At 62.1% G+C, this 48,991-nt stretch carries 43 protein-coding genes and 1 tRNA gene; 27 read left to right on the top strand and 17 right to left on the bottom strand.

Annotation, left to right across the window (positions count from 1 at the left end; all coding sequences use genetic code 11):
• The 5 genes from CTR53_RS17745 to CTR53_RS17725 form a co-directional block, all read left to right on the top strand.
• The coding region (locus CTR53_RS17745; RefSeq protein ID WP_367158995.1) for a beta strand repeat-containing protein at positions 1–2,080 on the top strand (2,080 nt) is incomplete at its 5' end.
• A 142-nt stretch (positions 2,081–2,222) separates the two neighbouring features.
• Positions 2,223–4,277, top strand: coding sequence for an O-linked N-acetylglucosamine transferase (locus CTR53_RS17740; protein ID WP_290816578.1), 2,055 nt, complete (start codon positions 2,223–2,225; stop codon positions 4,275–4,277).
• Between the two features lie 47 nt (positions 4,278–4,324).
• A complete protein-coding gene (locus CTR53_RS17735; protein WP_367158994.1) occupies positions 4,325–7,924 on the top strand; it encodes a beta strand repeat-containing protein in 3,600 nt (1,199 codons plus the stop codon).
• Positions 7,878–13,199: a beta strand repeat-containing protein gene (locus CTR53_RS17730; RefSeq protein WP_367158996.1), complete on the top strand. Its 5,322-nt coding sequence runs from the start codon at positions 7,878–7,880 to the stop codon at positions 13,197–13,199. Before CTR53_RS17735 ends, CTR53_RS17730 begins: the two co-directional genes overlap by 47 nt.
• Positions 13,200–13,302: 103 nt before the next feature.
• Complete coding sequence (locus CTR53_RS17725; protein ID WP_290816572.1) at positions 13,303–13,506, top strand: hypothetical protein; 204 nt, start codon at positions 13,303–13,305, stop codon at positions 13,504–13,506.
• A 27-nt stretch (positions 13,507–13,533) separates the two neighbouring features.
• On the opposite strand, the gene CTR53_RS17720 is transcribed toward CTR53_RS17725, so the two are convergent.
• From CTR53_RS17720 to CTR53_RS17695, 6 genes are all read right to left on the bottom strand, one after another.
• Positions 13,534–13,623, bottom strand: a tRNA-Ser gene (locus CTR53_RS17720).
• A gap of 64 nt (positions 13,624–13,687) precedes the next feature.
• Positions 13,688–14,167, bottom strand: coding sequence for a globin domain-containing protein (locus CTR53_RS17715; RefSeq protein WP_290816569.1), 480 nt, complete (start codon positions 14,165–14,167; stop codon positions 13,688–13,690).
• 5 nt (positions 14,168–14,172) lie between these two features.
• Positions 14,173–15,318, bottom strand: coding sequence for a helix-turn-helix transcriptional regulator (locus tag CTR53_RS17710; RefSeq protein ID WP_290816566.1), 1,146 nt, complete (start codon positions 15,316–15,318; stop codon positions 14,173–14,175).
• A 242-nt stretch (positions 15,319–15,560) separates the two neighbouring features.
• Entirely contained in the window at positions 15,561–15,857 is a 297-nt protein-coding gene (locus tag CTR53_RS17705; protein ID WP_290816559.1) for a hypothetical protein, read from the bottom strand.
• A 110-nt stretch (positions 15,858–15,967) separates the two neighbouring features.
• Entirely contained in the window at positions 15,968–16,783 is an 816-nt protein-coding gene (locus tag CTR53_RS17700; protein WP_290816556.1) for an MBL fold metallo-hydrolase, read from the bottom strand.
• A gap of 154 nt (positions 16,784–16,937) precedes the next feature.
• Positions 16,938–18,638 (bottom strand): MmgE/PrpD family protein, encoded by a 1,701-nt coding sequence (locus CTR53_RS17695; RefSeq protein WP_290816552.1) that lies wholly within the window; start codon positions 18,636–18,638, stop codon positions 16,938–16,940.
• 110 nt (positions 18,639–18,748) lie between these two features.
• On the opposite strand from CTR53_RS17695, the gene CTR53_RS17690 reads away from it, so the two are divergent.
• The 10 genes from CTR53_RS17690 to CTR53_RS17645 all read left to right on the top strand — a co-directional run bounded on the left by CTR53_RS17690 (position 18,749) and on the right by CTR53_RS17645 (position 28,886).
• Positions 18,749–19,549, top strand: a complete 801-nt coding sequence (locus CTR53_RS17690; protein WP_290816550.1) for a YdcF family protein — start codon at positions 18,749–18,751, stop codon at positions 19,547–19,549.
• A gap of 88 nt (positions 19,550–19,637) precedes the next feature.
• The gene (locus CTR53_RS17685; RefSeq protein ID WP_290816547.1) at positions 19,638–20,810 is read left to right on the top strand and encodes a lytic transglycosylase domain-containing protein; all 1,173 of its coding nucleotides are present in this window, start codon (positions 19,638–19,640) and stop codon (positions 20,808–20,810) included.
• Positions 20,811–20,922: 112 nt separating this feature from the next.
• A complete protein-coding gene (locus tag CTR53_RS17680) occupies positions 20,923–21,909 on the top strand; it encodes a septal ring lytic transglycosylase RlpA family protein (RefSeq protein ID WP_290816544.1) in 987 nt (328 codons plus the stop codon).
• A complete protein-coding gene (locus CTR53_RS17675) occupies positions 21,887–23,068 on the top strand; it encodes a D-alanyl-D-alanine carboxypeptidase family protein (protein WP_290816540.1) in 1,182 nt (393 codons plus the stop codon). The genes CTR53_RS17680 and CTR53_RS17675 overlap by 23 nt, the downstream gene beginning before the upstream one ends.
• Complete coding sequence (tmk, locus tag CTR53_RS17670) at positions 23,068–23,748, top strand: dTMP kinase (protein ID WP_290816537.1); 681 nt, start codon at positions 23,068–23,070, stop codon at positions 23,746–23,748. Before CTR53_RS17675 ends, tmk begins: the two co-directional genes overlap by 1 nt.
• Positions 23,745–24,881 (top strand): DNA polymerase III subunit delta', encoded by a 1,137-nt coding sequence (locus tag CTR53_RS17665; RefSeq protein WP_290816534.1) that lies wholly within the window; start codon positions 23,745–23,747, stop codon positions 24,879–24,881. The genes tmk and CTR53_RS17665 overlap by 4 nt, the downstream gene beginning before the upstream one ends.
• Before the next feature lie 51 nt (positions 24,882–24,932).
• Entirely contained in the window at positions 24,933–25,667 is a 735-nt protein-coding gene (locus CTR53_RS17660; protein ID WP_290816531.1) for a Crp/Fnr family transcriptional regulator, read from the top strand.
• 187 nt (positions 25,668–25,854) lie between these two features.
• Positions 25,855–26,829, top strand: coding sequence for a tripartite tricarboxylate transporter substrate binding protein (locus CTR53_RS17655; RefSeq protein WP_290816528.1), 975 nt, complete (start codon positions 25,855–25,857; stop codon positions 26,827–26,829).
• A 71-nt stretch (positions 26,830–26,900) separates the two neighbouring features.
• The gene (locus CTR53_RS17650) at positions 26,901–27,371 is read left to right on the top strand and encodes a tripartite tricarboxylate transporter TctB family protein (RefSeq protein ID WP_290816526.1); all 471 of its coding nucleotides are present in this window, start codon (positions 26,901–26,903) and stop codon (positions 27,369–27,371) included.
• A 9-nt stretch (positions 27,372–27,380) separates the two neighbouring features.
• Positions 27,381–28,886 (top strand): tripartite tricarboxylate transporter permease, encoded by a 1,506-nt coding sequence (locus CTR53_RS17645; protein ID WP_290816524.1) that lies wholly within the window; start codon positions 27,381–27,383, stop codon positions 28,884–28,886.
• Here CTR53_RS17645 and CTR53_RS17640 read toward each other — a convergent pair.
• The 7 genes from CTR53_RS17640 to CTR53_RS17610 form a co-directional block, all read right to left on the bottom strand.
• Positions 28,870–29,490, bottom strand: coding sequence for a ferric reductase-like transmembrane domain-containing protein (locus CTR53_RS17640; protein WP_290816522.1), 621 nt, complete (start codon positions 29,488–29,490; stop codon positions 28,870–28,872). The two genes, CTR53_RS17645 and CTR53_RS17640, sit on opposite strands and share 17 nt — an antisense overlap.
• Positions 29,491–29,586: 96 nt before the next feature.
• Positions 29,587–30,402 (bottom strand): alpha/beta hydrolase, encoded by an 816-nt coding sequence (locus tag CTR53_RS17635; RefSeq protein ID WP_290816520.1) that lies wholly within the window; start codon positions 30,400–30,402, stop codon positions 29,587–29,589.
• Complete coding sequence (locus CTR53_RS17630; RefSeq protein ID WP_290816518.1) at positions 30,402–30,791, bottom strand: hypothetical protein; 390 nt, start codon at positions 30,789–30,791, stop codon at positions 30,402–30,404. The genes CTR53_RS17635 and CTR53_RS17630 overlap by 1 nt, the downstream gene beginning before the upstream one ends.
• Entirely contained in the window at positions 30,788–31,153 is a 366-nt protein-coding gene (locus CTR53_RS17625; protein ID WP_290816515.1) for a MaoC/PaaZ C-terminal domain-containing protein, read from the bottom strand. The genes CTR53_RS17630 and CTR53_RS17625 overlap by 4 nt, the downstream gene beginning before the upstream one ends.
• On the bottom strand, positions 31,150–32,643 hold the full coding sequence (locus CTR53_RS17620; RefSeq protein WP_290816513.1) for an AMP-binding protein: 1,494 nt from the start codon (positions 32,641–32,643) through the stop codon (positions 31,150–31,152). The genes CTR53_RS17625 and CTR53_RS17620 overlap by 4 nt, the downstream gene beginning before the upstream one ends.
• A gap of 5 nt (positions 32,644–32,648) precedes the next feature.
• Positions 32,649–33,404 (bottom strand): enoyl-CoA hydratase/isomerase family protein, encoded by a 756-nt coding sequence (locus CTR53_RS17615; RefSeq protein ID WP_290816511.1) that lies wholly within the window; start codon positions 33,402–33,404, stop codon positions 32,649–32,651.
• A complete protein-coding gene (locus CTR53_RS17610; protein ID WP_290816509.1) occupies positions 33,404–34,039 on the bottom strand; it encodes a TetR/AcrR family transcriptional regulator in 636 nt (211 codons plus the stop codon). The genes CTR53_RS17615 and CTR53_RS17610 overlap by 1 nt, the downstream gene beginning before the upstream one ends.
• Positions 34,040–34,309: 270 nt before the next feature.
• Between CTR53_RS17610 and CTR53_RS17605 the strand changes: the two genes are divergently transcribed.
• The 8 genes from CTR53_RS17605 (at position 34,310) to CTR53_RS17570 (ending at position 41,100) form a co-directional block, all read left to right on the top strand.
• Complete coding sequence (locus tag CTR53_RS17605) at positions 34,310–35,509, top strand: substrate-binding domain-containing protein (RefSeq protein WP_290816507.1); 1,200 nt, start codon at positions 34,310–34,312, stop codon at positions 35,507–35,509.
• A gap of 56 nt (positions 35,510–35,565) precedes the next feature.
• A complete protein-coding gene (locus CTR53_RS17600; RefSeq protein ID WP_290816504.1) occupies positions 35,566–36,342 on the top strand; it encodes an ABC transporter ATP-binding protein in 777 nt (258 codons plus the stop codon).
• Complete coding sequence (locus CTR53_RS17595) at positions 36,339–37,064, top strand: ABC transporter ATP-binding protein (protein ID WP_290816499.1); 726 nt, start codon at positions 36,339–36,341, stop codon at positions 37,062–37,064. Before CTR53_RS17600 ends, CTR53_RS17595 begins: the two co-directional genes overlap by 4 nt.
• Positions 37,061–38,080: a branched-chain amino acid ABC transporter permease gene (locus tag CTR53_RS17590; protein WP_290816496.1), complete on the top strand. Its 1,020-nt coding sequence runs from the start codon at positions 37,061–37,063 to the stop codon at positions 38,078–38,080. Before CTR53_RS17595 ends, CTR53_RS17590 begins: the two co-directional genes overlap by 4 nt.
• An 11-nt stretch (positions 38,081–38,091) precedes the next feature.
• Entirely contained in the window at positions 38,092–39,159 is a 1,068-nt protein-coding gene (locus tag CTR53_RS17585) for a branched-chain amino acid ABC transporter permease (RefSeq protein ID WP_290816492.1), read from the top strand.
• Complete coding sequence (locus tag CTR53_RS17580) at positions 39,156–39,998, top strand: alpha/beta hydrolase (RefSeq protein ID WP_290816489.1); 843 nt, start codon at positions 39,156–39,158, stop codon at positions 39,996–39,998. The genes CTR53_RS17585 and CTR53_RS17580 overlap by 4 nt, the downstream gene beginning before the upstream one ends.
• 42 nt (positions 39,999–40,040) lie before the next feature.
• Positions 40,041–40,529 carry a Fur family transcriptional regulator gene (locus CTR53_RS17575; RefSeq protein WP_290816486.1) on the top strand — a complete coding sequence of 163 codons (489 nt, stop codon included), beginning with the start codon at positions 40,041–40,043 and terminating at the stop codon, positions 40,527–40,529.
• A 100-nt stretch (positions 40,530–40,629) separates the two neighbouring features.
• A complete protein-coding gene (locus tag CTR53_RS17570) occupies positions 40,630–41,100 on the top strand; it encodes an aminoacyl-tRNA deacylase (protein WP_290816483.1) in 471 nt (156 codons plus the stop codon).
• A 57-nt stretch (positions 41,101–41,157) separates the two neighbouring features.
• On the opposite strand, the gene CTR53_RS17565 is transcribed toward CTR53_RS17570, so the two are convergent.
• From CTR53_RS17565 to metC, 4 genes are all read right to left on the bottom strand, one after another.
• Complete coding sequence (locus tag CTR53_RS17565; RefSeq protein WP_290816480.1) at positions 41,158–41,433, bottom strand: hypothetical protein; 276 nt, start codon at positions 41,431–41,433, stop codon at positions 41,158–41,160.
• Positions 41,434–41,837: 404 nt separating this feature from the next.
• Positions 41,838–42,593: an enoyl-CoA hydratase gene (locus CTR53_RS17560; protein ID WP_290816477.1), complete on the bottom strand. Its 756-nt coding sequence runs from the start codon at positions 42,591–42,593 to the stop codon at positions 41,838–41,840.
• A 13-nt stretch (positions 42,594–42,606) separates the two neighbouring features.
• Positions 42,607–43,458, bottom strand: a complete 852-nt coding sequence (locus CTR53_RS17555) for a GNAT family N-acetyltransferase (RefSeq protein ID WP_290816474.1) — start codon at positions 43,456–43,458, stop codon at positions 42,607–42,609.
• Positions 43,458–44,642: a cystathionine beta-lyase gene (metC, locus tag CTR53_RS17550; RefSeq protein WP_290816471.1), complete on the bottom strand. Its 1,185-nt coding sequence runs from the start codon at positions 44,640–44,642 to the stop codon at positions 43,458–43,460. Before metC ends, CTR53_RS17555 begins: the two co-directional genes overlap by 1 nt.
• 111 nt (positions 44,643–44,753) lie before the next feature.
• Between metC and CTR53_RS17545 the strand changes: the two genes are divergently transcribed.
• The 4 genes from CTR53_RS17545 to CTR53_RS17530 form a co-directional block, all read left to right on the top strand.
• Entirely contained in the window at positions 44,754–46,154 is a 1,401-nt protein-coding gene (locus CTR53_RS17545) for a M20 family metallopeptidase (RefSeq protein WP_290816468.1), read from the top strand.
• Positions 46,155–46,180: 26 nt separating this feature from the next.
• On the top strand, positions 46,181–46,651 hold the full coding sequence (locus CTR53_RS17540; protein ID WP_290816464.1) for a YqaA family protein: 471 nt from the start codon (positions 46,181–46,183) through the stop codon (positions 46,649–46,651).
• A gap of 58 nt (positions 46,652–46,709) precedes the next feature.
• On the top strand, positions 46,710–47,729 hold the full coding sequence (locus tag CTR53_RS17535; RefSeq protein ID WP_290816461.1) for an amino acid ABC transporter substrate-binding protein: 1,020 nt from the start codon (positions 46,710–46,712) through the stop codon (positions 47,727–47,729).
• Between the two features lie 87 nt (positions 47,730–47,816).
• Positions 47,817–48,991 (top strand): amino acid ABC transporter permease (locus CTR53_RS17530; protein WP_290816458.1); only part of this gene is annotated, 1,175 nt, incomplete at its 3' end.

Genomic DNA, 48,991 nt, shown 5'->3' with positions numbered 1-48,991 from the left:
CACCACCCAGGCGCAGGCGCTGACGTCGAACCAGATCGGTGCGCTGACGCAGACCCAGATCGAAGGTCTTGAGACGACCGACATCGCGGATCTGACCACGACGCAGATCAAGGGCCTGAACACCACGCAGATCGGTCAGCTTGAGACGACCGACCTGAATGCCCTGACCTCGACGCAGTCGCAGGTTCTGTCGGCGGCCCAGATCAAGGGTCTGACGACGACGCAGATCGGCGCGCTGGAAAGCACCGACATCGGTGATTTGACCGCCACGCAGCTGGGTGCACTGAATGCCACGCAGGTGCAGTCGATCAGCACCACGGCGCTTGCGGAACTCGACTCCACTCAGGTGAGTGCACTGACCTCGAGCGTCTTGGGTGCGCTGAGCACCGAGCAGCTCGATGCCCTGAGCACGACGGCGCTGGGTGCGATCACCACGACCCAGGTCAAGGGCCTGACCACGACCCAGGTTGACTCGCTGGATGAGACGCAGATCGGCGCGCTGAGCAGCACGGCGATCAGCGGTCTGAACACGACGCAGCTCCGCTCGGTCAGCACGACGGCGCTGAATGCTCTGGACACCACCCAGACGCAGGCGCTGACGACCTCGCAGATCGCTGGTCTGACGACGACGCAGATCGGTGCGCTGGAAAGCACCGACATCGGCGAGCTGAGCTCGACGCAGGTCAAGGCACTGAACACCACGCAGGTGCAGGCGCTGTCGACCACCAACCTGAATGCCCTGGACACCACCCAGGCGCAGGCGCTGACGTCGAACCAGATCGGTGCGCTGACGCAGACCCAGATCGAAGGTCTTGAGACGACCGACATCGCGGATCTGACCACGACGCAGATCAAGGGCCTGAACACCACACAGATCGGCCAGCTTGAGACGACCGACCTGAATGCCCTGACCTCGACGCAGTCGCAGGCTCTGTCGGCCAACCAGCTGAAGGGTCTGACGACGACGCAGATCGGCGCGCTGGGAAGCACCGACATCGGTGACCTGACCACGACGCAGGTCGGACAGCTGAGCACGACACAGATCCAGGCCATCAGCACCACGACGCTGAGTGAGCTGGACGGTGCGCAGCTGACGGGTCTGACCTCCGCTCAGGTGGGTGCGCTGAGTACCGCGCAGCTCGATGCCCTGAGCACCACGGTGCTGGGCGGGCTCACCACGACCCAGGCCAAGGGCCTGACCACGACCCAGGTAGGGTCGCTGGATGAGACCCAGGCTGGCGCATTGAGCAGCACGGCGATCGGTGCCCTGGCTTCGACCCAGCTGCAGGCTCTGACGACCACGGCGCTGAACGGCCTGGATACAACCCAGACGCAGGCGCTGACCACGCAGCAGATCGCGGCTCTGACCACGACTCAGATCTCCTCCCTGGAGACCACTGATCTCGCGGAACTGACCACGACCCAGATCAAGGGCCTGACCACTGCTCAGTTGCAGCAGTTCAGCAGCACCAATCTGGCTGCTCTGGACACCACCCAGACGCAGGCGCTGACCACGCAGCAGATCGCGGGTCTGACGACGACCCAGATCTCCGACCTGGAGACCACCGATATCGGCGAACTACTCTCGTCGCAGGTTGGTGCTCTCTCGGCACTGCAGGTGAGGGCTCTGGCGACCGAGAACCTGGACGCGCTGACGACTACTCAGTCGGCTGGTCTCACGGCTCTGCAGGTCAAGGCGCTGACGACCACGCAGATCGGGGCTGTGGGTTCGACCTTCATCTCCGGTCTGACCACGACGCAGGTTGGTCAGCTGCTGTCGACGCAGGTCGGCGCACTGAGCACGACCAACTTTAACGCTCTCGACGCCAGCCAGGTCGGGGTGTTGTCGACGAGCCAGATTGCTGGTCTGACTTCGACGCAGATTGGGGCGATCGACACGACCGATGTGGCGGAATTCGCTGCGACGCAGATCGCCGCGATCTCCACCACGGCGATCCAGTCGTTCAGCACCGCAAATATCAGCGAGCTGACCTCGACCCAGGCGAATGCCTTTACCCAGGCCCAGGTCAATGTGCTGAGCGCCGAACAGGTCGAAGCCTGGCTTGAAGCCCTCGGCTAAGGCTCATCCGGGAGGCGGGAATCCGACATTGTCGTTCCTGCCTCCCGAGCAGCTTCCCGCGTAGCGATTTATTAAGGGAGTAGCCGCTTTACTCCTGGTAGAGGGAAGCCGTTGGCGTCAGCGGCAGCTGCATGGGGTAAAGATGAGCGGTTTGAATTTTGATAGTTTGGTCGCGGCACTGGCCGAGCGGCCTGTGTCCATCACCGAGTTGATCGATCAGGCTTCGCGTCTGCAGGCCGCCGGCGAGATCGACAAGGCGATCCTGCTCTACAAACTATGGGATAAGTGCAATCCCAACGATCCGTTCCGGTATGTCGCAGGTTTCAATCTTGGCACCATGCTGAGTGCGCGCGGCGATCTCGCCGGTGCCAAGACGGTTTATGAGCAGACCATCGCGAATAGCCCGGATTTCTATCCAGCCTATATCAATCTCGGCAATGTTCTGGAACGCCTGGGCGACGCCAATGCGGCCGTCAGCCAGTGGAATATCATCGTCCAGCGACTTGCCACGCTGACCGGGCCGGCAATCGAACATAAAAAGACCGCCTACAAACAGATCGGCCGTGTGCTGGAAACCAATCACCAGCATATCGCATGCGAGGGTGTGCTGAAGCAGGGGTTGACCCTTGACTCCAAGCAGAACGATGTCGCGCAGCATTATCTCTCGCAGCGCATGATCCTGAACAAGTGGCCTGTGGTGGAACCCTGGGAAGGGGTTTCACGCATGGACCTGATGAAGGGCTTCAGCCCGCTTTCATCCGGCGCCTATTCGGATGACCCGCTGTTCCAGCTGGGCGGCGCCTGGGCCTACAATCGCGGCATCGGCGATCCTTCGGCGAACGGTGAGTATCTGTGGCAGAAGGTGGCGCGCAAGCCATCGAAGCGGCTGCGTATCGGCTATCTCTCATCGGATCTGCGCGAACATGCGATCGGCTTCCTGATGTCAGAGCTGTTCGAGTTGCATGATCGCGACAAGGTCGAAGTCTTTGCTTACTATTGTGGTATCAAGACCGACGATCCGACCAAGCGCCGCATCAATGCGGCTGTCGAGCATTGGGTCGATATCAACGATCTCGGCGATCAGGCCGCGGCCGAGCGTATTGCCGCCGACAACATCGACATCCTGATCGACGTCAATGGTTATACGCGGGATGCACGTACCAAGGTGCTGTCGTACCGTCCCGCGCCGGTGATCGTGAACTGGCTCGGCTATCCGGGCAGCATGGCGAGCCCGTATCACCAGTATATCATCGCGGATGAATGGATCATCCCGAAAGACTATGAGCTGTACTATACGGAAAAGGTGGCGCGCCTGCCGTGCTACCAGCCCACAGATCGCAAGCGCGTGATTGCTGCTGACCGACCCAGCCGCAAGGATGTCGGCTTACCGGAAGATGCGGTGGTGTTCTGCTGCTTCAATGGCGGGCATAAGCTGCGCAAGCTCACCTTCGATCGCTGGATGCGCATCCTCGCCAACGTTCCCGACAGCGTGCTGTGGCTGCTCGGTTCGTCCGAAGTGGTGCATGAAACGCTGAAGGCCGCCGCCACCGCAAGCGGCATCTCGCCCGACCGCATCATTTTCGCTGCCAAGCAGCCCAACCCGAAGCATCTGGCACGCTACCCGCTGGCTGACCTGTTCCTCGACACGTTCCCGTACGGCGCCCATACAACGGCGTCAGACGCCCTCTGGATGGGCGTCCCGGTGATGACCTTCTCCGGTCGCGGTTTCGCGTCCCGCGTCTGCGCCAGCCTGGTGCGGGCGGTGGGTATGCCGGAAATGGTTTGCGAGTCGCCGGAAGACTATGTCGACAAGGTTATCGCGCTCGGCAAGGATCGCGCGGCGCTCAAGCGCTGCCGCGAGAAGCTGGCGCGGATCCGCGACAGCAGCGTGCTGTTCGATATGAACGGCCTGGTGCGGTCGCTTGAGGGTATCTATCGACAGATGTGGCAGGATTTCGAGAAGGGGGCGATTCCGGTGCCCGATCTCGCCAATCTGGACCTTTATCACGAACTGTCCTGCGAAGAGAATCACGAAGCGCAGGAGATGCTGGCGAAGGACGATTTCAACGGCTTCTATCAGGCGAAAATTGCCACCCGTCACAAATTCCGCCCGGTTCCAGAGGATCGGCGTTTGTGGACGGCGAAAGCGATCAAGGCCACAGAACAGGCCTATATGGGCAAGAAGCGCGCGAGTTAAGTTAACAAGTCACGAGCCGAGAAGCGGTTCGGACACGGAGAGTTGACATGGATGTAACAACTCTGACTGCAGCCGCCATTAAGGCGCTGAAGACAACTGAACTCAGGGCGTTGACGTCCAGTGAGATTCAGCAGCTTGAAGCGACTCAGATTCAGGCGTTGACCTCGTCGCAGATCAGTCAGCTCGCGACGACCCAGATCAGCTATTTCTCCGAAGATCAGATGGTCTTTAATGCGGCCCAGCTTGCCGTGTTCAGCTCTGTGCAGATTCAGGCGCTGTCAACCAAGATGCTGGCGTTCGACAGCACGCAAATGCGGGCTTTCAGCGGCACGCAGATACGCAGCCTGAATACCACTCAGGTCGGTGCATTGACGGTTGCTGAATTCGACGAGTTCAGCGCGGCGCAGCTTGCTCAGATCGGTACAGGCCAGTTCCGGCTGCTGAGCACTGCAACCCTGCAGGATCTGACCTCGACGCATTTCAAGAGCTTCGTCTCGACGCAGGTTGCGGCGCTGACAACCAGCCAGATGCCGCTGCTTGATCCGGCCGTCCTCAGTGTTCTGACCACGACTCAGATCAAGAAACTGACTGCCTCTCAGATCGGCTCGTTCAACGAGACGCAGGTCGAGGCTTTCAGTAACTCGGTGCTGGGCGGCCTGGCTGCGACTCAAATCGTCGGCCTCAGCACGACCAATCTGAATTCTCTGGACGAGACGCAGGCGCAGGCCCTGACGGCCACTCAGCTTCGCGCCCTGACAACGACACAGATCCAGGGGCTGGGGTCTTCCGATCTCAATGAATTGACCCGAACCCAGTTCGGGCTGCTGACGGCCGCTCAGATTGGCGCGTTGACTACAGCGCAGTTGCAGTCTCTTGGCACGACAGCTGTGAGCGGTCTGACCGGAACCCAGGTTCTCGGGCTGACGGTCACGCAGATCGGTTCACTCGACACAACGAATGTCGAGGCACTGACGACGACCGCGCTCACCGCTTTGAGCGCTGTCCAGTTGCGGGCCCTGAACGAAACAAATCTAAAGACGCTCTCCACCACGCAGAGCCAGGCGCTGACAGCGACTCAGATCGCCAACCTGACCACGACACAGATCGGCGCACTTGATACGACCGACATTGCGGATCTGACGACGACGCAGTTCAAGGCGTTGACGGCGCCGCAGATCAAGGTACTGAGCACCGAAGCAATCGAGAACCTGACAACCACGCAGGTTGCCGGTCTTACTTCGGTGCAGCTCGGTGCGCTGACCGAAACGCAGCTCGGTGCGCTGACCGAAACGTCGCTCGGCGAACTGACTTCTACCCAGGTCAAGGGGTTTACGACGACCCAGCTTGCGTCTCTGGCAAGCGATCAGGTTAAAACCTTAACGAATACGGCGCTGTCCAGTCTGTCATCTTCCCAGATTGGAGCGCTGGGCACGATTGCGCTGGGCGAGTTGGACAGTACCCAGTTCCAGTCCTTTACGTCGACGCAGATCAAGGGGCTGACGACGACGCAGATTGCCGGTCTTGTCGAAGCCGATATCTCAGAGTTCGCCGCAACGCAGCTGTCCGCCTTGAGTTCAGCTCAATTGCGCGTGCTGTCTACCGACGATCTGAACGCGTTGGATGAGACACAGATCGGGGCATTCTCGTCTGGTCAGATTGGCGATCTCACCACCACGCAGATTGCGGGGTTCGATCAGATCGAGATATTGACAGCAACGCAGTTCGCCGGCCTGAGTACGACGCAGATCAAGGCAATCAGCAGCCCGCTGTCTGATACCCAGATTCTGAATCTCACGTCGGCCCAGATCAACGTTCTGAGTGCAGATCAGATCGAGAATCTGGATGCTGGCGTAGTCGGCAATCTCACCTCCAGCCAGGTCAAGGGGCTGACGACAACGCAGATCGCGACGCTGAATGCAGATCAGGTTGAGGCCCTGAGCAGTTCTGCTCTGGTGGCACTGACGTCGACGCAGATAGGGGCTCTGGGCACGACCGCCCTGAATGCTCTGGATGAAACCCAGATCAAGGCCCTGACGGCAACGCAGATTGGAGGTCTGACCACCACGCAGATTGCCTCGCTGGAGGCCGCCGACGTAGAGAATCTGACCACGACACAGATCAGGGCGTTCTCTACCACGCAGATCAAGGCGCTGACGGGTGAGAATCTGTCCCAGCTCGACGAGACGCAGTTCCAGGCTCTGGCAACCACGCAGATCGCCGCCCTGACCACGGCGCAGGTCGCAGAGCTGAGTGAGAGTGATGTCAACGAACTGAGCTCGACGCAATTTGCCGCTCTGTCGGCGACCCAACTGGCTGCAATCGATACTGCTGCGCTTGTCGATCTGACGATTACGCGGCTGCAGAGCCTGACCTCGACACAGATTGCGGCGCTCGCGACTACATTGCTTGACTCTCTGGATGCGACCGAGATCGAAGTCCTGACCGCGACGCAGGCCAAAGCCCTGACGACGGCCCAGATCGCGTCTCTGGATTCGGATCAGGTTGCTGCGCTCACCAGCACAGCCCTGGCAGCGCTCTCATCTTCGCAAATTTCCGCGCTGGCTACCGATGCGCTGAATGCGCTTGATGCAACTCAGGTTCAGGCCTTGAGCGTTGCGCAGCTGAAGGGGCTGACCACCACACAGATTGCGGCCTTTGCGGGGACGGATGCGGCCGATCTGACCACAACGCAGTTGAAGGGCTTGTCCTCCACGCAGTTGCGGGCTTTGACCACAGATGCGCTGAACGAGCTGGATACGACCCAGATACAGGCTCTGGTCTCGTCCCAGATTCAGGGACTGACAACAACGCAGCTGAGTGCGCTGGTAAGTGAGGATAGCGCTAATCTCACGACGACGCAGATCAAGGCACTGACCTCGACGCAGCTTCAGGCGTTGGCGGACGATAGTTTGACGGGCCTGGAGACGACCCAGGTGCAGGTTCTGGTCACATCCCAGCTTCAGGGGTTGACGACTACACAGCTGAACGCCCTCGTGAGCGAGGATGCTGCCAACTTCACGACAACGCAGATCAAGTCGCTGACCACAACGCAGATTCAGGCACTGACGGACGAAAACCTGAAGAGCCTGAATACCGACCAGATGCGGGCGCTGACCACGCAGCAGTTGCAGGTTCTCACGACAACACAATTCAATAGCCTCGGCGCGGACAATATTGGCGAACTGAATGCCACGCAGCTCGCACGCCTCAGTACGACGCAGATTTCGAACCTCAGCCAGGAAGGTTTTGAGGCGCTGAGTGCAACTTCGCGACAGGCTCTGACGTCATCGCAGATCGCCAGCCTCACCACCACGCAACTCGACGGGCTGGATGAAGGGATATTTGCCGAACTGACGTCCACTCAGGTGAAGGGGCTGACTTCCACGCAGATCAGCGTCTTGACGGAAACACAGTTCGGCGGGATCAGTTCCACGGGCATCGCCGGCCTGACTTCCGCGCAGATCTCCGGCCTCACGTCCACCCTGATCAACCAGCTTGGCGAAGAGGAATTCGGAATTCTATCCGCGACACAGGTTCGCGGATTCACCACCACCCAAATCGGTGCACTGACCACTGCGCAGGCCGGTCTTCTGAGNNCAGATCGCCGCACTCAGCACCACGCAGATCGACGCGCTTGGCGCGGATGATATTGCCGAACTTACGACGACGCAGATCAAGGCGTTGACGACAACGCAGATCAAGGCGCTGGACACTGCTGATCTGGAGGCATTGAGCGCGGATCAGGTTCAGATTCTGACAACCTCGCAACTCCAGGCGCTGACCACGGCGCAGATCGCTTCGCTTGACATCGCGGACCTGACCTCGACTCAGGTGAAGAGCCTGACATCGACGCAGATCGGTTCGCTCACCGATACACAGTTCGGCGAGCTGACTGCGAATGCGATCGTCGGTCTGACATCCGCGCAGATCGGCGGCCTGACCTCGACGCAGCTCAATTTAATTGAAACCACGACCTTCGGTGCTCTGACGTCGGCCCAGATCAAGGGGCTCAGTACGGCCCAGATTGCGGCGTTGGAAGAGACACAGATCACCGCGCTGAGCAGCACGGCGATCAAGGGCTTTACCTCCTCGCAGATCGGAGCGATCGCTTCCGAAGCGCTGAAGGCGCTGGATGCCACCCAGATTGCGGCGCTGGCGTCTTCGCAGATCTCTGGCCTGACCGCGACGCAGATCGAAGGGCTGGAGACGACCGATATCGGTGAACTGACCTCCACGCAGGTCAAGGCACTGACCTCGACACAGATCAGGGGGTTGTCGACTACGAACCTGAACGCGCTGGACACTACCCAGGCGCAGGCGCTGACCACACAGCAGATTGCGGCTCTGACGACGACTCAGATCGAGGGGCTGGAAGTGACAGACATTGCCGAGCTTAGCTCGGCACAGGTCAAAGCGTTCAGCAGTACACAGATTGGTGCGCTTGAGACGGCCGACCTGAATGCTCTTAGCACGACGCAGACACAGGCGTTGACCACGTCGCAGCTGAAGGGTTTGACCACAACCCAGATCAGTGAGCTCGATACTGCCATTCTGCTTGGACTTTCGTCGTCTCAGCTTGCCGCATTGAGCACGACCCAGTTCAAATCCATCAGCGACGGCGCTCTCGGCGAACTGACGGCGACGCAGGCTGCAGGATTGACATCGTCGCAGCTGGGTGCGCTGAGCACCGAGCAGCTCGATATCCTGACCACAACGGCGATCGGCGGGTTGAGCAGCGCACAGCTTAAGGGCCTGACCACGACGCAGATTGGATCGCTGGATACCGGCCAGATCGGCGCTTTGACTACTACGGCGATCAAGGGGCTGACTTCGTCGCAGATAGGAGCGATCGGTACCGACGCGCTGAATGCACTGGAATCTACCCAGATCCAGGCCTTGGCCTCTTCGCAGATTGCCGGTCTGACTACGACGCAGATCAAGGGTCTGGAGACAACGGACATCGCCGAACTGACCTCGACCCAGGTAAAGGCGCTGACCAGCACCCAGATCGGTGCGCTTGAATCGACCGATCTGAATGCTCTCAACACGACGCAGACGCAGGCGTTGACCACGTCGCAGCTGAAGGGGCTGACAACAGATCAGATCGACGCACTCTCGACTGCGATTCTGCTTGAACTTTCGTCGTCTCAACTTGGCTCCCTGAATACCACCCAATTCAAAGCTCTCAGCGCAACCGCGCTGGCTGAACTGACGGCGACGCAGGCTGCAGGGCTGACATCTTCGCAACTCGGTGCACTGGACACAGCGCAGCTCAATGAACTGACCACGACGGCGGTCGGCGGTCTGGGCAGCACGGCGGTAAAGGGTCTGACCACGGCCCAGGTTGGGGCGCTGGATAGCGACCAGATCGGTGCGCTGAGCAGCACGGCGATCAAGGGCCTGTCATCAACTCAGGTGGGGGCAATCGACTCCGAGGCGCTGAGCGGACTGAACGCCACGCAGGTGCAGGCGCTGGCCTCGTCGCAGATTTCCGCCCTGACCACCGAGCAACTCGATAGCGACGATCTCGGAACCCTGCTCGGCGCATTGACTACGACCCAGGTGAAGGGGCTGACCACCACCCAGATTGCATCTCTGACCGATGATCAGGTCAAGGCGCTCAGCGCCACGGCCATTTCCGGATTGAGCGGCTCTCAGCTCGGCGCATTGAGCAGCGATGCGATCAACAATTTCGACACAACGCAGATGCAGGCGTTGACGTCGTCGCAGATCGCGGGTCTGACCTCAACGCAGATCGATGCTCTTGCCGATGTCGGCGAGTTGAGTACGACGCAGATCACATGGTTGACTGCCACCCAGATCAAGTCGCTGAGCGGTGGGAATCTTTCTGCGCTGACAACGGATCAGACTCAGGCCCTGACTTCTGCGCAGTTGCAGGCGCTGACCACGACACAGATCAGCGAATTGACCGATGACGACCTTTCCGAACTGACGCCCACTCAGCTCGGCCGTTTCAGCACGACGCAGATCAAGGCCTTTACTGCCACCAGCCTCTCGAATCTGGATACAAGCCAGTTCCAGGCACTGGCAGCCACTCAGATCGCCGCGTTGACGACCGAACAACTCGCTGAAATCGACGAAGTGACCTTCGGAACCCTCACATCCACTCAGGCCAAAGGTCTGACGACCACGCAGATCGCTTCGCTCGATGCGGATAAATTCGACGAACTGAGTACGACGGCGCTTGCCAGTCTGACCACCGCGCAGCTTGGCAGTCTGACCACGACTCAGGTCACCGGCCTTGACACTGCGGTGTTTGCGGCATTGACATCCACGCAGATCAAGGGGTTGACCGCCACGCAGATTGCCTCGCTGTCGTCCGAACAGGTCGGAGGGCTGTCTGCCACAGCATTGGCGGGCCTGACGGTGTCGCAGATCAAAGCGCTCACCACTGAGGCTCTGAATGCCCTGGATTCGACGCAGGCACGAGCACTTGCCAGTACGCAGATCGCGGCGCTGACCACGACGCAGATTGCGGCGCTGGAGGCGACCGACGTGGCCGATCTGACCACGACGCAGGTCAAGGCGCTGACCTCCGCGCAGCTTCAGGCATTGAGTGCAGATAATCTGTCGCAGCTCGACACGACGCAGATGCAGATTCTGACCAGCGCGCAGATTGGCGGGCTGACCACGACGCAGATTGCCGGGCTGGAAGAAACGGATATCGGTGAACTGGGCACCACCCAGATCAAGGGACTGACGACCTCGCAGATTGGTGCTCTGGAAACCAGTGATTTCATTGCGCTCAATACAACGCAGGTGCAGGCGCTCAGCGTCACACAGATCAAGGCGCTGACCACGACCCAGATTGATGAGCTTGGCACTGAAGCCCTGCTCGATCTGACCACGGCCCAGCTGGGGGCCTTGACCACGACGCAGATCAAGGCGCTCAGCGACGATGCTATTGCCGAACTGACCTCGACGCAGATCGGCGGTCTGACTTCGCAGCAGCTCGGGGCTTTGACGGCGACACAACTTGGCCAATTGACCACAACGGCTTTCGGCGAACTGACCGCGGCGCAGATCAAAGGGCTGACTGCCACGCAATTCGGTTCGCTTGCAACCGATCTGATTGCCGCATTGACGACCACGACATTGTCCGGTTTGGCCTCGACGCAGATTGCAGCGTTGAGTACGACGGCTCTCAATGGGCTCGATGCTACTCGTACTCAGGCATTGACCGCCGCGCAGATCTCGGGTCTGACCACCACTCAGATCGCGGGGCTTGAGACCACGGACGTTGCCGATCTGACCACCACGCAGCTTAAGGCGCTGTCAGTGACGCAGATCAAGTCGCTGTCCAGCGACAGTCTGTCGGAACTGGATCAGACCCGGGTGCAGGCCTTGAGCACGGCGCAGATCAAGGCGTTGACTGCGACGCAGCTGAACAACCTGGATGCCACCGATCTGAACGAACTGGCAGCGACGCAAATCGCCAGCCTGGCGACGACGCAGATCGGCGGTCTGAGCGACGACAGTCTGGCAGGCCTCGACGAAACCAGAGTGGCCGCTCTGACTTCAAGTCAGATCGGAGCCCTGACCACGACGCAGATCGACCAGCTGGATTCGACATGGTTCGAGAATCTGACCTCGACGCAGATCAAGGGTCTGAGCTCGACGCAGGTCGGTTCGCTCAGCGACGATCAGTTCTCTGCTATCTCCCCGACAGCCATCGGGCTCCTGGCTGCAAGCCAGATCGGCGGGCTGACCAGCACGCAGATTAACGGTCTGGACAGCACGGTATTCTCCGCTCTCACCTCGGCGCAGGTGAAGGGGCTGACCGCGACGCAGCTGGCAGCACTGTCCGACACCCAGTTCAATGCGCTCACCACGACAGCGCTGGGCGGGCTGACCACGCAGCAGGTGGCCTCTCTGTCCACCGACGTCGTCAATGGGCTGGATGCCACGCAGAGCCAGGCGTTGCTGAGTACGCAGATCGGGGCCCTGACGGCGACGCAGATTGCAGCCCTGACAACCGACGACGTGGCGGATCTGACCACCACGCAGATCAAGGGATTGAAGACTTCCCAGCTGCAGGCTCTGAGCACCGAAAACCTCCGGGTGCTTGATACGGATCAGGTGGCTGCCCTGAGCGGCATCCAGCTGCGCGGCCTCACCGCGACGCAGATCGGTGGGCTGGAATCCGGCGATTTGAACGAACTGACGGCGACTCAGATCGGATCGCTGAGCAGTACGCAGTTCGCGGCACTGAGTAGCGCAAATCTGGGGGAACTGGATGCCACTCGCATTGGCGGCCTGACCTCGCAGCAGCTTGGCGCCCTGACCACGACGCAGCTTGATGCGCTGACGACAGATCAGTTCGCCGCACTGAGTTCGACGCAGGCAAGGGGGCTGACCGCAACGCAGATCGGCTCGCTGTCGACCGAACAGGTCGGAGCGCTGACCAGCACTGCCATTTCCGGCATGCAGAGCTCGCAGATCGCAGCGCTGACGACCGAAAGTCTGAACGCCCTGGATGAGACGCAGACCCAGGCACTGACCACGGCGCAGGTTAAGGCCCTGACCACGACGCAGATCAGCAATCTTGGGAGCGATGATCTCAACGATCTGACTACGACACAGTTGCGGGTTCTGACCGCGACCCAGATCGGCGTGCTGAGTGACGATACTTTCAAGGGACTGGACGCAACGAAGCTCGGCGTCCTCACCACCGCGCAGATGGGTGGGCTGACATCGACGCAGGTCGGTTTCCTGGAAGCAGCCGACATTGACGAGCTGTTGGAAACTCAGTTGGCCGCCATTTCGCTCACCGCCATCGTCGGGTTGACCACGGACGCCATTCGCTCGATGGAGGCGACACAGGCGAATGCACTGAAGCAGGAACAGGTCGAGCTCTTCAGCGACGATCAGATCTCTGCCTGGCTTGAGGCAATCGGTTAAGTCAGATGAATAAGGCCTTGTTCCCTGCGGCGGTTCTCGCTAGTGATTCGGCGCCGGCAGGCTTGAGCCAGCCTGGTCGGCATGGCCAGCCCGGAGGAGGGCGATGAACGACTTTCGTACCGACCGAGGACTGGAACCCGGCAAAACGGCAGGTCTGTTGTTCCGGTTTCATGGCCGCCGGGCGCTGCGGATTGCGGCAAGCCGGGCCAGCATGCTGGCCGAAGGCGGCGACCGCGACGGGGCACTCGAGTGGCTGCGCATTTCGGAAGCGGTGCGCGATATCCTGCAACGGGAAACCAAGCAGTAAGGATTGCTTCGTCGATCCTCGGCAGAATGGCGGACAGGGTGAGATTCGAACTCACGGTACCCGTAAAGGTACGGCGGTTTTCAAGACCGCTGCCTTAAACCACTCGGCCACCTGTCCCGCGGGCGGGTTTTAGCGCACCGGTCCGGCAGCGTCGAGAGGTCTGGCAGGGGACGGGCGTAGTTTACCGCTCGGCCGGGACACCGCCGCTCACCAGTGCTTCCACCAGATCGAATGCGGCGTTCCAGGCGAGCTGGATGGCGCTGTTCCGCTCGGTTTCCAGGATACGGTCGACCGCCCAGGCGAGCGCTGCGCGTGCCGTGCGGAAGCGAGGGTCGCTGGCGCCATAGGTGCCATGCCGGCGGGCGAAGGTGGCGGCGGTTTGTGCCAGGCTGGGCAGGTCGTCCAACTGCTGTACCACGTCGGTGAGGACGAGCATGAACTGCAGCCGCTGGGCCACCATATTCGAGACCAGCTGCGGTCGCTGGATATGCGGATCCAGGGCGACGGCGCGGGCGTAGAACATCTCGGTCAGGCGATCGCGGTCGGCAGCGAGAATCTGGAAAGTGGCTCGAACCAGGCCGAGATGCGCCGGGCTGAGCGGGGAGACGTCATTCGATGGCACCGCCGGTTCGATGAGCTGGGCGGCGAGAGCAGGGCGCATGATGTTTATACCTCGCGCCGCGCAAGGCGCATCAGGTCGAAATGACGGGTTGCGCCGATCTTGCGATACAGAGAGCGGCGCTGAACTTTCAGGGTGTTGACGCTGACATCGAAGCGCAGCGCGATATCCTTGAGCTGACTGCCTTCGACAAGTGCGGAGGCCAGTCGCATTTCCGCCTTGGTGAGTCTGTAGCCGGCCAGCACGTTTTCCGGCGTCGGGACCGCGCTGCGCAGCGGATCCGATATCTCGACGGCCGTCGCGATCTCGTTGTCCTCGAAATGCAGGCCGCGCCCGACAACCGGGAAAATCCACAATGCGTAGGGCGGCTGATTGCCGGTCCGGCGCACGACGGCCGCCCCTCCGGTTGCAGCATCCACGATATCCGGGCCGACCGAGATATCGGCCTGACTGCTGCGCGACAGCAACTGGTGCAGTCGCTGGTTGTCGCCCAGGTCGGCAGCCTGCAGATGATCCTGGACCAGTGCAAGGCCGTCATTGAGGCGGAGAATGCGTTCGGCTTCCTTGTTCATCGACACGACGCGGCCATGGCGATCCAGGCAAAGCAGTCCCTTGCCCTTGGAGTCGAGATACTGCTGGCTGACCTCCTCGTAGCGGCTCAGCCCCATGCAGTGCGAGCGGATACGAAAGGCGAGATTCAGATGCGGCAGGAAAGATTGCAGCGAATCGATATCGGCCTGATCGAACGGTGCGGTACGCGGCGACCGGTGCAGGGCGATATATGCGGCGCGGCCCTGTTCGAGTTTGAATACCGAGCCCAGCACATGGCGAATGCCGTAGCGTTTGAAAAAGTCGCAGTAGAATTCTGTTTTCTCGAATTCATGCGGCGGCATGACCTGATCGGCCGTCATGACGCGGCCGATATTCTCGCGCTTGAACAGGATGGGTCGTAGCGGGCTCACCTTGGCGTAACGATTGTGGTAGTCCTCGTACCAGCTCTGCTCGAAGGCCTGGCTGGTATACTGCACAATCGGCTTGCCGGTGCGCATATCGATCGTCGCGAGCGAGCAATTCACGGCATCGTAAGACGATGTCAGAATACGGAGCACATCTGCCCACCGGCCATATTCGATCGTGCCCGAGTATAAGTGCGCCAGCAGGCGGGACTGCTGGTCGATCGTGATCTGACTCATATTCGTGTCATCTCCACTGTACTGTCGCATCCACCGGGAAAATGGGCCGCAACGGACAGCGGCGGATGTGTAGTTCGTAAGACTGTTGAAGATCAGTAATATTCCATCGGGTTTGGCGTATTTCAGGTCTCATTATTGAACCCAGATACCCTTCTCCAGGAAAAACGCGCAGACAGGGGCGCTCGCGAAAGTATTCGCGTCAAATTCGCTTTCTTTTTCGAATACTTCAGAAGTGCTGCAAGCTACTTCTTCGCGGCGGCAGCTGCGGGCTTGCCCGACTGCTCGATCAGCTTTTCGAGTCGATCGACGGTCATTCGCAGCGTCGAAATCTTCATCATCAGTTCGCCGATGGCCTTTCGGTCCGTCGCCGTGGTGCGCTCCATTTCCGTAATGCGTGCGCCACGCCGCTGGATTTCCGACGCACTCCAGCGATAGGCCAGGGCCTGTCGCCGATGCGCGGCAATCAGTTGCAGAATAATAAAGGTCGTACCGGGAATCCCGATCAGCAAGAAAGCAAGAACCAGAAGAAACATACTCATGACGATCCATCCGCAGGTCGATGCTGCCTGTCTGGGAGACAGTCTCCGACAGGTAAGCATGGTTCGCCATAGTCCTGGAGGACTAGTGGAGGGTTATATGCGCCAATGGGTTAATGAGGGCCGGGGAGCACCAGCACGGATGGTTTTTTAGGAATTGTATTTCGCGAAATTAGTGTGGAGGAACCGTCATTCAGCCTGATTTCATGGCTTTCCCGCAGCCGGGCCAGGAATCGCTCCAGGGTGCTTTCGCTGAAATAGTGCATCGGTACCACCAGTGGGGCGGCGATCTGCGAAATCACCTCCTGCATGTCGAAGATGTTGAGGGTGAAGCCGCCATCGACCGGCACGAAGAGCACATCGATCCTGCCGATATCGGCCAGATGACCCGATGTCAGCTTGTGATGGAGGTGGCCGAGGTGGGCAAGGCAGAGATCGGCCACTTCAAAGATGAAGATCGAATTGCCGTCGAATTCCGTACCGTTGCCGTAGCTGCGGATATTGGTCGGCACATTGCGTACGCGCATGTCCTTGAACTGCACGTTATGGCGTGCCGGCTTGTCCTGGTACGACCAGCCGCGCAGCACATGGCGGATGCCAGGTTCGGGACTGTCGGTGTAGTGCGTGGTATGCGCGTAATTCATCGTCACGATATCGGGGCGTACGGCCGGCCGGATATAGTCGTTGTAGTCCGTGGCAGCGGTAACGCCCTGCGGCGTTTCGATCAGGAATGTGGCATGGCCGACGAAAGTGACCCGCACCGCGTTGGCAGGTACCGCAGTGGACTGGAAGTTCGCCGGCATCAATCGGGCAGAGCCGATGCGGTCGCGTTGCGCCACTGCCCCGAGGCAGGCGGCCAGCAACCGTTCCGGCGCCAGTGAAATCGCAATACCGAACAATCCGACAAGCAACACGGAACGACGCAGCATGGCGATCACCTCAGGATATGGGTGGCACAATCCATTTCTGTGGAACCGATGACGCAGTCTTCCGGTCGCCCTGTCGACGCTCGGGATTGACGATACTAGACGTTACGTGGCGTCCCGGGAAAGACAGAATCGGACGCCCACGCCGGCCGGCCGATCACTTTTTGCAAAGCGGCAGTTCGTAAATCAAAATCTGCTCTTGTAACCGCGCATAATACTTGAAGCCTTTCCACTTGTCTTTCTTGAGCCGCTCGACGATGTCGTAGGTACTCTTGCAGACTGCCTCGTTGGTCTGTAACGGCTTCATCGTTGCGACCGCAGAATCGGTTTCCCATTGCTGGGCCTGTGCGCGGTTCGGAAATATCCGCGACAATGCCGCGCGGCGCAGATCGACAGCGTTACGAATCCGATCGCCGTTTTCCTGGTCGAAAGCGTACCAGTCATTCAGGTAGGCTTGCCCGTTCGGATCGATCTGCGCGCAGCGACGCAGGATTTCGCGCAACTGGATTCCGGTGCGGACTTCGGCTTCGGCCTCGGCTTCCTTCTGGTTGAAGCAGGCTTTGTTGGCNNTGGCGTCCTCCGCCAGCGCGAGCATGGCGTCGATGAATTTCGCCGGCGCTGCTACGCCGCCATATTCCAGCAGCATGGCAGCCTTGGCGCGCATGGCGCTTTCATCCAGTGGATTTTCGGGATCGCCGTATGCATGCTCGCGGCTGGCGCTCAATTCCGATCCATCGTCGAGATAGACGGCAACCTCGGCACCCCAGGCCACCGGATAGCGCTGAACATAGGGCGCGATGGCGGCGATTTCCACGCGGGCCGCGGTTGCGGCGAGACGCTCGCGTGCCGCGACATCGAAGCTGGCGAAATCAATGCGGCCATCTGTCAGCGCTGCCGCCGCAGTATGTTGCAGCGAGAATTTCGCTTCGTATTCGCTGCGCGGCGCCACGCGGTCACAGACATCGAGAGCGGCCTGATAGGTGCCGACCTTGATCCGCTCGATTTTCCGGTTGCCGATCTTTGAACTGAGCGAAAGGCCGGCATCGATGGTGGGGTGCGTGTGGCGGCAACTCGGCCATGGCTTGATCGACGTCAGGCGCAATTGCCAGGGTGAATCGGGATCGGCCAACAGGCGCTCGGGATTAGGATCGGCGCAGGTCGCCTTGAAGAAGCCTTTCTCGCCTTCGAGGATCTGCGGCGGACCCGAGAAGCCGCGCGCGGCGAGATCGGCCGCGAGCAGGCCGGCTTCGGCCGCGCGTCCGGCATGCAGATGCTTGCTCATCGCGCCGGTTTCCAGGAACTGCCACAAGCCCGAAGACTGCGTGCCGGCATTGCCCAGTGCATGCGTCATCGCTGTGTGATCGAGGCCGAGAATGTCGCCGGCGGCGTAAGCAGAACCGAAGGGACCGCAGGTCGCTGTGTTATGCCAGATGCGGTAGTGCGCGGGGCCCACCGCCATGCCGACACGGCAACAGGCCTCGAAGCCGCGCAGCACGGCAGCCAGGAAGGCATGGCCACGCAGGTTGCGCCGTCGCGCCAGCACGTAGGCCGCCGGGACCACCACACAGCCGGGGTGCACTACCGAGGCGCGATGCAGATCATCCACTTCCAGGATATGTGTCAGGCCACCGAGCAGCATGGCCTCTCGGCCGGTGGTCAATGGTTCGGCATCGGCCCAGTCGAGCAGGATGGCGCCGGCAGCCGTTCTGCGGCCGGCCAGGGCATTGGCCAGCGCATCCAGCGTGAAGAGTGCAGCAGCCCGATAATCCTCAGGCCCGAGCGGCTTGGCGGCGATCAGCGCGGCAAGGTTGGCGGTGAGGGAAGCAGATGGCAGCGAAAGTGGGGTGAGGGCAGTCATAACCTTGAGTCTGCAGGGTGAACTGCGGTTGATTGATATTTAGCACCAGCCCCCGCAAAGTGACACCTCCGGTTCGTCAGAATCGCATTGTTCTGAAAGTGGCTCCCAGCATGCCCGGCCCATTTGTTGCCATTTTCTCCAGTCTTGGCAGCCTGATTTTTGCTTTGCTGCTGCTCGCATTGCCGTTGTCGTGGTGGCGTGCGACGCGGCGGCTCGGAATCATGCTGGGCACGACCATGCTGCTGCTGGTCGGGGTGATCGGCGTTCTGCCACTGCACGACTGGCTGCTGCGCCCCCTGGAAGAATATTTCCCCGTTCCCGAACTGCCTGCGAAGATCGACGGGGTGATCGTGCTGGGCGGCGCCGAGGAACCGGGGGTGATGGCGGCGCGCGGCTGGCCGGAGTTGAACAGCAATGCTGACCGGCTGATCGGTTTTGTCGCACTGGCGCGGCAATATCCCGAAGCCAGGCTGGTCTTCACCGGGGGGGCGGCAGTGCTGCGCGGGGATCGGGCGGTGAGTGAGGCTGACGTTGCGGCCGCCGTATTTGCCAAGCTTGGTCTTGACCCGGACCGGGTGACCTATGAACGGGCTTCCCGCAACACGGCTGAGAATGCCCGCCTGTCCCATGCCTTGATCCAGCCAAAGCCGGACGAGACCTGGATTCTGGTAACCTCCGCTCGGCATTTGCCCCGAGCCGTCAACACCTTCCATGCGGTGGGATGGCAGGTTATCCCCTATCCGGTCGATTTCCTGACTGGCAAACCGCAGGAATTCGAGTTTTCGCCTTTGCGGCGGCTCTCCGGGTTCAATTTCGTCGCTAAAGAAGTGCTCGGACTGCTTTGGTATCGGATCCAGGGTTGGACGTCCGATCTGCTCCCGGCGCGCAGGACGGCCGAAACAAAGCCGTGAGATATCACAGCGGGTGCTTGGCGAATCCGCGCACTTTGAGCTAACACATTGATGGATTTGGTATGAATTGTGGATTCGGAGGTTGAGGATGCGAAGCTTGCGGCTGGCGGTTGTCCTGCTTGGTTTCGGCCTGGTCGTGGCATGCGGCTGGCGTCCATCCGGCCAGCCCCGCGAAGGCGCGGCACCCTCGGCCGCTGCCGCGACGCCGACTGCTCCGGCGGTGGCGCCGGCCGCGGCCTCCACGCCGGCTGCAGCACCTGTTGCGCCGACCGCTACGCCGGGAGCGCCTGCCAGTGAGGCGGTAGCGCCGTTCAACCGCGCTGAATTCGACGCCTTCCTCGCCGAGGTGCGCAGCGAAGCACTCCAGAAGGGCATCAAGCAGGATGTCGTGGGCACAGCGCTGGCCGGTGTCGAGCCGGTCATGCGCATCATTGAGCGCGACCGGAACCAGGCCGAGTTCAAACTCAGCTTTGCCACCTATCGCGATCGCGTCATTACTTCGGCGAACGTGCAGCGCGGCCAGAAGCTGCGCGACGATCATCAGGTCCTGCTGCGCCAGGTGTCGCAGCGCTACGGCGTACAGCCGCGTTTCGTGCTGGCGATCTGGGGTATTGAAACCCGCTACGGCGCAGTGAAGGCGGATGTGCCGCTGATACATTCACTCGCCACACTGGCCTTTGATCGCCGCCGGTCCAGCTATTTCCGTAACGAACTGTTCTCCGCACTCACCATGCTGGATCGCGGCTATATCGATTTCCCGACCATGAAGGGGTCGTGGGCCGGCGCGATGGGCCAGCCGCAGTTTATGCCGAGCAGCTATCTGGCATATGCCGAGGATTTCGATGGCGACGGCAAACGCGACATCTGGGGCAATACCGGCGATGTCTTTGCCTCGATCGCCAATTATCTCGCCAAGCATGGCTGGAATACCTCGCAGACCTGGGGCCGCGAGGTACGGATTTCGGCCGACCTGCAGAAATCGCTGGGCAACTATCCGCGGGAAGGCCGCTCAGGGTGCCGGGCGATCGACCAGATGACCCGTGATCTGAATTTGGAGGAATGGAGCAAGCTCGGTGTGCGCCGTGCTGATGGCGGCGAATTGCCGAAGGCACAGCAGAGCGGCGCCCTGGTGCAGCCCGATGGGGCGGGCGGACCCACCTTCCTGGTTTATGGGAATTATCGCTCGATCCTCCGCTACAACTGCGCCCATCACTACGCTTTAACGGTCAGCCTGCTTGCCGATCGGCTGGGTGACGGGTAAAATACTCAACATCTAGGCCATGAATCGTCGTCGGCACGCCATCCCTTGCTCAAACCGGGGGGGTCGGGGGGACTCCCGAGCCACATGGCAGCCCCGTGTCCTGGCCTCTGTGGTGATCTTGCTGGGCCTGTCGGCCTGCGCCGAAGCTACCCTGCTGAACTATTCCGCCAAATCCGTGGTCCGCAGCGGTGAGCCGCCGAGCCAGCAGGCCATCGCCAAGGGCGGCATCTACAAGGTCGGCAATCCGTACCAGATCAACGGCGTCTGGTATTACCCGAAGGAAGACCCGAACTACGACGAGACCGGCATCGGCTCGTGGTATGGCGAGCAGTTCCACGGAAAGGCCACCGCCAACGGCGAAATCTTCGACATGAATGAGGTGACGGCGGCGCATCCGACATTGCCGATGCCGTCGCTGGTTCGCGTCACCAACCTTGAAAACGGTCGGACCATCGTGGTGCGCGTCAACGATCGTGGGCCATATGCGAATGGCCGCGTGATCGACCTGTCGCGCCGCAGCGCACAGTTGGTCGGTTATGAGCGCCAGGGTACGGCCAAAGTTCGCGTGCAGTATATCGGTCCTGCGCCCCTTGCCGGCGATACGGGCACGCAGATGGCGATGCGATCCGGCGTCGACGAGCGCCCGTCAGCAGCACCGCGCGGTGGGGTGTCGGCAGAAGCGCTGCCACCGCCTCCGGGTGTGCGCGGTCGCAGCGGCGATGTCGTTCGGCCGGCGCCGTCCCAGCCCTCGGCTATGGAAGTGCTCGCAGCACAGAATGCCCAGAGCCCGCAGCCGACCGGTGCGCCAGGTGAACTGATTACCAAAGCGGAGCTGAGCCATCAGACGCCGCAAGTCGGCCCGGCACGTGGCGGCCAGATTTATGTTCAGGTCGGCGCATTCACTCTGCATGAGAACGCGCATAAGCTGGCTGCCCAGATGTCGCTGCTTGGCCCGTCCAATGTCAGTTCGACCTTCGTCAACCGGCAGGAATTCTTCCGCGTCCGCCTCGGCCCCTTCAATCAGGTGACGCAGGCGGATCAGGTGTTGCAGCAAGCGATCAATAACGGACAGACCAATGCGCGTATCGTTGTGGAGTAAGTATGCCGTTGCCGCCATCGCGGCCCTGATCGCCGTTGCGGTTGCGCGGCCGGCAGTAGCTCAGCTCGGTCAGGTCGAGACACAGGCCCGTCAGATGATCCTGATGGACTACGACACCGGCACGGTGATTTTCGAGAAGAATGCCGACGAACTGATGCCGCCGTCGTCGATGTCCAAGCTGATGACCGCCTACATGGTCTACGAGCAGATCGAGGCTGGCAAGCTGCGTCTGGACGATATGCTGCCGGTCAGCGAGAAAGCCTGGCGGATTCAAGGTTCGAAGATGTTCGTACCGCTGGGCGGTCGCGTTAAGGTGGAGGATCTGCTGCGTGGCGTAATCGTCCAGTCGGGCAACGATGCATGCATCGTTCTGGCCGAAGGTATCGCAGGCACCGAGGAGCGCTTCGCCGAGATGATGACCGAGCGGGCAAGGCAGCTCGGCCTGACGAACAGCACCTTCCGCAATGCCTCGGGCTGGCCGGATCCGCAGCATCTGATGACGGCCCGCGACCTTGCGTCGCTTGCCAAACTGCTCATCTCGCGTTTCCCGCAGCACTATCATTTCTATTCGGAGAAGGAATTCACCTACGGCGTCGATCAGGTGACCAAGAAGCCGATTACCCAGGGCAACCGCAATCCATTGCTCTACAAGGATATCGGCGCCGATGGCCTGAAGACCGGCCATACCGAAGCTGCGGGCTACGGCCTGACGGCGTCGGTCAAGCGCGGCGACCGCCGCCTGATCCTGGTCTTCAACGGCCTGAAGAGCATGAACGAGCGTTCGCGCGAAGCCGAACGCCTGATTGAACTCGGCTTCAGCCAGTTCGAGAACTACAAGCTGTTCAGTGCCCGTGCGGTGGTGGACGAGGCCGATGTCTGGCTTGGTAACATGGCGCGCGTGCCGCTGGTGATCGACCGCAACCTGGCAATGACCTTGCCGCGCCAGTCACGGGGCAACTTCAAGGTTACAGTCTCTTACGACAATCCGATCCCGGCGCCGATCGCCAAGGGCACGCCGGTTGCCAAGCTGACGGTGATGAACCGTGACACTGTCGTAAGCGAAGTGCCGTTGCTGGCCGGGGCCGATGTGCAGCAGCTTGGTTTTACCGGGCGTATCAGCGCGGCGATCAGCTATCTGCTCTGGGGCGCGAAGAAGTAGTGACCGCCCAGGATGGTCGATTGGGGCGCGGTCATTTCATCACGTTGGAAGGCGGCGAGGGCGCCGGCAAATCCACACAGGTAAAACGGCTTGCTGCGGCCTTGTCTGCGCGGGGCATCGAAGTTGTGCAGACCCGCGAACCGGGCGGTACGCCGGGTGCCGAAGACATCCGCACATTGCTGGTCACTGGCGATCTCGGTCGCTGGGATGCGATGACCGAAACCCTGCTGCATTACGCCGCCCGTCGCGCCCATGTCGAGAAAACCGTCAAACCGGCATTGGCGCGCGGCATCTGGGTGATCTCGGATCGCTTTGCCGATTCCACGATGGCGTATCAGGGCTATGCCGGTTCGGTCGGTCGCGAGGCGGTAGCAGCACTGCATAAGCTGGTGCTGGGCGATTTCGCGCCTGACCTGACCCTGGTGCTCGACCTGCCGGTGGAAACCGGTCTAGCCCGCGCCAAAGCCCGCATGACCGGCACCGGCCAGGCCCCAGGGCAGATAGAAGACCGCTACGAGCGGATGGGGCTGGCCTTCCATGAAAGCCTGAGGGCGGCCTTCCACGAGATCGCCAGGCGCGAGCCGGAACGCTGCCGATTGATCGATGCCGATGGGAATCCCGATCAGGTTGCTGCCGCGCTCTGGCAGGCCGTGGCGACGCGCTTTAATCTGCCGGCATGAGCGAATTCGATCCGCAGGAGGCTGCCACCTGGGCGCCGCGGCATAATGCTGCGCTGTTCGGGCACGAGGCGGCAGAGCAGGCGTTGCTGGAGGCCTGGGCCTCGGGCCGGCTGCCGCATGCCTGGATGATCACCGGCCCGCGCGGCGTCGGTAAATCTACCCTGGCGTTTCGTTTCGCGCGTTTCTTGCTCAAACATGGCCCGGCCTCTGCTGCCGATGAAGGGCCCAGCCTGTTCGGTGACGCGCCGGTGTTGCCCAAGTCGCTGGATGTGTCAGAGGAAGACCCGGTCTTCGCCCGCGTTGCCAATGCCGGTCATGCCGACCTGATCGCGGTCGAGCGCAGCTGGGACGACAAGGCTGATCGCTTCCGCGGCGATATCGTGGTGCAGGATGTGCGCGCGGTGATCGACCGCTTCGGCAAGACTGCGGCCGAAGGCGGCTATCGCGTCTGCATCGTCGATGCGGCCGACGATATGAACGTGAATGCCGCCAATGCGCTGCTGAAGATCCTGGAAGAGCCGCCGGCCAATGCCGTGCTGCTGTTGATCAGCCATGCGCCGGGCAGCCTGCTGCCGACCATCCGCTCGCGCTGCCGCAGGCTGGCGCTGAAGCCGCTGGATGATGCCGCGATGCAGCCTACGCTCGACCGCTTGCTGCCCGATCTGGATACGGCCGAGCGGCGCGGTCTCACCGTGCTGGCGGAGGGTTCGCCCGGCCGGGCCGTCGTGCTGGCCTCGCAGGGCGGGCTGAAACTGCTGCATGGCCTGCTTGATATGGTGAGCCAGCTGCCCAAGCCCGACATGATCAAGCTGCATGCGTTCGGTGATGTGCTGGCGCGCGACCGCAGCGGTGCCGGTTTCCAGCTGATGACCGAACTGTTCCGCTGGTGGCTCGCCCGTCTGGTGCGGGCTGCCGCCGCGGGTCGAATCGGCGGGGCCGGCTGGGCCGAAATCTTCCCGGGCGAAACCGCGCTGGCCCAGCGCCTGTCGCAATGGCAGGCGCCGGCCCGCTGGGCCGAGGACTGGGAACAGTTCGGTCGCTTGCTCGACCGCGGGGAATCGGTCAATCTTGATCGCAAGCAGATGCTGCTGAACCTGTTTGCCGCCCTCGGGCGGTCGGCTGCGACACGCTGACATCGAATATCGCTGACATCGAATGTCATAGGGATCGGGTAGGGGGATTTCATGGCCAAGGCAGCCGTTGGCGCCGCCGCGCCTGACAGTCTGGAAAAAATCGACCTGCTGAGCGACCTCAGCCCGGCCGCTCGTGCCGACGTCGAACGTGCCTGCCAGTGGCGCCGCTTTGCCGCCCATGAGCAGATCCTGGACCGCAACAGCGACAGCCGCGATGTCTATTTCGTTGTCGACGGCACGGTGGAAGTGGTGAACTTCTCCGGTAACGGCCGCGAGATTTCCTATGCGCTGGTTTCGGCCGGCAGCTATTTCGGCGAGATCGCCGCCATCGACGGCGAACGCCGCTCGGCCAGCGTCGTGGCGCAGACCGCCTGCCGGTTGGCTGCCCTGCCGCCAAAGGCCTTCGAGGGACTGGTGGCGCGTGAGCCGGCGGTCGGCCTGAAGGTGATGAAGCGGCTCACCAACATCATCCGCGCCAACAATGAGCGCATCATGGATCTTGCCACGCTGGGCGCGATCCAGCGTGTCTATCGCGAGCTGCTCAAGCTGGCGCGCAAGGATCCGCTGAACAACGATGGCTGGATGATCTATCCCATGCCCAAGCAGCATGAGATCGCACGCCGCGCCGCCACCACGCGCGAGACGGTCGCCCGCGTGCTCGCCAATCTGCTGCACGGCGGGCAGGTGACGCGCAAGGACAAGACCTACTACCTGACCGACCGCGCGGCCCTGGAACAGGCCATCGTGCGGCTTGATGTGCGCCAGGGCAGCCACGGTCTGGCCTGACCCGTCACTTCTCGATACCTGTCACTCCGCGATACGAGTGTGCACCGCACTAAAGTGCGGTGCACAGCCTCTCGTTTCACGTTGCTCTGACATATCAGATGGGAGATAGTACGCCCATGGTGTAACGGCGCGCGGTTGAGAAGACGCGCTGGCATCGAGGAAACGTCAATCAGCAGGAGGGATTTCCATGCGTGGGTTCAAGGCGCTTGTTACGAGCTTGGTCGCAGGTGCGGCGCTGCTTACCGCTGCCGGTGCGCAGGCAGCTTTTCCGGATCGTCCGATCACCATGATCGTGCCGTGGGGCGCCGGCGGCGGTACCGATGCCACTGCGCGCATCATCGCCAGCCTGATGGAAAAGGAACTGAAGCAGCCGGTGAATGTGGTGAACCGTACTGGCGGCAGCGGCGTGGTCGGCCATTCCGCCATCGCCCAGGCGCCGGCCGACGGCTACACGATCGGTATGATCACGGTCGAAATCGCCATGATGCACTGGCAGGGTCTCACTGAACTGAACCCGACCTCCTATACGCCGATTGCGCTGGTGAATGCCGATCCGGCCGGCGTGCAGGTGGCGGCCGATGCACCCTATAAGAACGTGAAGGAGCTGCTGGCCGCCGTGAAGGCTGGTGGTCCCGGCAAGTTCAAGGCCAGCGGCACTGGCCAGGGCGGCATCTGGCATCTCGCCATTGCCGGCCTGCTGAAGGATCAGGGCATCGATCCGGCCAATGTGGCCTGGGTGCCCAGCAATGGCGCGGCGCCTGGTCTGCAGGACATGATCGCCGGCGGCGTGCAGATCGCGCCGGTATCGCTGCCCGAGGCGCGTGCGCTGATTGAGGCGGGCAAGGTGAAGAGCCTCGCCGTGATGGACGCCAAGCCATCGGCGCTGTTCCCCAAGGTGCCGACGCTGAAGTCGGAAACCGGCAGCGACTGGACCATGGCAGCCTGGCGCGGTATCGCCGCCCCGAAGGGCCTGCCGAAGGATGTCGCCGACAAGCTGACCGCCGTCGTCAAGAAGGTCTATGACAGCAAGGAATATCAGGACTTCATGGCGCAGCGCGGCTTCGGCATCGTCTGGGCTGGCCCGGCTGACTATGCCAAGTTCATGGCCAAGTCGGATTCCGACATGGGCACCGTCATGAAGGCCGTCGGTATCGCCAAATAAGCCGTCATTCGCAGTAAAAGCCGGCGCGGTCCCGAGCCGCGCCGGCGCTTTCTTTTCTGCAGGTTGGTGCCATGCGAATTCATGATGCTTTGAGCGGGCTGCTGCTCGCACTTCTGGCGGTCGCCATTCTTGTCACGGTCAGCCAGTATCCGCCCATTCCGGGTCAGAATGTCGGCCCCTCGGCCTTTCCCGGGGTGGTCGCGATCCTGCTGCTCGGCTGCTCGCTGCTGCTGATCTGGCGCGGCATCCGCGGCGAACGCATGCCACTGGTCGTCATGGGTGCCTGGACGCGCTCTACGCGGCATGCGATCAATTTCCTGCTCGTGATCGCATCGCTGCTGTTCTACATCTTCTGCTCAGAATTCTTCGGATTCATCATCACCGGCACGCTGATCCTTGCGATCTTGTTCTACGTGCTCGGCGTTCGGCCGGTCCTGATCCTGCCGGTTGCGATCGTCTCCACCCTGGTGATCCATCTCATCTTTTACAAATTCCTGCGCGTGCCGCTGCCCTGGGGGCTGCTGCAGGGTCTGCATTGGTAGGAGCCGACTATGGATCTGCTGACCCTTACTGCTGCTGCCACGAAGCTTGTCTTCGATCCCTATGTTCTGCTGGTGATGGTCGGTTCGGCGGCCTTCGGGCTGTTCGTCGGCGCCATTCCCGGCCTGACCGCCACCATGGCGACTGCACTGCTGGTGCCGATCACCTTCTTCATGCCGCCAGTGCCGGCAGTGGCGGCCATCGTCACTGCCACCGCTATGGCGATCTTCTCTGGCGACATTCCCGGCGCGCTGCTGCGTATTCCCGGCACGCCAGCTTCAGCAGCCTATACCGACGAAGCCTATCAGATGACGCTGAAAGGGCAGTCCGAACTGGCTTTGGGTGCTGGCCTGGTCTTTTCCGCCATTGGTGGCCTGTTCGGCACCGCGGTGCTGATCGCCGCTGCGCCGGCGCTGGCCGAGATCGCGCTGAAATTCTCTTCCTTTGAGTATTTCTGGCTGGTGATCCTGGGGCTTTCGGCTGCGGTCTTCATCGGTAGCAACAGTGTGCTGAAGGCGGTGATCTCACTGCTGATTGGCCTGCTGGTCGCCAGTGTCGGTCTCGACAATCCAGGCGGTTACCCGCGCTTCACCTTCGGCAATACCGAGTTGATGGGCGGCATCAGCATGATCCCGATGATGGTCGGCATGTTCGCCATCTCGGAAATCCTGCGCTTCGTCGTGAATATAGATCCGCCGGCGCGCGTCCTCGTCCAGCGGCTGGGCAATGTCTTTGCCGGCATGTGGGCGCTGACGAAAAAATATCCAGTGCAGATTCTGCGCGGCAGTGTGCTGGGGACAGCGGTCGGGATCATGCCGGGGGCGGGTGCAGATATGGCCTCCTGGATGTCCTACGCCTTGAGCAAGAAATTCTCCAAGGAGTCCGAGAAGTTCGGCACCGGGCATGTCGAGGGCATTGTCGAATCGGGTGCCGCAAACAACAGCGCGCTGGGCGGTGCCTGGATTCCCGCGATGGTTTTCGGCATTCCCGGCGACAGTATCACCGCCATCGCCATCGGGGTGCTGTATCTGAAAGGCCTCAACCCCGGTCCGACATTGTTCCTCAATCATCCGGAAAACGTCTACGCCATCTTCCTGGTCTTTATCGTCGCCAATATCATCATGATCCCACTGGGCTGGATGACAATCCGGTTGGCCACCAACATCCTGCGCGTGCCGGGCAATATCCTGATGCCGATTATCCTGCTGTTCTGTGCGGTGGGCGCCTTCGCCATCAACAACACGGTCTTCGGCGTTACTATCACGCTGATCTTCGGCCTGCTCGCCTATGTGATGGAGGAGAATGGATTCCCGGTAGCGCCAGCCATTCTCGGTGTCGTACTGGGCACCATGCTGGAGGAAAATTTTGTCACCTCTATGATCAAGGCAGACGGAAATCCTCTGGTCTTTTTTGAACGGCCGATCGCAGCTGGCCTCGGCGCCCTGACCTGTGTGATCCTGTTCTGGCCGCTGGCTTCCTGGCTGGTGCGTCGGCTGCGGACTAGGCCGGCATACTAGCCATGCGCGCCGCCCGGCGGCGCTGCCACCGGTCGAACAGGCGGAGCACGATCACCGTCAGTGTGAGTGTGACCGCCAGCCAATAGACGGGCATATCGGGCGTGCGCTTGGCATTGGTGATCACAAACGAGATGGCGATATACCAGCTGCCGCACCAGTGCAGGGCCCGCCAGTTGCGCACCCCCAGCCAGCGCACCGCGCCATCAAACGACGTGGCGGCCATGGCGAGGATGAACAGATAAGCCAGTCCGCCGGTGATGAGAGTCCCCATGCCGGTCATGCTGTTGAACAGTGCCGGATCGGTGACGGCAAAAGCGATGATCGCCATCGCATGCAGGATATGTGAGGCAGCGAAAGAGACGCCGAGATAGCGCCGGTTGCGGTGCAGCCAGCGCGTCACGTCGTTCGGCTGCAGGCGGACCAGGGCGGAGGCGGCGAAGACAGGCAGGAACAACAACAGCGAAGTTCGTGCGGTGGCGCGGATCGCCACCCGGATTCCGTCTACGGAGAAATCATGCGACCCGATGATGCCCAGCGTCATCAGCGACAACAACAGCGCCATCAGCGCCGTCAGTCGCCAGCCATGCAACCAGTGTGTCGTCATTGTGTTGCCCTCCTGCAGGACCGCGGTGATCCTTCCGCTTTTGCGTGAGGCGCGGCAAGTGATGGTCGTTACAGCTTCCGGCGGAAGCCGGAGGGATCACAGGGACTTGAATGACAGGGACGCGACGAAATCGACCAGTGTGCGGTTATAAGCTGCGGGGACTTCAAGATGCGGGCTGTGCCCGGCATTGTCGAAACAGCAACGGCGTGCGCCCGGAATGTTGGCCGCCATCCACTGACTGACGGCGGGCTCATACAATTGGCTCTCGCCGCCATGCAGGATCAGCACTGGGAGTGTCAGTGTAGGCAGCAGCGTACGATAATCCTGTTCGGCCATCGATTGCCAGAGGGCGGCCATGGCGGCACCGTCGTTGCGCGCGATCTCGGTCGAGATCCAGTCCCCGAACTTGGCCTCCGGCATATAGCTGCGGGCGAACAGTCGCGGCATGGCATTCTGACTGTAGCCGGCCCAGTCCTCGCGCATCGCCGTTACGGCGGCTGTACTCTGCGCGGAGTCGAAGCCGTTGCGAATGCCGAAGCGCCAGCCGGGTTCATTGGTGATCTTGACGGTCATATCCTCGATCACCAGTCCAGCAAGATCATTGCTGCCAAACTGAGAGATATAGTCGAGCGCCACCATGGCGCCCATCGACCAGCCGATCAGCACCGGCTTCTCCAACCCGCGCGCTTTGATCAACTTGTGCAGATCGGCGGCGAGGGCAGGGATGCTCAGCGCATCGGGCATGGCAGGGCTGTGTCGATGGCCTGGCAGATCAGGCATGACCAGTTGGAAGTCGCACGCCAGCGTCTCGACCTGCGGACCGAAGTAATCGCCATGGCTCGACCAGCCATGCAGGAAAACCAACGGCTGGCCGCGACCGGTTTCGGCCACATACATGGCACTCGGCATCATTACGCCCCGACATCCTTCGCCAGCACCAGGGCCCGGCCTCGGCAATAGATGGTGCCGCTTTCATCGCGGCAGGTAGTGGCCAGATCGACCAGATGCTTGTCGGGCCGCAGGCGCGTGATTTCGACGCGGGCGATCAACGGCACGCCGACTGGGGCTGGCTGCACGAACTGCAATTCCTGCTTCAGGTAGTTGGTGCCAAAACCGGGCAGCTCGACGCCCAGCAGATAGGAAAACAGTGCGCCGACCAGCGGCTCGGGCACGGAGTCCGGCGTGCCATCTGGAGCGTCAGCCAGTGTATGGAAGGCGACGATATCGTCCAGTGCATAGCTGCGGCGAGTTTCGGCATAGTCGCCGACGCGCATGCCCTTGTGGCTGACGGTGTCGCTCATGGCAGCGCAATCTCCGTCTGGCCGTCCAGGGTCAGTGCGCCATCGGTCACGCGCGTCACCTGGGTTGACAGCACGATCCGGCCGTCGGTGGCGGCGATCTCGTTCAGGGTAAAACGGTGCGGATCGTCGGCATAGGTCGGGTTGGGGAACATCAGGGTCTGGGTGACTTGGCGCGCACCAGGATAATGCTTCTGCACCAGACCCCAGAGCACCGTGTAGAGCAGCATGCCGTGACTGACCGTGCGGCCAAAGCGGGTGCGAGCCGAGAAATCCGGATCGACATGGATCGGGTTGTTGTCTCCACTGACCGCGGCAAAGGCGTTGAAGTCTGCCTGACTGAGGCTGCGGACCATGGAAATCATGACGGGCTCTCGGAAAAACGGCTACGCAGGATATGCTTCTGCACCTTGCCGGCGGCGGTGCGCGGGAAATCCTCGATGATGCGGATATGCTTCGGCACCTTGTAGGCGGCGAGGTTCTCGCGGCAATAGGCGCGCAGGGCCTCAGGATCGACACTGGCGCCGGGCTGCGGCAGCACATAGACGCAGCCGACTTCGCCCCATTTTTCGTCCGGCACACCGATCACGGCGCATTCCAGAATGCCCGGGAAGCGGTAGATCACGATCTCGACTTCGGCGGGATAGACATTCTCGCCACCGGAAATGAACATGTCCTTGATGCGGTCGACGATATAGTAGTAGCCGTCGCTGTCACGACGGGCGACATCGCCGGTGCGCAGCCAGCCATCCTTCGTGAAGGCGGCTTTTGTCGCGGCCTCGTTGTTCCAGTAGCCCGGCGTGACGCCGGGGCCGCGGATCTGCAATTCGCCGGCATGGTCGGCGGGCAGGGGGCAGTCGTGATCGTCGACCACGCGCACCTCGGCCAGGATCTGTGGCTTGCCGACCGAGCCGATCTTGACCTTGGTATGAGTGCGATCCATCAGGAATACGGTCGGGCCTGTTTCCGTCATGCCCATACCGTTGCAGACCAGCACGTCGCGTTTGGCGAATAGCTCAATCAGCGTGGCGGGCAGCGGCGCGCCGCCACAGCTCCAGCTGCGTACCCTGCTGAAATCGGCCCTCGCAAAATCCTTGTGCAGGCTGATCGCCTGATAGATCGCCGGCACGCCGAGGAAGGCCGTGCAGTCGCCGTTCTGCAGTGCCGCCATCACCGGATCTATCTCGAATTTCTTCAGCACCCGCACGCTGCCGCCGAAGATCAGCACCGGCAGGGTATGAAGATTGATGCCGGCGGTATGAAACAGCGGCAGGTAATTCAGCGTGGTGTCTTCCGAAGTCAGGTCGGTGGCCTGGCCGATGTTGATGGCATTGGCATAGGCCATGCCCGGCGTCTGGATCACCGCTTTCGGCTTGCCAGTCGTGCCCGAGGTGTAGAGCATGTACCAGATGCGATCCGACGGCCAAGCCGTGTCGAAGCTGCCGGGCGCGCTGGCGGCGACGGCCTGCTCGTAGTCGGCCAGCGACAGCAGCGGCAGATTCAACGCGGTGGCGACTGTCGCATTCTCGGCATCGTGGATCAGCAGCTTGGGCGCGGCATCCTGCGCCACTGGCAGCAGTTCCGGTGCGGGCTGGCGCCAGTTCAGCGGCACCAGGATGGCGCCGAGCTTGCCGCAGGCGAAGAGGATCTCGAAGAAGGCGGTCGTGTTGAGGCAGAGAATGGCGACGCGGTCGCCGCTGCCGATGCCCTGGACCTGCAACCAGGTGGCAAAACGACAGGCGCGCTCGTTCAGTTGGGCATAGGTGAGGCTGCGACCGGTCTCGACCTCGGTGAAGGCGATCTTGTTCGGCGTCAGCTCGGCGCGGCGGGCGGCGATGTCGAACACGGCCTGCATGGTGGTCAGGCGCCCCTGTTCAGGAAGCGGGTCATGCCGGCCTCGGTGTCTTCGCGGTCGATCAGATCGAGGAAGTTGCGCAACTCGGCTTCCAGTCCGGCAGCGCAGTCGTCGGCCAGCAAAGCCTTGGTACTGGCAACGCTGGCCGGCTGCATGGTTTTCAGCTTCTCCAGCCAGCCTTCGATGGTGGCATCCAGCGCATCGGCTTCGATACAGGCGGTGACAAGGCCGAGCTGCAGGGCTTCCTGCGCCGAGACGCGCTGGTTCAGCAGCTGGATTTCGCGGGCGCGCTGCGCACCAATGCGTGCCGGCAGCATGGCGGTCCAACCGCCATCTGGACTGAATCCGACCTGCGCGTAATAGGGCTGGATGAAGGCCTGCGGCGTGATCGCAGCCAGATCGCAGGCCAGCAGGAACCCTAGCGAACCACCCGTCAGCGGCCCGTGGATGCGGCCGATCACCGGTATCGGCAGATGCAGCAGAGCGAGGATCGCGTGATTCAGGCTGCCGACCAGGCCTTCAGCATACGTGCGGCGCTGACCGCGCGGCACGGCGTGGAAGCCGGCGACATCGCCGCCGGTGCTGAAACTGCGGCCGCTCGCCTGCAGTACCACGGCGCGGATAGTGCGATCGCCGGCAATGCGGTCGAGATCGGCATTCACGCTGTCGAGCAAGGCAGGGACGAGGCTGTTATGCCGCTCCGGCCGGTTCAGCGTCAGCCGCGCCACGCCGTCCGCGATATCCAGCAGCGTCGCCGACATCAGCGCGTGGCTTTCGCCGCAAGTCCGCCGGCAACCATGGCCGAGGCGACATCGACGATGGGATCGAGTGGCGCTTTCGGGTCCCACAGGCCATAGCGCTGGCCGAGGAAGACCGAGATGCCCATCAGCATCCAGGCGCGCACTTCTGTGGCGCTGTCATTTTTACCTGGAGTGATTTCACCGCGCTTTTCGGCGGCGGCCAGCGCGATGCGATAGGATTTGGCGAAGTCGGTGTAATACTGGCGATAGACCTTCTCGTCCACGAACTGCGATTCTTCCACCAGTTTGTAGAGATCGGGGTTGCGGCGCACGAAGTCGAGGAAGGCGCGCAGACCGAGGCGTTCAGCCTCGATACGATCTTTTGCTCCCGTCGTCGCCTCGGTCAGATGGTGGCGCAGCATGCGGCCCATATGCAGGACCAGTTCGCGCATCACGTCTTCCTTGCTGCGGAAGTAGATGTAGAAGGTGCCCTGCGCTACGCCGGCTTCGGCCGTGATCGTGGCGATGGAAGCCTCGGCAAAGCCACGCCGGCCGATCTCGCGCTGGGCGGCATCGAGAATCTTGCGGCGGGTCTGCTCGCCCCGGCCGGTCTTAGGCAGGGGCAGGGCGCGTTTCCTCTGGTTCATGTAGGCCATGAATCGCTTGTCATAATTCGTCCATCGGGACATTCCGCATGCGGTCCAGCTTCAGAGTGGCGGAATGCAGCTTGACGTCCCAGTGGCCGGACAGTACAAATCTATGAAACATGAATCAACTGTCATGTTTGTGGACCGTCCAGCGGGCGCGGTCCGCCAGCGGCACCGGGACCACTCGGGCCAAGCAGAGGGAGGAGCGAAAATGTCGCGCATGTCGCATGCAGTACTCGCGTCTCCGTCGCCATGCCCGCATCGCAAGGGAGAGACGACATGCAGCGCGTGATGAAGACCGCAGGCCTTGCCGCCGCACTGACCGCCGGTCTGGCGCTGTCGGCGCAGGCCGCCGACCTGAAGATCGCTTTGATCACCAGCAAGACCGGTCCGCTGGAGGCTTATGCCAAGCAGACCGAAACCGGTTTCATGATGGGCCTTGAGTATATGACCAAGGGCACCATGACCTGGCAGGGGCGCAAGATCCAGGTGATCACCAAGGACGACCAGCTGAAGCCCGATCTGGCCAAGTCGCTGCTGGAACAGGCTTATGCCGACGACAATGTCGACCTGGCCGTCGGCACCACCGGTTCGGGCGGCGCGCTCGCCATGCTGCCGGTCGCCGAGGAATACAAGAAGATCCTGATCGTCGAGCCCGCCGTGGCCGATGCGATTACCGGGGAAAAGTGGAACCGCTACATCTTCCGCACCGGCCGCAACTCGTCGCAGGATGCAATTGCCGGCGCCGCGTCCTTCCCGGCGAGCGGCGAGGTCAGCGTCGCCACGCTGGCGCAGGACTACGCCTTCGGTCGCGATGGCGTGAAGGCGATGAAGGATGCGCTCGCGCAGATCCGCCCGAACGTCAAGATCGTGTTCGAGGAATACGCACCGCAGCAGACCACCGATTTCACGGCTTCGGCCCAGCGCATGTTCGACGCGCTGAAGGACAAGCCGGGCAAGCGCGTGATCGCCGTGATCTGGGCCGGCCCGCATCCGCTGCCCAAGATCGCCGATCTGAAGCCGGAACGCTTCAACATCGAGATCGCGCCGGGTGGCAACATCCTGCCCGTGATGAAGGGCTACAAGCCCTATCCGGGCATGGAAGGCGCCGTCTATTACTACCATGATTTCCCGAAGAACCCGGTCAATGACTGGTTCGTGGCCGAGCACAAGAAGCGCAATAACGGCAATCCGCCGGACTTCTTCACTGCCGGTGGCTTCGCCGCTGCCTCGGCCGCGCTCACCGCCGTACAGAAGGCGGGCGGCACCAATACCGAGAAGCTGATCGCCGCCATGGAAGGCATGGTCTTCGACACGCCGAAGGGCACGATGCTGTTCCGCAAGGAAGACCATCAGGCCCTGCAGCAGATGTACCACTTCAAGGTCAAGAAGAACGGCAAGGACGACAACGACCTTCTGGAACTGGTGCAGACCATCCAGGAATCGGCCATGCCGCTGCCGATCCGCAACAAGCGCTGATCTGAAACCGCCGCCGGGGTGCTTGCATCCCGGCGGCATTTCTTTATCCGAGAGACATGTCCGCCACGCCGACCTTAGAGACCCGCGACCTGACGATCCGCTTCGGCGGGCATATCGCGGTCAATGCCGTGAGCTGCGCCTTCCAGCCCGGCACGCTGACCGCCATCGTCGGTCCCAATGGTGCCGGCAAGACCACCTATTTCAACCTGATCTCCGGCCAGCTGCGCGCCACCTCCGGCCAGGTGCTGCTGCGCGGCGCGGATGTCACCGGGCTGACGGCCTCGGCCCGCACCAAGCAGGGCATGGGGCGTGCGTTTCAGCTCACCAACCTGTTCCCCAACCTGACCGTGATGGAAAATGTGCGGCTTGCCGTGCAGAGCCGTGCCGGTGCGGGCCTGCAGCTGTTGCAGCTCTGGAGCCATCGCCGCGACCTGATCGAAAAGGCCGACGGCCTGCTCGACTCTGTCCGTTTGCTCGACAAGCGCGATGCCACCGCCGGCGCTTTGCCGCATGGCGATCAGCGCAAGCTGGAAGTCGCGCTGCTGCTGGCGCTGGAGCCTGATATCTTCATGTTCGACGAGCCGACCGCGGGTATGTCGGTGGATGAAGTGCCGACCATTCTCGACCTGATCCACAGCATCAAGGCGCGCGGCGACAAGACCGTGCTGCTGGTTGAACACAAGATGGACGTGGTGCGCAGTCTGGCCGACCGCATCATTGTTCTGCACAACGGTCAGCTGGTGGCCGATGGCGAACCCGCCGCCGTGATCGCCTCGCCGGTGGTGCAGCAGGCCTATCTCGGCCTGCCGGCTGACGGGAGTGCCGCCGCATGAGCGACAACCTGCTCAACCTGCAAGGCGTGCAGACCCATATCGGCCAGTATCACATTCTGCATGGCGTCGATCTGGCGATCCCGCGCGGCCAGCTCACCATGCTGCTCGGCCGCAACGGCGCCGGCAAGACCACCACCCTGCGTACCATCATGGGCCTGTGGCAGGCCAGCCAGGGCAGCATCACCTTCGATGGCCGCGACATCACCAAACTGCCGACGCCGGAGATCGCGCAAGCAGGCATTGCCTACGTACCTGAGAATATGGCGATCTTCGCCGATCTCACGGTGCGCGAGAACCTGATCCTGGCGGCGCGCAACGGCGACCTCGATCCGGCGCGCCTGAAATGGATCTTCGGCCTGTTCCCGGCGCTGGAGAAATTCTGGTCGCTGGCAGCCGGCGTGCTGTCGGGCGGGCAGAAGCAGATGCTGGCGATTGCCCGCGCCATCGTCGAGCCGCGCGACCTGCTGCTGATCGACGAACCGACCAAGGGCCTCGCGCCTGCGATCATCATGAACATGGTGCAGGCCTTCAAGGAGCTGAAATCCACCGGCGCCACGATCCTGCTGGTGGAGCAGAATTTCCTCGCCGCCAAGCTGCTCGGCGATCATGTCGCAGTGATGGATGACGGTCGCGTCGTGCATCGTGGCGCGATGGCCGAACTGGCCGGGGATGCCGCCCTGCAGCAGAAGCTGCTGGGCCTGAGTATGGATGCGCATCAATGACCGCCGTTGCCGGGAACACCGCCTCCACCACGCTGCCCAAGGTGCGCGTCGACTACCTGCCGGTGCTGCTGGTGCCGATCCTGATGCTGGTGGCGCTGCCGCTGGTCGGCAGCTTCTCCACCTGGGTCACGCTCACCGTGGCGGCACTTGCCATGGGCATGATGATCTTCCTGATGGCTTCGGGCCTCACGCTGGTCTTCGGCCTGATGGACGTGCTGAATTTCGGCCATGGCGTGTTCATCTCGTTCGGCGCCTATGTCAGCCTCATTGCACTCGGTCCGCTCGCCGGCTGGGTCGAAAGCACGAATCTCTGGCTCAATGTCGGTGCGCTGCTGGCCTGCATTCTGGTTGCCATGCTGGTGACCGGCGCGCTGGGCTATGCCTTCGAGCGCGTGGTGATCCGGCCGGTCTATGGCCAGCATCTCAAGCAGATCCTGATCACCATGGGCGGCATGATCGTAGCCGAACAGATGATCCATGTGATCTGGGGTGCCAGCCCGATCCCGCTGCGCCTGCCAGAGGGCCTGCGCGGCGCCATCGTGATCGGCGACGCAGCGATGGAGAAATACCGCGTGATCGCCGTGGTGCTGGGCCTGCTGGTCTTCGGCGTCATGCACCTGATCCTGAACCGTACCAAGCTCGGGCTTCTCATTCGCGCCGGTGTCGAGAACGCCGAAATGGTCGAGGCGCTGGGCTACAGGATCCGCCGGCTGTTCGTCGGTGTGTTCATCGCCGGGTCGGCGCTGGCCGGCCTCGGCGGCGTGCTCTGGGCCTTCTATCGCCAGACGCTGACCGCCGGCATGGGCATGGAAGTCAACGTGCTGATCTTCATCGTCATCATCATCGGCGGCCTGGGCTCGGTCGGCGGCTGCTTCATCGGCGCCATTCTGGTTGCGCTGGTCGCCAACTACACCGGATTCCTGGCGCCCAAGCTGGCGCTCGGCAGCAGCATCCTGCTGATGGTGCTGATCCTGCTGTGGCGGCCACAGGGCCTCTATCCCGTGGCCAAGCGGTAAGGGGGGCGAGCATGCTCAACAGTATCCTCTCCGGCGACTATCCGCGCTCCCGCCCGCTCGCCATTCTGCTGGGGCTGGTGCTGATCGGGCTCGCCTTCGCGCCATTTCTCTTTCCGGGCAGCCAGCCGCTCAATGTGGCAGCGAAGATCTGCGTCTTCGTCATCCTGGTGGCCAGCTACGATCTGCTGCTCGGCTATACCGGCATCGTGTCCTTTGCCCATACGATGTTCTATGGCATCGGCGGCTATGGCGTGGCCATTGCCATGTACAATTTCAGCGCCACCTGGCCGGCGCTCGGCATCGGCATTGTCATCGCGCTGATACTGGCGATCCTGCTGGCGCTGCTGATCGGGCTTTTCTCGCTGCGGGTGCGCGCGATCTTCTTTGCCATGATCACTCTGGCGGTGGCGTCTGCCTTCGCCATCCTGGCGTCGCAGCTTAACGAGATCACCGGCGGTGAGGACGGTCGCAGCTACCGGATTCCGGAAATGCTGCGGCCGGCCTTCCGGCTGTTCGACGACCCGGTGCTGGGCGTCAACATCAACGGCCGGATTCTCACCTACTATCTGATCTTCTTCTCGGCCCTGTTCCTGTTCCTGCTGGCTTTGCGCGTGGTCAACTCGCCTTTCGGCCGCGTGTTGCAGGCGATCCGCGAAAACGATTTCCGCGCCGAGGCGCTGGGCTATCGTGTGGTGGTGTATCGTTCGATCGCCAACTGCCTGTCGGCCGGCATGGCCACGCTGGCCGGCGTGCTGATGGCGCTGTGGCTGCGCTATACCGGGCCGGATACGACACTCAGCTTCGCCATCATGATCGACATTCTGCTGATGGTCGTGATCGGCGGCATGGGCACGTTGTATGGCGCGGTTCTGGGTGCGGCGATCTTCATCCTGGCACAGAATTACCTGCAGGTGCTGATGGGCCAGTTCAGCGGCATGCTGGAAAGCGCCGGCATCCCGCTGCTGCCGAACCTGTTCCATGCCGACCGCTGGCTGCTCTGGCTCGGCATCCTGTTCGTGCTCAGCGTCTATTTCTTCCCGGTCGGCATCGTCGGCAAACTGCGGCAGCTGCGCAAATGAATCCCGTCTCACGTTACCTGACACTGGCTGGCCGTAGCGTCCGTATCCTCGACTGGGGCAGGGCGGATGCACCTGCTGTCATCCTGTGGCACGGCTTTGCCCGCAATGCGCATGACTTCGACGATCTGGCCGCCGCGCTCTGCAACCGCTATCGCCTGCTGTCGATCGATACCATCGGTCGTGGCCTGAGCGAATGGAGCCCGGAACCTGACGCGGAATACACTGTGCCTTTCTATGCGCGGCAGGCCGTTGAGCTGTTCACGCAGCTGGAACTGACAACCGCGCGCTGGGTCGGCACCTCGATGGGCGGCCTGATCGGCATGGCGGTGGCGGCCACGGCGCTGAAAGACCGCATCAGCCATCTGATTCTCAACGATGTCGGCCCCGCCATCGCGCCCGGCGCGGTCAGCCGCATCCTGACTTACGCCGGATCGCCGCCGACCTTCGCCAGCCTGCCGGAACTGGAACAGTATTTCCGCACCATCTATGCACCTTTCGGGATCGCGAGTGACGCCGGCTGGCGCAAGCTGGCGGAAACCTCGGCACGCCGTCTGCCCGATGGCCGGCTGACGCCGCATTACGATCCGCAGATCGCCGCCGTGCTGGGGCGCCAGGCTGCGACGGCGACCGGCGATGCCTGGCCGCTCTACGATCAGATCGCGGCGAAAACCCTGCTGCTGCGCGGTGCGGTGTCCGATCTGCTGGCCGAAGAGACGGCCGCCGAGATGACCCGGCGCGGCCCGAAAGCGCGCCGGATCGATATTCCCGGCGTGGGCCATGCCCCGGCTCTGGATACGGCCGAACAGATCGCGCTGATCGCGCAATTTCTCGCGGAATAGCAGGCATTGGCGGTCCGGTGGGGCCGCCCTATAATGGCTGCCATGTCCAGCCACGCCCATCAGCAGTCTCACAGCCATGGCCACGACCACACCGTCTGCATCGCCGACGCGCTGGCGGCGGCCGAGAGCCATTGCCATGCCACCGGTGCAAAACTGACGCCGATCCGCCGTCGCGTGCTGGAACTGATCTGGCAGAGCCACAAACCCGCCGGTGCCTACGATCTGCTGGCGCAGCTTGGCGGTGACGGCCAGAAGGTGGCGCCGCCCACGGTCTACCGGGCGCTGGATTTCCTGGTGGAACAGGGGCTGGTGCATCGGGTTGAAAGCCTGAATGCGTTTATCGGCTGCACCGAACCGGGCCATGCCGTGCAGCAGGAAATTTTCATTTGCCGCCAGTGCGGCGTGGCCACCGAGATCAACGATCCGGAACTGGGCAACCGTATCCAGCAGGATGCACGCGCGCTTGGTTTCCAGGTCGAACGCCAGACCATCGAAGTGGTCGGCGTCTGCCGCGATTGCCGCGCGTTGTAATTGCGCGTTCTGCCACGGAAAATTCCGGTCTCCATTTTGTCATTATGCCGGCCGGCATGATGGCGATAGCCTGTACAGACCCTAGCCAGAGGAGGGTGTCATGGCACTTGCAAACAGCCTGCAGCAATATCTTGAGCGGGAATCCGTTCCTTATAAACTTGTCGAACATGCCAGCGTGGCGACGATGCGTGAGGCGGCCCATTGCGCGGGCCTGCCGGAAGCCTGTGTGGTGAAGGCTGTTCTGCTGGAGGACGACGACGGCTTCATGCTGGCTGCGGTTCCGGCGTCCTGCGATGTCGAACTGGCCAAACTGTCGAAGGCCGTGAAGCGGCCGGTCGGTCTGGCCAGCGAAAGTGACATCATGACGCTGTTCACCGATTGCGCCCGCGGCGCCCTGCCGCCGCTGGGCGATGCCTATGGCGTGGAGGTGGTGATCGACCGCCGTCTCGACGCGATGGCGGATCTCTATTTCGAGGGCGGCGATCACTGCACGCTGGTGCATGTGAAAGGCGAGGATTTCCGTCGCCTGATGCCGGAAGCAAGACACGCCCGTATCAGCGTCGCGCATTGAATCGAAAGGCCCGCCAGCGGAAACTGGCGGGCCTTTTTCACTCACGACTGGGCGTCGTCAGTGTTTCTGCTGGCGGTCGCCGTCGATTTCGCCTGGCTTGCGGCCCGGCTGGACACCACGGCCGTCGCCGTCTGTATCCTTGCCGACAGAACTGCCTGACTGCTGCTTGCCAGACTGGGCTTTTCGCTGGCGATCGCCGTCGACGTCGCCGGCCACATGACCCGGCTGAACCACCCGGCCATCGCCGTCGGTGTCCTTGCCGACATCGCGGTTGCCGCCAGCGATGGGCGGCTGCTTCTGTGTATCTGCCTGTCTCGGATTGCGGTTCGGCATGATCGGCCTCCTTCGGGTTGGCTCATCTCAACCCATGGCAGGCGGCGATGTTCCGATAGCGCAGCCAGCCTGAAATATGGCGGTCGGGAGGTGGATATCTCCTTGAGGCCGGATGGCTGTATGTGTTATTATTCCTATAAAGGGAACATCTGTTCGAATGCCCTGGTATGCGAACAGGCACGACTATCGACGCAATGCCGCCGCTCTTGGACATCGTGGAGAAGAAAATCAATACCTTGGCACACAGCACCAAGGGTTTATGCGGGATTCAACGGGACGGAACGGGCCGAAACTGGCTCTAACAGGACGAAACTGGCTCAAACAGGACGGAACTGGCCTTGAATGGGACGCAACAGGCTCGAACAGGACGAAACAGGCTGGTGCCTGCGTGAGATAGGCTTGGCCTAACTGAACTTGGGCGGACGCTTCTCGAAGAAGGCGGTTATCGCCTCGCGCGCCTCGGCCGATTTCAGCTGGCTGCGGAAATGCTCGCCCTCCTGCGCCATCTGGCCGGCCACATCGCCCTTGGTCCGCTTCAGCAGCTGCTTGGTCAGGCGCATGGCGGTCGGCGGTTTGGTGGCAAGTTTCTGCGCCACGGCGGTGGCTTCGGCCAGCAGTTTGTCGTCCGGATAGATGGCATTGACGATGCCGTAGTCTTTCGCGGTGGCCGGCGTGAAGGCCTCGCCCAGCAGGAGGAGTTCGGCAGCGCGGTGATGGCCGACCATGGCCGGCAGCAGGAGCGACGACGCCGCTTCCGGCACCAGCGCCAGGTTGACGAAGGGCAGGGAGAGTTTGGCGCTCTCGCCGGCATAGACCAGATCGCAATGCAGCAGCATCGTGGTGCCGACGCCGACCGCCACGCCGCTGACCGCAGCGATCATCGGCTTCGACGCCGTGCTGATGGCGCGCAGGAAACGGAACACCGGCGTGTTGTCGCCCTGCGGCGGGTTGTTGAGGAAATCCTGCAGGTCGTTGCCCGATGTGAAGGCGCCGCCATTGCCGGTGAACAGGATCACGCGCACGGCCGGGTCGGTATCGGCGGCCTCCAGCGCATCGGCCAGCGTGGCATACATCGCCGAGGTCAGCGCATTCTTCTTGTCGGGCCGGTTGAAGGTGATGGTCAGGATGCCATCGGCCTGCGTGGTGAGAATATCGCTCATGGTGTTCGCTCCCCTAGTCGGCGAACAACAGGATGGCATAGTCCCCGATATGGGTGAAGCCCAACGCAGCGTAAGTCGTCTGCGCTGCAGCATTCTCGCGGTCGGTGAACAGGATGGCAGTTGTCGCGCCGGCCTTGCGGACATGGTCCAGCGCGCCGGCGACGACAGACCTCGCGTAGCGGCGGCTGCGCCATTCCGGCGGCGTCCAGACATTGCCGAGTTGCACGGCATCAGGCAGGCGGGCATTGAAACTGCATCCCGAGACCGGCCGACCGTCATCCAGCAGCAAAAACTGGTCGCCCCCGGCGACCCAGCATTCGACATCGCTGCGGTTTTGCCGCAACGAAGCCTGCGACGGTGTGTCGCCCAGGGTTTCCTGCGTCATGGCATCGCGCCATTCGCTCAGCAGGTCGACATCGTCGGCGGTCGCCACGCGCCAGGTGAGTTTCTGATGGGGCAGCGGCGCCGGCTGCTGCAGATCTTGCAACGGCAGGGACATCAGGATTTCGCGCGAGCGCAGCTTCAGATGCCTGTCGCCAAGTCCGAGCGCATCCTGCGCATCGAGTGATTGCTGCCACGGTCCGAGGATGCCGTTGACGCGACGGTCACCGACAGCAATGCGGGAAACCTCGGCGACATGGCCCGGTGCATGAAGAATCAGGTTGCCATTCCAGTACAGGGCTGCGGCGCCGATGATGCGATCGCCCTCGAAAGCCGCGGCATAGCGACCCTGACAGGGCTGATCGCCATCGACGATCCCGCTGCGCCGCAGGTTACCGCGCAGCAGCATGGTTTGTGCGACATGCGCCGCCAGGAAGGCTTGCAGCGCCGGCGCATCGGCCGGCGACAGCAGGCGGATGTCCATTACCCCTGCGCCTTGTTCAGTCGCTCGAAGCCAGCCTTCAGGTCGTCCATCAGGTCGCCCACGTCTTCCAGGCCGATATGCAGGCGGATCAGCGTGCCGTGACCTTCCCATGCCTCGGCGCTGCGCACATTCTTGATGCTGGGCACCGACACCAGGCTCTCATAACCGCCCCAAGAATAGCCGATGCCGAAATATTCCAGATGATCGACGAACTCGGCCACCGCCGCATCGCTGTATTTCTTCTGCAGTTCAAATGCAAACAGTCCGCAGGCGCCAAGGAAGTCGCGTTTCCACAAGGCGTGGCCGGGATCCTGCGGCAGACCGGGATGACGCACGCTGGTGACTTCGTCGCGACCGCGCAGCCAGTCAGCCACTTTCAGGGCGCTTTCCATATGACGGGGCAGGCGGACAGCCATCGTGCGGATGCCGCGCAGACCGAGATAGACTTCGTCAGGTCCGGCATTGGCGCCGATGGTGCGGGCCGTATCGCGCAGGGCCGGCCAGCATTCCTTGTTGGCGATCACGATGCCCAGCATCGCATCGGAATGGCCGACGATGTATTTCGTCGCCGCATGCACCGAGAGATCGACGCCATGACTAAAGCTCTTGAAGTAGAGCGATGTGCCCCAGGTGTTGTCCATCGCCAGCTTGGCGCCATGCTTGTGCGTGATCTCGGCAATCGCCGGCACGTCCAGCATCTCGAAGGTCAGCGAGCCCGGCGATTCAACGAAGACCAGCGAGGTATTGGGCCGGAACAGGGCGCGGAACGAGGCCGGATCGATTGAGGTCTTGAAGTATTCGGTCTCGACGCCCAGCCGTTTCAGTACCGTGTCGCAGAACTGCCGCGACGGACCGTAGATGTTGTCGATGACGAGGATATGGTCGCTGGATTTCACCACGCTCAGGATCGCGCCGGAGCAGGCGGCGGCGCCCGAGGGGTAGGCCATGGCGCGATAACCGCCTTCCAGTTCCGCCACGGTATTCTCGAAGGCATAGGTCAGCGGCGTGCCGACGCGGCCGTAGGTGGTGACCTGCTTGTCCTGCGCACGGTCGGAATAGGATTCCGCCAGCGCCTTCAGGCTCGGCTGCAGGATGGTCGAGGCGCGATAGACCGGGATATTGACGGCGCCGTTATGGCCCTCGGGATCGCGGCCCAATACGGCAAGCTTGGTTTCGTCTTTCATGGCGGGCTCCAATCTGGAACCCGACTATTGCAAAGCGCTCCGCCAAAGAGAAGACTTCGCCCAGGAGAGTTGTGTGTTTCCCGCATCAGCGGGATTTCCGGAGACCAGTCGATGACCCGCGCCGCCGCCATTCATGCCGCCACCGCCTATCTTGATGACGGCGGTTTCTTTGCCGATCTCAGCCGCCGCGTCGCCATCCCGACCGAAAGCCAGAATCCTGATCGTGCCGGTGCGCTGGCCGACTATCTGGAAAAGGAAATGCGCGGCAGCCTGGAGGCGCTTGGTTTCCAGTGCAGCGTGCATCCCAATCCCTCGCCGAAGGGCGGCCCTTTCCTGGTGGCGATCCGTCGCGAGGCCGGCGCTACGAAGACGCTGTTCTCCTATGGTCATGGCGATGTGATCCGCGGCCAGGATGCGCAATGGCGCAGCGGCCTGTCGCCCTGGCAGATCGTGCAGGAAGGCGAGAAGCTCTACGGCCGCGGTACCGCCGACAACAAGGGCCAGCATACCGTCAACATCGCGGCGCTCGCCGCCGTATTGAAAGCGCGTAACGGCAAGCTCGGTTTCGATGTCGTGCTGCTGATTGAAACCGGCGAGGAAGTCGGTTCACCCGGCCTCGATGCCTTCTGCAAGGCGCAGAAGGACCGCTGGAACGCCAATCTTTTCCTGGCTTCGGACGGGCCGCGCCTGTCGCCGGAACGGCCGACGCTGTATTGCGGCGCCCGCGGTGCGCTGAATTTCGACCTCACCGTCAACCTGCGCGAAGGTGCGCATCACTCGGGTAACTGGGGCGGTCTGCTGGCCGACCCCGGCATTATTCTCGCGCATGCCATCGCCAGTATCGCAGGCCCGACCGGCCAGATCCGCATTCCCGAATGGGTGCCCAAGGAACTGCCGGCCGGCGTGAAGCGCGCACTGGCGGATTGCGAAGTCGGCGGCGGCAGCGATGGCCCCCGCATCGACACCTGGTGGGGCGAGCCGGGGCTGACGCCGGCCGAGCGCGTTTACGGCTGGTGCAGTTTCGATGTGCTGGCCTTCAAGACCGGCAATCCGGAATTCCCGGTCAACGCGATTCCGGGCATCGCCACGGCGCATTGCCAGATCCGTTTTGTCGTCGGGCCTGACTCGACACAGTTCCTGCCAGCGCTACGCCGGCATCTCGACCGCCACGGTTTCCCGCAGGTGGAGGTGAAGCAGGCGCGGGCGGACATCTTCACCGCCACGCGGCTCGATCCCGACCATCCCTATGTGAATTTCGCGCTCGCCTCGGTCGAGAAGACGATGGGTCGCCGGCCGGCGCTGCTGCCCAATCTGGGCGGCTCGCTGCCCAACGAGGTGTTCGCTGAAACGCTTGGCCTGCCCACGGTGTGGATGCCGCACTCCTATGCCGCCTGTTCGCAGCATGCGCCGAACGAGCACATCCTGCTGCCGGTGATGCGCGAGGGGCTGGCGATGATGGCGGGCCTGCTCTGGGATCTCGGCGATCCGGATGCCACAGTTTTTCCGTCGTAGGATAACCGCATTCACAGTCTGACGCCGTGATAGAACAGGCATTCACACAGGCCGGGACGCTCGGCGGCCTGTTTCTGTGGTCGTTCCTCGCGTCCACGCTGATTCCGCTCTCGTCGGAAGTGGCGTTGTCGGCCGCCCGTGCAATGGACGCGGCGCCGCCGCTAATTCTTTTTGCCGTGGCGACAAGCGGCAATGTGTGCGGTGCAGTAATTAACTGGCTGCTGGGCGCCTGGTGCCTGCGATTTCAGCACAAACGCTGGTTTCCGATCACCGTAGTGCAGATGCAGCAAGCCCAGGGCCGGTTTCGCCGCTGGGGCGCATGGGCGCTGCTTTTCTCTTGGATTCCGCTGATCGGTGACCCTCTGACTTTCGCTGCGGGGGCGCTGCGCTATCCATTGGCCCGATTTTTGATAGTGGTCACCATCGGCAAGGCGGCCCGTTACGCGGCTGTCCTGTGGATAACTGAGCTTGTCTTGCCGATTTTTACAGCGTCGTGATAATTTTAGTCAGTTCTGCTCAAGGTGGAACCAGTCACAACAGGGAAGGGTAATACCAATGAAACTTCTTGCAACGGCCGCTGCCGCAGCGGCGCTCGTGTTCGTCGCACAGGGCGCTCAGGCTGGCGCCACCTTCGATGCGGTCAAGGCGAAGGGCTTTGTCCAATGCGGTATGAACGGCAGCGTCGGCGGTTTCGGTGCGCCGGACACCAAGGGCGAAATGAAGGGCATCGACGTCGATCTTTGCCGTGCCGTCGCCGCCGCCATGTTCGGCGATGCCAACAAGGTCAAGCACACCCCGCTGACCGCGCAGCAGCGCTTCACCGCTCTGCAGTCGGGTGAAGTCGACCTGCTCGCCCGCAACACCACGCAGACCCTGACCCGCGACGCGTCGCTGGGCCTGATCGGCGCCGGTGTGAACTACTACGACGGCCAGGGCTTCATCGTGACCAAGAAGCTTGGCGTGAAGAGCGCCAAGGAACTGAACGGCGCCACCGTTTGCGTGCAGCCGGGCACCACGACCGAACTGAACCTTGCCGATTACTTCCGCGCCAACAAGCTGACCTTCAAGCCGGTCGTGATCGAGAAGCTCGATGAAGTGGTGGGCGCCTATGCGGCCGGCCGCTGCGACGTCTATACCACCGACATCTCGGGCCTCGCCTCAACCCGCGCGACCCAGCTGCCGAATCCGGACGATCACGTGATCCTGCCGGAAGTGATCTCGAAGGAGCCGCTCGGCCCGATGGTCCGCCAGGGCGACGATACCTGGCTGGTCGTGGTCCGCTGGGCTCTCAATGCCATGATCGAGGCCGAGGAATACGGCATCACGTCGAAGAATGTCGATGAGATGCTCAAGAGCGACAATCCGAACGTCAAGCGCATCCTGGGTGTCACCCCGGGTGCCGGCAAGGCGCTCGGGCTCGACGAGAAGTGGGCCTACAACATCATCAAGCAGGTCGGTAACTACGGCGAAAGCTTCGAGCGCAACGTCGGCAAGGGCAGCGCCCTGAAGCTGGATCGCGGCGTGAACGCGCTGTGGACCCAGGGCGGCCTGATGTACGCCTGGCCGATCCGCTAAGACGTAAGGCGTGGCTGGCGGTGTACAGGGCACCGCCAGCCATCGCTTCCCGACGCGTATTCAGTTTCTCTCAGCCATGGGGGGCACATGGCAGATCCTCGAGTAAACGGCGCGCAGTCCGCGCCGCCGCGGCGTCTGAGTTGGAATGATCCGGACGTCCGTTCCGTCGTCTATCAGGTCGTTGCCGTTGCGCTGGTAGGTATCATCGGCTGGTTCCTCGTCAGCAACACGCTGCACAACCTTTCCATCCGCAATATCTCGACCGGCTTTGACTTTCTGGGCCGCGAGTCAGGTTTCGCCATCGGCGAATCGCCGATCGCATACGGGCCGGAGAATACCTACGCCCGCGCCGTTCTGGTCGGCATCCTGAACACCATCCGCGTGGCGGTCGTCGGAGTTATTCTCGCCACCATTATCGGCACGATCGTCGGCATCGCGCGCCTGTCGAAGAACTGGCTGATCGCCAAGCTTTCGATGATCTATGTCGAGGTGATCCGCAACGTCCCGCTGCTGCTGCAGTTGTTCTTCTGGTACGCCATCATCACCGAAACGCTGCCGGGGCCGCGCCAGGCGTTGAACGTCATGCCCGGCGTGTTCATGTCGAACCGCGGCGTCAAGGTGCCGGCACCGACCGATCACTTCGCCTTCGACCTTGCGGCCATCGGTTTCATGCTGGCCTTCGTGCTGATCTTCATCATGGTCAACCTGGCCAGGCGGCGGCAGGACGCCACCGGCAAGGCCTTCCCGGTCTATCGTGGCGGCATCCTGCTGCTGATCGGCATGCCGGTGCTCGGCTGGCTGATCGGCGGCGCGCCCTGGGAACTCGATGTGCCGAAGCTGCAGGGCTTCAACTTTGTCGGTGGCGCCACGCTGTCGCCGGAATTCGCCGCGCTGCTGTTCGGTCTCGTGCTCTATACGGCGGGCTTCATTGCGGAAGTGGTGCGTTCCGGCATCCAGGCGGTCAACTACGGCCAATGGGAAGCGGCGAGTGCTCTGGGCCTCAGTCGCAGCCAGACGCTGCGTCTGATTGTGCTGCCCCAGTCGCTGCGCGTGATCATCCCGCCGATGACCAGCCAGTATCTGAACCTGACCAAGAACAGCTCGCTGGCGGTCGCGATCGGTTATCCCGATATCGTCTCGATTGCCAATACGACGCTGAACCAGACCGGTCAGGCCATTGAAGGCATCATGATCATCATGGCGGTGTATCTCAGCATCAGCCTGTCGATCTCGGTCTTCATGAACTGGTACAACAAGCATAT

The organism is Ferrovibrio sp., assembly GCF_002796975.1.
Lineage (GTDB): Bacteria > Pseudomonadota > Alphaproteobacteria > Ferrovibrionales > Ferrovibrionaceae > Ferrovibrio.
Note: the sequence above shows the minus strand (reverse complement) of the source record. Positions and strands in the feature narration are given on the sequence as shown.

Coding starts and splice junctions, on each gene's coding strand:
- CTR53_RS17535 (WP_290816461.1), top strand. CDS start 46,710: ATGAAACTTCTTGCAACGGCCGCTGCCGCAGCGGCGCTCGTGTTCGTC.
- CTR53_RS17575 (WP_290816486.1), top strand. CDS start 40,041: ATGTCCAGCCACGCCCATCAGCAGTCTCACAGCCATGGCCACGACCAC.
- CTR53_RS17605 (WP_290816507.1), top strand. CDS start 34,310: ATGCAGCGCGTGATGAAGACCGCAGGCCTTGCCGCCGCACTGACCGCC.
- CTR53_RS17620 (WP_290816513.1), bottom strand. CDS start 32,643: ATGCAGGCCGTGTTCGACATCGCCGCCCGCCGCGCCGAGCTGACGCCG.
- CTR53_RS17690 (WP_290816550.1), top strand. CDS start 18,749: ATGCCCGGCCCATTTGTTGCCATTTTCTCCAGTCTTGGCAGCCTGATT.
- CTR53_RS17585 (WP_290816492.1), top strand. CDS start 38,092: ATGCTCAACAGTATCCTCTCCGGCGACTATCCGCGCTCCCGCCCGCTC.
- CTR53_RS17655 (WP_290816528.1), top strand. CDS start 25,855: ATGCGTGGGTTCAAGGCGCTTGTTACGAGCTTGGTCGCAGGTGCGGCG.
- CTR53_RS17650 (WP_290816526.1), top strand. CDS start 26,901: ATGCGAATTCATGATGCTTTGAGCGGGCTGCTGCTCGCACTTCTGGCG.
- CTR53_RS17600 (WP_290816504.1), top strand. CDS start 35,566: ATGTCCGCCACGCCGACCTTAGAGACCCGCGACCTGACGATCCGCTTC.
- CTR53_RS17645 (WP_290816524.1), top strand. CDS start 27,381: ATGGATCTGCTGACCCTTACTGCTGCTGCCACGAAGCTTGTCTTCGAT.
- CTR53_RS17565 (WP_290816480.1), bottom strand. CDS start 41,433: ATGCCGAACCGCAATCCGAGACAGGCAGATACACAGAAGCAGCCGCCC.
- CTR53_RS17665 (WP_290816534.1), top strand. CDS start 23,745: ATGAGCGAATTCGATCCGCAGGAGGCTGCCACCTGGGCGCCGCGGCAT.
- CTR53_RS17595 (WP_290816499.1), top strand. CDS start 36,339: ATGAGCGACAACCTGCTCAACCTGCAAGGCGTGCAGACCCATATCGGC.
- CTR53_RS17610 (WP_290816509.1), bottom strand. CDS start 34,039: ATGGCCTACATGAACCAGAGGAAACGCGCCCTGCCCCTGCCTAAGACC.
- CTR53_RS17545 (WP_290816468.1), top strand. CDS start 44,754: ATGACCCGCGCCGCCGCCATTCATGCCGCCACCGCCTATCTTGATGAC.
- CTR53_RS17740 (WP_290816578.1), top strand. CDS start 2,223: ATGAGCGGTTTGAATTTTGATAGTTTGGTCGCGGCACTGGCCGAGCGG.
- CTR53_RS17705 (WP_290816559.1), bottom strand. CDS start 15,857: ATGAGTATGTTTCTTCTGGTTCTTGCTTTCTTGCTGATCGGGATTCCC.
- metC (WP_290816471.1), bottom strand. CDS start 44,642: ATGAAAGACGAAACCAAGCTTGCCGTATTGGGCCGCGATCCCGAGGGC.
- CTR53_RS17715 (WP_290816569.1), bottom strand. CDS start 14,167: ATGCGCCCTGCTCTCGCCGCCCAGCTCATCGAACCGGCGGTGCCATCG.
- CTR53_RS17555 (WP_290816474.1), bottom strand. CDS start 43,458: ATGGACATCCGCCTGCTGTCGCCGGCCGATGCGCCGGCGCTGCAAGCC.
- CTR53_RS17640 (WP_290816522.1), bottom strand. CDS start 29,490: ATGACGACACACTGGTTGCATGGCTGGCGACTGACGGCGCTGATGGCG.
- CTR53_RS17580 (WP_290816489.1), top strand. CDS start 39,156: ATGAATCCCGTCTCACGTTACCTGACACTGGCTGGCCGTAGCGTCCGT.
- CTR53_RS17635 (WP_290816520.1), bottom strand. CDS start 30,402: ATGATGCCGAGTGCCATGTATGTGGCCGAAACCGGTCGCGGCCAGCCG.
- CTR53_RS17560 (WP_290816477.1), bottom strand. CDS start 42,593: ATGAGCGATATTCTCACCACGCAGGCCGATGGCATCCTGACCATCACC.
- CTR53_RS17710 (WP_290816566.1), bottom strand. CDS start 15,318: ATGAGTCAGATCACGATCGACCAGCAGTCCCGCCTGCTGGCGCACTTA.
- CTR53_RS17725 (WP_290816572.1), top strand. CDS start 13,303: ATGAACGACTTTCGTACCGACCGAGGACTGGAACCCGGCAAAACGGCA.
- CTR53_RS17675 (WP_290816540.1), top strand. CDS start 21,887: ATGCGCGTATCGTTGTGGAGTAAGTATGCCGTTGCCGCCATCGCGGCC.
- CTR53_RS17630 (WP_290816518.1), bottom strand. CDS start 30,791: ATGAGCGACACCGTCAGCCACAAGGGCATGCGCGTCGGCGACTATGCC.
- CTR53_RS17660 (WP_290816531.1), top strand. CDS start 24,933: ATGGCCAAGGCAGCCGTTGGCGCCGCCGCGCCTGACAGTCTGGAAAAA.
- CTR53_RS17700 (WP_290816556.1), bottom strand. CDS start 16,783: ATGCTGCGTCGTTCCGTGTTGCTTGTCGGATTGTTCGGTATTGCGATT.
- CTR53_RS17625 (WP_290816515.1), bottom strand. CDS start 31,153: ATGATTTCCATGGTCCGCAGCCTCAGTCAGGCAGACTTCAACGCCTTT.
- CTR53_RS17590 (WP_290816496.1), top strand. CDS start 37,061: ATGACCGCCGTTGCCGGGAACACCGCCTCCACCACGCTGCCCAAGGTG.
- CTR53_RS17685 (WP_290816547.1), top strand. CDS start 19,638: ATGCGAAGCTTGCGGCTGGCGGTTGTCCTGCTTGGTTTCGGCCTGGTC.
- CTR53_RS17570 (WP_290816483.1), top strand. CDS start 40,630: ATGGCACTTGCAAACAGCCTGCAGCAATATCTTGAGCGGGAATCCGTT.
- CTR53_RS17615 (WP_290816511.1), bottom strand. CDS start 33,404: ATGTCGGCGACGCTGCTGGATATCGCGGACGGCGTGGCGCGGCTGACG.